This window comes from Candidatus Methylomirabilota bacterium (genome assembly GCA_035315345.1).
In the GTDB taxonomy this organism is placed as follows: Bacteria; Methylomirabilota; Methylomirabilia; order Rokubacteriales; family CSP1-6; genus CAMLFJ01.
The window spans coordinates 1-52,750 of record DATFYA010000114.1 but is presented as its reverse complement, the minus strand read 5'-3'; the positions used below and the strand labels follow the sequence as shown (position 1 = coordinate 52,750).

At 71.6% G+C, this 52,750-nt stretch carries 46 protein-coding genes; 31 read left to right on the top strand and 15 right to left on the bottom strand.

The window, feature by feature from the left end; all coding sequences use genetic code 11:
- On the bottom strand, positions 1–297 hold a 297-nt coding region (locus tag VKN16_16145), incomplete at its 3' end, for an endonuclease III (protein HME95739.1).
- A 93-nt stretch (positions 298–390) separates the two neighbouring features.
- On the opposite strand from VKN16_16145, the gene VKN16_16140 reads away from it, so the two are divergent.
- Together VKN16_16140 and VKN16_16135 are read left to right on the top strand one after the other, a co-directional pair.
- Positions 391–834 carry a DUF4149 domain-containing protein gene (locus VKN16_16140; protein HME95738.1) on the top strand — a complete coding sequence of 148 codons (444 nt, stop codon included), beginning with the start codon at positions 391–393 and terminating at the stop codon, positions 832–834.
- Positions 831–1,208, top strand: a complete 378-nt coding sequence (locus VKN16_16135; GenBank protein ID HME95737.1) for a VOC family protein — start codon at positions 831–833, stop codon at positions 1,206–1,208. The genes VKN16_16140 and VKN16_16135 overlap by 4 nt, the downstream gene beginning before the upstream one ends.
- On the opposite strand, the gene VKN16_16130 is transcribed toward VKN16_16135, so the two are convergent.
- From VKN16_16130 to VKN16_16105, 6 genes are read right to left on the bottom strand one after another with little or no spacing between them, the layout of a single operon-like run.
- Positions 1,195–1,797 carry a TetR family transcriptional regulator C-terminal domain-containing protein gene (locus VKN16_16130; protein HME95736.1) on the bottom strand — a complete coding sequence of 201 codons (603 nt, stop codon included), beginning with the start codon at positions 1,795–1,797 and terminating at the stop codon, positions 1,195–1,197. The two genes, VKN16_16135 and VKN16_16130, sit on opposite strands and share 14 nt — an antisense overlap.
- A 10-nt stretch (positions 1,798–1,807) precedes the next feature.
- Complete coding sequence (locus tag VKN16_16125) at positions 1,808–2,179, bottom strand: FxLYD domain-containing protein (GenBank protein HME95735.1); 372 nt, start codon at positions 2,177–2,179, stop codon at positions 1,808–1,810.
- Positions 2,176–3,408, bottom strand: coding sequence for an ABC transporter permease (locus tag VKN16_16120; GenBank protein ID HME95734.1), 1,233 nt, complete (start codon positions 3,406–3,408; stop codon positions 2,176–2,178). The genes VKN16_16125 and VKN16_16120 overlap by 4 nt, the downstream gene beginning before the upstream one ends.
- The gene (locus VKN16_16115; protein ID HME95733.1) at positions 3,405–4,184 is read right to left on the bottom strand and encodes an ABC transporter ATP-binding protein; all 780 of its coding nucleotides are present in this window, start codon (positions 4,182–4,184) and stop codon (positions 3,405–3,407) included. The genes VKN16_16120 and VKN16_16115 overlap by 4 nt, the downstream gene beginning before the upstream one ends.
- Position 4,185: 1 nt before the next feature.
- Positions 4,186–5,568 carry an efflux RND transporter periplasmic adaptor subunit gene (locus VKN16_16110; protein ID HME95732.1) on the bottom strand — a complete coding sequence of 461 codons (1,383 nt, stop codon included), beginning with the start codon at positions 5,566–5,568 and terminating at the stop codon, positions 4,186–4,188.
- A 34-nt stretch (positions 5,569–5,602) separates the two neighbouring features.
- Positions 5,603–7,075, bottom strand: coding sequence for a TolC family protein (locus VKN16_16105; protein ID HME95731.1), 1,473 nt, complete (start codon positions 7,073–7,075; stop codon positions 5,603–5,605).
- Positions 7,076–7,404: 329 nt separating this feature from the next.
- Between VKN16_16105 and VKN16_16100 the strand changes: the two genes are divergently transcribed.
- Genes VKN16_16100 through VKN16_16090 form a run of 3 tightly spaced genes read left to right on the top strand, consistent with a single transcriptional unit; the run spans position 7,405 to position 12,854 of the window.
- Entirely contained in the window at positions 7,405–10,947 is a 3,543-nt protein-coding gene (locus VKN16_16100) for a ribonucleotide reductase N-terminal alpha domain-containing protein (GenBank protein ID HME95730.1), read from the top strand.
- A 9-nt stretch (positions 10,948–10,956) separates the two neighbouring features.
- Positions 10,957–11,268: a hypothetical protein gene (locus VKN16_16095; GenBank protein HME95729.1), complete on the top strand. Its 312-nt coding sequence runs from the start codon at positions 10,957–10,959 to the stop codon at positions 11,266–11,268.
- A gap of 5 nt (positions 11,269–11,273) precedes the next feature.
- Positions 11,274–12,854 (top strand): MFS transporter, encoded by a 1,581-nt coding sequence (locus VKN16_16090; GenBank protein ID HME95728.1) that lies wholly within the window; start codon positions 11,274–11,276, stop codon positions 12,852–12,854.
- On the opposite strand, the gene VKN16_16085 is transcribed toward VKN16_16090, so the two are convergent.
- Positions 12,808–14,133, bottom strand: coding sequence for an FAD-dependent oxidoreductase (locus VKN16_16085; GenBank protein HME95727.1), 1,326 nt, complete (start codon positions 14,131–14,133; stop codon positions 12,808–12,810). The genes VKN16_16090 and VKN16_16085 overlap by 47 nt on opposite strands.
- Positions 14,134–14,279: 146 nt before the next feature.
- Between VKN16_16085 and VKN16_16080 the strand changes: the two genes are divergently transcribed.
- The 9 genes from VKN16_16080 to uvrC all read left to right on the top strand — a co-directional run bounded on the left by VKN16_16080 (position 14,280) and on the right by uvrC (position 24,191).
- Positions 14,280–14,708, top strand: a complete 429-nt coding sequence (locus VKN16_16080; GenBank protein HME95726.1) for a cytochrome c — start codon at positions 14,280–14,282, stop codon at positions 14,706–14,708.
- Between the two features lie 28 nt (positions 14,709–14,736).
- A complete protein-coding gene (locus tag VKN16_16075) occupies positions 14,737–17,034 on the top strand; it encodes a GAF domain-containing protein (GenBank protein ID HME95725.1) in 2,298 nt (765 codons plus the stop codon).
- On the top strand, positions 17,031–17,981 hold the full coding sequence (locus VKN16_16070) for a Ppx/GppA phosphatase family protein (GenBank protein ID HME95724.1): 951 nt from the start codon (positions 17,031–17,033) through the stop codon (positions 17,979–17,981). Before VKN16_16075 ends, VKN16_16070 begins: the two co-directional genes overlap by 4 nt.
- Positions 17,978–18,985 (top strand): proline racemase family protein, encoded by a 1,008-nt coding sequence (locus VKN16_16065; protein HME95723.1) that lies wholly within the window; start codon positions 17,978–17,980, stop codon positions 18,983–18,985. The genes VKN16_16070 and VKN16_16065 overlap by 4 nt, the downstream gene beginning before the upstream one ends.
- A 78-nt stretch (positions 18,986–19,063) precedes the next feature.
- On the top strand, positions 19,064–19,480 hold the full coding sequence (locus VKN16_16060; GenBank protein ID HME95722.1) for a hypothetical protein: 417 nt from the start codon (positions 19,064–19,066) through the stop codon (positions 19,478–19,480).
- Positions 19,481–19,529: 49 nt separating this feature from the next.
- Complete coding sequence (locus tag VKN16_16055) at positions 19,530–20,060, top strand: HNH endonuclease (protein ID HME95721.1); 531 nt, start codon at positions 19,530–19,532, stop codon at positions 20,058–20,060.
- A 20-nt stretch (positions 20,061–20,080) separates the two neighbouring features.
- On the top strand, positions 20,081–22,114 hold the full coding sequence (uvrB, locus tag VKN16_16050) for an excinuclease ABC subunit UvrB (GenBank protein ID HME95720.1): 2,034 nt from the start codon (positions 20,081–20,083) through the stop codon (positions 22,112–22,114).
- A gap of 15 nt (positions 22,115–22,129) precedes the next feature.
- A complete protein-coding gene (locus VKN16_16045; GenBank protein HME95719.1) occupies positions 22,130–22,342 on the top strand; it encodes a hypothetical protein in 213 nt (70 codons plus the stop codon).
- A 19-nt stretch (positions 22,343–22,361) separates the two neighbouring features.
- Positions 22,362–24,191, top strand: a complete 1,830-nt coding sequence (uvrC, locus tag VKN16_16040) for an excinuclease ABC subunit UvrC (protein ID HME95718.1) — start codon at positions 22,362–22,364, stop codon at positions 24,189–24,191.
- A 31-nt stretch (positions 24,192–24,222) separates the two neighbouring features.
- On the opposite strand, the gene VKN16_16035 is transcribed toward uvrC, so the two are convergent.
- The 5 genes from VKN16_16035 to VKN16_16015 are packed head-to-tail and all read right to left on the bottom strand — an operon-like array spanning position 24,223 to position 31,035.
- Complete coding sequence (locus VKN16_16035; protein HME95717.1) at positions 24,223–25,875, bottom strand: urea transporter; 1,653 nt, start codon at positions 25,873–25,875, stop codon at positions 24,223–24,225.
- Positions 25,872–27,275 carry an alanine racemase gene (locus VKN16_16030; protein ID HME95716.1) on the bottom strand — a complete coding sequence of 468 codons (1,404 nt, stop codon included), beginning with the start codon at positions 27,273–27,275 and terminating at the stop codon, positions 25,872–25,874. The genes VKN16_16035 and VKN16_16030 overlap by 4 nt, the downstream gene beginning before the upstream one ends.
- Positions 27,265–29,388, bottom strand: a complete 2,124-nt coding sequence (locus tag VKN16_16025; GenBank protein HME95715.1) for an ATP-grasp domain-containing protein — start codon at positions 29,386–29,388, stop codon at positions 27,265–27,267. The genes VKN16_16030 and VKN16_16025 overlap by 11 nt, the downstream gene beginning before the upstream one ends.
- On the bottom strand, positions 29,381–29,671 hold the full coding sequence (locus VKN16_16020) for a PqqD family protein (GenBank protein HME95714.1): 291 nt from the start codon (positions 29,669–29,671) through the stop codon (positions 29,381–29,383). Before VKN16_16020 ends, VKN16_16025 begins: the two co-directional genes overlap by 8 nt.
- Positions 29,668–31,035 (bottom strand): tetratricopeptide repeat protein, encoded by a 1,368-nt coding sequence (locus tag VKN16_16015; protein HME95713.1) that lies wholly within the window; start codon positions 31,033–31,035, stop codon positions 29,668–29,670. Before VKN16_16015 ends, VKN16_16020 begins: the two co-directional genes overlap by 4 nt.
- A gap of 153 nt (positions 31,036–31,188) precedes the next feature.
- On the opposite strand from VKN16_16015, the gene VKN16_16010 reads away from it, so the two are divergent.
- Both VKN16_16010 and VKN16_16005 read left to right on the top strand, forming a co-directional pair.
- The gene (locus VKN16_16010) at positions 31,189–32,622 is read left to right on the top strand and encodes an ATP-binding protein (GenBank protein HME95712.1); all 1,434 of its coding nucleotides are present in this window, start codon (positions 31,189–31,191) and stop codon (positions 32,620–32,622) included.
- The gene (locus tag VKN16_16005; protein ID HME95711.1) at positions 32,619–34,031 is read left to right on the top strand and encodes a sigma-54 dependent transcriptional regulator; all 1,413 of its coding nucleotides are present in this window, start codon (positions 32,619–32,621) and stop codon (positions 34,029–34,031) included. Before VKN16_16010 ends, VKN16_16005 begins: the two co-directional genes overlap by 4 nt.
- Before the next feature lie 57 nt (positions 34,032–34,088).
- Here the strand turns inward: VKN16_16005 and VKN16_16000 are convergent, their stop codons facing one another.
- On the bottom strand, positions 34,089–34,610 hold the full coding sequence (locus tag VKN16_16000; protein ID HME95710.1) for a diguanylate cyclase: 522 nt from the start codon (positions 34,608–34,610) through the stop codon (positions 34,089–34,091).
- 652 nt (positions 34,611–35,262) lie between these two features.
- Between VKN16_16000 and VKN16_15995 the strand changes: the two genes are divergently transcribed.
- The 4 genes from VKN16_15995 (at position 35,263) to VKN16_15980 (ending at position 40,626) form a co-directional block, all read left to right on the top strand.
- Positions 35,263–35,511 carry a hypothetical protein gene (locus tag VKN16_15995; protein ID HME95709.1) on the top strand — a complete coding sequence of 83 codons (249 nt, stop codon included), beginning with the start codon at positions 35,263–35,265 and terminating at the stop codon, positions 35,509–35,511.
- Between the two features lie 100 nt (positions 35,512–35,611).
- Positions 35,612–38,215, top strand: coding sequence for a leucine--tRNA ligase (gene leuS, locus VKN16_15990; protein ID HME95708.1), 2,604 nt, complete (start codon positions 35,612–35,614; stop codon positions 38,213–38,215).
- Positions 38,216–38,290: 75 nt separating this feature from the next.
- Entirely contained in the window at positions 38,291–39,286 is a 996-nt protein-coding gene (gene holA, locus VKN16_15985) for a DNA polymerase III subunit delta (GenBank protein ID HME95707.1), read from the top strand.
- Entirely contained in the window at positions 39,283–40,626 is a 1,344-nt protein-coding gene (locus tag VKN16_15980) for a neutral/alkaline non-lysosomal ceramidase N-terminal domain-containing protein (protein ID HME95706.1), read from the top strand. Before holA ends, VKN16_15980 begins: the two co-directional genes overlap by 4 nt.
- On the opposite strand, the gene rpsT is transcribed toward VKN16_15980, so the two are convergent.
- Positions 40,610–40,870, bottom strand: a complete 261-nt coding sequence (gene rpsT, locus VKN16_15975; protein HME95705.1) for a 30S ribosomal protein S20 — start codon at positions 40,868–40,870, stop codon at positions 40,610–40,612. The genes VKN16_15980 and rpsT overlap by 17 nt on opposite strands.
- 78 nt (positions 40,871–40,948) lie before the next feature.
- Here rpsT and murJ point away from each other — a divergent pair, with 78 nt between their 5' ends.
- The 11 genes from murJ to rpoN all read left to right on the top strand — a co-directional run.
- A complete protein-coding gene (gene murJ, locus VKN16_15970) occupies positions 40,949–42,556 on the top strand; it encodes a murein biosynthesis integral membrane protein MurJ (GenBank protein HME95704.1) in 1,608 nt (535 codons plus the stop codon).
- Between the two features lie 213 nt (positions 42,557–42,769).
- The gene (xerD, locus tag VKN16_15965; protein HME95703.1) at positions 42,770–43,681 is read left to right on the top strand and encodes a site-specific tyrosine recombinase XerD; all 912 of its coding nucleotides are present in this window, start codon (positions 42,770–42,772) and stop codon (positions 43,679–43,681) included.
- A gap of 1 nt (position 43,682) precedes the next feature.
- On the top strand, positions 43,683–45,371 hold the full coding sequence (locus VKN16_15960; GenBank protein HME95702.1) for a hypothetical protein: 1,689 nt from the start codon (positions 43,683–43,685) through the stop codon (positions 45,369–45,371).
- 1 nt (position 45,372) lies between these two features.
- Positions 45,373–46,983: a CTP synthase gene (locus VKN16_15955; GenBank protein ID HME95701.1), complete on the top strand. Its 1,611-nt coding sequence runs from the start codon at positions 45,373–45,375 to the stop codon at positions 46,981–46,983.
- Positions 46,980–47,828, top strand: a complete 849-nt coding sequence (gene kdsA, locus VKN16_15950; GenBank protein HME95700.1) for a 3-deoxy-8-phosphooctulonate synthase — start codon at positions 46,980–46,982, stop codon at positions 47,826–47,828. Before VKN16_15955 ends, kdsA begins: the two co-directional genes overlap by 4 nt.
- Positions 47,825–48,799 (top strand): KpsF/GutQ family sugar-phosphate isomerase, encoded by a 975-nt coding sequence (locus VKN16_15945; GenBank protein ID HME95699.1) that lies wholly within the window; start codon positions 47,825–47,827, stop codon positions 48,797–48,799. The genes kdsA and VKN16_15945 overlap by 4 nt, the downstream gene beginning before the upstream one ends.
- Positions 48,796–49,299, top strand: a complete 504-nt coding sequence (locus tag VKN16_15940; GenBank protein HME95698.1) for an HAD-IIIA family hydrolase — start codon at positions 48,796–48,798, stop codon at positions 49,297–49,299. The genes VKN16_15945 and VKN16_15940 overlap by 4 nt, the downstream gene beginning before the upstream one ends.
- 70 nt (positions 49,300–49,369) lie before the next feature.
- On the top strand, positions 49,370–49,969 hold the full coding sequence (gene lptC, locus VKN16_15935) for an LPS export ABC transporter periplasmic protein LptC (protein HME95697.1): 600 nt from the start codon (positions 49,370–49,372) through the stop codon (positions 49,967–49,969).
- Positions 49,966–50,562 carry a lipopolysaccharide transport periplasmic protein LptA gene (gene lptA / locus VKN16_15930; GenBank protein HME95696.1) on the top strand — a complete coding sequence of 199 codons (597 nt, stop codon included), beginning with the start codon at positions 49,966–49,968 and terminating at the stop codon, positions 50,560–50,562. The genes lptC and lptA overlap by 4 nt, the downstream gene beginning before the upstream one ends.
- Positions 50,563–50,730: 168 nt before the next feature.
- Positions 50,731–51,453, top strand: a complete 723-nt coding sequence (lptB, locus tag VKN16_15925) for an LPS export ABC transporter ATP-binding protein (protein HME95695.1) — start codon at positions 50,731–50,733, stop codon at positions 51,451–51,453.
- Positions 51,454–51,472: 19 nt separating this feature from the next.
- The coding region (gene rpoN, locus VKN16_15920) for an RNA polymerase factor sigma-54 (GenBank protein HME95694.1) at positions 51,473–52,750 on the top strand (1,278 nt) is incomplete at its 3' end.

Here is a 52,750-nt window from a genome sequence, read left to right as displayed (position 1 = left end):
CAGGTCGCGACACAGTCCCCGGATCACCCGCGCCTTCGTGCGATAGAATCCGACCGGATAGATCAGCCGCTCGATCTGCCGCGCCGGGAGCGCCAGCATGGCCGCCGGCGTGTCGGCCACGGCGAAGAGGCGAGCAGCGGCCGGACCAGTGGTCCGGTCCTGCGTGCGCAAGGATAGGATGCAGGCGATCAGCACGCGGAAGGGATCGTGCCATTGCGCGGCGACCTCCGCGAGCGCGGTCGCCCGCCACGTCGGGGACAGTCGTCGCAGCGTCCGGATGCGCTGACCGATGCTCACGGGACTCGCGCCCGATCCTAGGGGCCCGCACGCGGGCTGTCAACGCGTCGCTCGCCTTGCGATGCCGGCCCGCGGCCTATATCGTAGGCCCCGATGAAGATCGTGGCGGCGGGCGCGGTCCTCGCGTGGCTCTCGGTGATGGTGTTCTTCGCGGGAATCGTGGCGCCCGCCGCGTTCACCACGCTCGATCGCGAGGCGGCGGGCCGCTTCGTGAGCGTGATCTTTCCGCGCTACTACCTGGGGGGCACGGCCCTCGGCGCGGTCGCGCTCGCGGCGCTCGTCGCCCGCGCCGCGCTGGGGCGGCTTCGGCTCGGGGACTGGCTGCCGCTGCTGCTGGTGGCCGTGATGCTCGCGGCCACGCTCTATGCCTGGCTCGCGATATTGCCGGCGGCCCATGCCGCGCGCGCGGCGATCAGCCATCCCGGGACCCTGGAGGCGCTGATCTTCGCCCGACTGCACCGGGTCTCGGGTGCGCTGAACGGAGTGACCATGATCGCGGGGGTGCTGTGCCTCGTGGTGCTGGGGGTGCGCCGATGAGCCAGGGGTTCGAGCCGCTCGGTCTAGACCACGTGGTGCTGCACGTCCGGGACCAGGCGGTCTCGCGGCGCTTCTACGAGGAGATGCTCGGCTGCAAGCTGGACCACGTCAACGAGCGCATCGCGCTCGTGCAGATGCGATTCGGCGAGCACCTGATCGATCTGCTGCCCGGCGAGCGCGGCACCGGGGGAGGGCTCGACCACTTCTGCCTGTCGATCCGCTGTCCGGATCTGGCGCCGGTGCGCGATCGTCTCCGGGCCCGGGGCGTCACCATCGACTCGGAGATCGTGGATCGACGCGGCGCATTCGGCTCGGGGCCATCGCTGTACATCCAGGATCCGGACGGCTACCGGATCGAGCTCAAGCCCCGCTGAGCGGCCCGCCGCTCGCCCCGGCGTCGGTCAGAGCGAGCAGGCTCTGGATGACGCGGTCGCCGGTCACGCTGCCGCCCTCGGTGGCGGCCTGCAGCAGACAGCTCTCGGCGGCGCCCACGATCACCATCGCCAGCGCGCCGACGTCCAGATCGCGGCGGAATCCACGTGTCCGGACGCCCTCGCTCAGGATCTCCTCGATGCAGAGGCGGATCTGCTCGCGCTGCCAGGCGAGGGTGAGCCGGAACTGCTTGTCGTGGCGCGCGCGGGCCCAGCCGGTGAGGAACAGCCCGGCGAAGTCCGGATCGTCGGCTCCATAGGCCGCGAACAGGATCCGCATCGCCCGCTCCAGCTTCTCGCGGCCGGCGCCCGATCCTCGGACCACGCGTCCCAGCTCGGCGACCACCGGCAGGCCATGCTGCTCCACCTGGGTGGCGACCGGCCCGATCGACGGCGGCGGCAGGGCCGGCGCCGGCGGGACGGGGGCGGGAGGCGGGACCGGCGACGTCCGGAGGGCCCGAGCCCGGGCGCGCTTCGCGCGCCGCCGCCGGTCCGGGGAGCGACGAGGACGCGCAGGCTTCCGCTTCTTCACCTCGAGACGATCAGTTGCCGGACGAGGAGAACTGGAAGGACTCGATCTCGACCCGATAGCGCTTCTCGGTGCCGGGCGAGGACAGCCGGACCTCGAACGGTGAGCTGCCCCGCTGGGGCACGACGCCGAACACGTAGCCGCGGCCGCGGCTGACGACCCGGCCGTTCTCGTCGAGCCCCTCGACGCCCACGATCACCCGCTCGCAGGTCGCGTTGGTGCCGTTGCGCACCTCGCCGTAGACGAGCACCCGCCCGCTGCCCACGCGCTCGGCGGTGAAGCTCACCGAGAGACGGGAGGGCGACTGAGGCGTGAACGTCTGCGCGTGGGCGGCGGTGCCGAGAGCGAACAGGAGGCCGGCCGCCAGCCATCGGCGGCCGATCATTCGTATCTCAGCGCGTCGATCGGATTGAGGCTCGCCGCCTTGCGGGCCGGATAGAAGCCGAAGAAGATGCCGACCGCCGCCGAGAAGCCGAACGCTACCAGGATCGCGTCGATCTGGAGCAGGGTGCGCCACTCCGCGAAGTAGGCGATCGCGTAGGAGCCCAGGAGGCCCGCGCCGACGCCGATGGCGCCGCCGATGAGCGAGAGGGTGACCGCCTCCACCAGGAACTGGGCGAGGATGTCCCGGCCCCGGGCGCCCACCGCCATCCGCAGGCCGATCTCGCGCGTCCGCTCCGTGACCGAGACCAGCATGATGTTCATGATACCGATTCCACCTACCAGGAGCGAAACCGAAGCGATGGCGGCCAACAGCACGGTCAGCACCCGGGACGACGCCTCCTGCGACTCGAGGACCTCGGACAGGTTGCGCAGATTGAAGTCGTCCTCGTGATGGGGCAGCAGGCGGTGACGCTGCCGGATCAGCGCCCGGATCTCGTTCTCGGCCTCCTTCATCATGGAGGCTTCGCGGACCTTGATCGAGATGGTCCCGACCGCGCGGCCCTTGGCCAGGTTGCCGCCCAGGACCTTCTTCTTGGCGGTGGACAGCGGGATCAGGATCTGATCGTCCTGGTCCTGGCCGTAGGTGGTCTGGCCCTTGCGGTCCATCATCCCGATGATCGTGAACGGCACCTTCTTGATGCGGATCACCTGTCCGAGCGGATCCTCCTCGCCGAACAGGTTGCGGGCCACCGTCTGGCCCACCAGCGCGACCTTGGAGGCGCCGTCTACCTCCTCCTGGGTCATGATCCGTCCCGAGATCACGTCCCAGTCCCGCGCCGAGAAGTACTCCGGCGTCACTCCCAGGATGACGGTGGCCCAGTTGAGGTTGGAGTACACGACCTGGGCGCTGCCGCGCGAGTGCGGAGCGACCACCTCCACGAGAGGGATCTCGCTCTGGATCGCCCACGCGTCGTCCTCGGACAGCGAGGCCTGGGCGCCCGCACCGAGCCGGACGCCGGAGAGGTTGACCGTGCCCGGCCAGATGATGATCAGATTCGCGCCCAGGCTCTGGATCTGCTCGGCCACTCGCGCCTGCGCGCCGGCGCCCACCGCCACCATGGTGATGACCGCGCCCACCCCGATCACGATGCCCAGCATGGTGAGGGCGCTGCGCAGCTTGTTGACCCGCAGGGCCCGCACCGCGATGCGCGCGCTGGCCAGCGGGTTCATGTGGAGGCCGCCTCGGCTTCCACGTCCTCCTCGTCGGCCTGCTCACCCTGGGGCAGGGTGGCGAGAAGGTCGCGGGCGACCAGCCGGTCGCGGACCGCTTCGTCGCGCGTGAGGTGACCGTCGCGGAAGCTCAGGACGCGGCCGGCGTAGCGCGCGATGTCGGCCTCGTGGGTGACCACCACCACCGTGATGCCCTCCCGGTTCAGGTCCTGGAACAGCGCCATGATCTCGACGCTGGTGCGTGAATCCAGCGCGCCGGTCGGCTCGTCGGCCAGGATCAGCACCGGCTCGTTGATGAGGGCCCGCGCGATGGCCACCCGCTGCTGCTGGCCGCCGGACAGCTGCGCGGGATGGTGATGCTCGCGCTCGGAGAGGCCGACCGCGGCCAGCTTGGCCCGGGCGCGGGCCTGCCGGTCCCGGGGCAGCGCCGCGCTGTAGAGCAGCGGCAGCTCCACGTTCTCGAGCGCGGTGGTGCGGGGCAGCAGGTTGAACGTCTGGAACACGAAGCCGATCTTCTCGTTTCGCACCCGCGCGAGCGCGTCGCCGCCCATGCGCGATACGTCGAGCCCGTCCAGGTGGTAGCGGCCCGAGGTCGGCGTGTCCAGACAGCCGAGCAGGTTCATGAAGGTCGACTTGCCGGAGCCCGACGGCCCCATGACCGCCACGAACTCCGCCGGCCGGATGGCCACCGAGACGCCTCGGAGCGCGTGGATCTTGCGCGAGCCGAGATGGTAGTCCTTCACGAGGGCCTCGGTGCGGATGAGGGCCTCCGCCATCTCAGAGCCGTATGCGCGGGGCGGACCCGGATTGCGGCGGACGCTCGCCCGGGATGGCGAGGCCCACGATCACCTGCTCGCCCTCCTTGAGGTCGCCCTTCGCGATCTCGGTGTAGGTGCCATCGCCGATGCCCAGCTGGAGCGGAACGGCGGTCGGCTTGCCGTCGGTGCCGACGATCCATACCCGCCCCGCGGGAGGACCCCCGGCCCGACCGCCTCCGGACGGCCGCGCCGGGCGCTCGCGCTCGGTGGCCTCGACCCCGGGCGGGCGGAAGCGCAGCGCCGCGTTCGGGACCTGCATCACGTTGTCCTTCTGCTCGATCACGATGCGCACGTTGGCGGTCATGCCGGGCAGGAGGCGCTGGTCCGGGTTCTTGGCGCTCACCACGACATCGTACGTGACGACGTTCTGCACGACCAGGGGCGCCTTTCGGATCTGCACGACCTCGCCGCTGAACGTGCGGCCCGGGAAGGAGTCCACCGTGAAGGTCACGCTCTGGCCCAGCTTGACGCGGCCGACGTCGGCCTCGTCGACGTTGGTGTCCACCTGCATGTTGCGGAGGTCCTGAGCGATGGTGAACAGGGTGGGCGCCTGCAGGCTCGCGGCGACGGTCTGGCCCCGGTCCACGTTGCGGCCGACCACGACGCCGTCCACCGGGGCGCGGATGAAGGTGCGGTCGAGGTCGACCTGGGCCTGCCGGAGCGCGGCCGCGTTCTGAGCGACCTGGGCCTTGGCGTTCGTCAGCATCGCCTCGGCCACGCGCAGCTGCGCTTCCGCCGAGCGGACCGCGGAGGCCTGGGCCTCTTCCTGGGCCTTGGACGCCTCCTGCTGGGCCACCGCGGAGTCGTAGGCGGCCTGCGCGGTGTCCTCATCGGCCTGGGCGATGAGCCCGCGCGTGCGCAGGTCGTGGTTGCGACCGAGGGTGCGCTTGGAGTCGACCACCGTCACCCGGGCCTTGGCGGTATTGGCTCGGCTGGCGGCCAGGGCGGCGCGGGCGTTCTCGAGATCGGCCCGGGTCTTCTCGACCACCGCCTGCTGGTTCAGCACCGACGCCCGCGCCGCGTCCACCTGCGCCTTGGTCTGGTTGACCTTGGCCTCGAACGACTCGGGGTCGATGCGGGCGATCAGCTGATCCTTCTTCACCACCGAGTTGAAGTCGGCGTGCAGCTCCTTGATCTGGCCCGAGATCTGCGAGCCCACCTGGACCGTGATCACCGCGTTGAGGGTGCCGGTCGCGGATACCGCGGAGGTCAGGGGACCGCGGGTCACCGCGGCAGTGCGGAAGGCCGGGCGGGCCCCGATCCCCTGGGTGTAGAGGTAGCCCCCGGTGATGAGCCCGGCGGCGACCACGATGCCGATGATCCAGAAGAGCCGACGCTTCACGATTGGTTCGACGAGCCGGCGGCGGCGAGTATTCCTAGTGTCGGCCGAGCGCGCGCTCCAGCCGCGCGATCGCGATCCGGTAGTCGGCGAGGGCCTGCGCCTCGTCGGACTGCGCCTGGGTCAGGGCCAGCTGCGCGTCGGTGAGCTCGATGATGTTGGCCACCCCCGCGTCGAAGCGCCCGCGCGCCAGCTGGTAGTTCTCGCCCGCCGACTCCACCGCCTTCTGGGCCGCGCCGATGCGCGCCTCGGATTCGCCCAGGTTCAGGTACGACTGCTCCACGTTCTGCCAGATCTGCAGCTCGGTGTCGCGCACGCGCGCCTGGGAGGCTTCGACGTTGGCCTTGGCCTCCTTGTAACGGGCGATGCGGTTGCCGCCGTCGAAGATGTTCCAGTTCAGCGTCAGGCCCACGTTCCACTGGTTGCCGTAGTCGACGAAGCCGTTGGTGACCCGCTGGTTGAAGGCCGGCCCGCCGGACACCCCGGCGATCCCGTACGTCCCGCTCGCGAACAGATTCGGGAAGAAGTCGCGGAACGTCTGCCGCACCGACGCCTCCGCCGCGTCGAACTGGGCCCTCACCTGACGGTACTCGGGCCGGTTTCGGAGCGCCTCCGAGACGAGCTGCGACCGGTCGGTCGGGTACTGCTGGTACGAGAGCAGGTCGCGCACCTCGGTGGGCGAGTTGATCGCGATCCCCATCGCGGTATTGAGCGCTACCCGGGCCAGGTTCACCGCGTTCTGGGCGCGGATGACGTTCACGCGCGCGTTGGCCACATCGACCTCGGCGCGGGTCACGAACGATTTCGGCTGGGTGCCGACCTGGAAGAATCCCTGGGCGCTGCGCAGGTTGACCTCGGCGCGCTCGAGGGCGGCCAGGTTGACCTGGACCAGCCGCTTGGAGAGCAGCAGGGTGAAGTACTGCGTCTTCACGAGCTGCGCGATGTCGAGCTTCTGGGTCTCCAGCAGCTCCTTGACCGCGTCGGCGGTGTACTTGGCCACGTCCTTGGCGGCCCAGGTCCGGCCGAAGTCCCACAGGAGCTGGGAGAGGGTCGCGTTGATGGAGCCGAAGTCGTTGGTGGCGGAGCCGCCGCTGGCCGGGCTGATCTGCCGGGCGCGACCGAAGTTCCCGCTGCTGCTGAGCTGCGGGAACATCGGGCTCAGCGCCTGGTTCACGCGCTGCTGGGCCGCGATGTAGTCGCCGATGCGGGCCACGATCACCGGCGCGTTCTCGAGCCCGATGTTCACCGCTTCCTCGAGCCCCAGCTCGCGGCCGACGATCTCCTGCGGCGTCGCGAAGGGGCGGATTCCGGCGGGCGGGGTCAGCGGCTCGCGTGGCGGCATCGCCATGGCCGGGGTGGCCGGCGCCGGCATGGTGCTGGTACCCGGGACCGGCGTGGGGCCGGTCGGCGCCGGAGTGGTCGGCGCGGGGGTCTGGGCCCCGACCGGCGCCGCTGACGCCACCAGGGTCAGGGCCAGAGCCAGGAGAAGACGGAAGCGCACCTGCATCATGCCGGATCTCCCTGTCGTAGGGGTTCGCGTTCCGCCGCACGGCGGGGAAAGCACGCTTCGAGCATGGCATAACCGCGTGGAGATAAACATCAGCCTCGAGTCCTGCGCACCTTCACGAGCGGGTCATCAGCGGAGGGGCGGCCCGCCGGCTGCGGGAATGAAAAGGCGCCTCGAGGAGTCAATTCCGGCCAATTGTAAGGACCTTTGGACGGTAGTCAAGTTTGTGAGATAGTCTGGCTCGTCCCCCACGTACAGGTGTCTCTCGGGTCGGGCCTACCACCCGAAGTACCCGGCTGGGCCGGGTCTGGGGCGACCAAAGGGGGTCCGGAGTGGAAGAGAAGGACGTCGGAAAAAAGGTCACGCCCGACGAGGCGCGCCCCTCGAAGATGGGGCGCTGGTCCGAGCCTGCGCTGCGCGTGCTACGCGAGCGCTATCTCGCGCGCGAGGACGGCCTCGTGCGCGAGACCCCGGAAGAGATGTGCTGGCGCGTGGCGCTCGCCATCGCCACCGCAGAAGGTCGGTTCGGGCGCAGCGAGGCCGCGGTTTCGGAGGTCGCCACCGCGTTCTACGACATGATGGTGGAGGGCTATTTCCTGCCCAACTCGCCCACGCTGATGAACGCGGGCAAGCAGAACGCGCTGCAGTACTCGGCCTGCTACGTCCTGCCGGTCGGCGACTCGATGGAGGAGATCTTCGAGTCGGTGAAGGCGGCCGCCATCATCCAGCAGTCCGGAGGCGGCACCGGCTTCGCGTTCTCGCGGCTGCGCCCCAAGGACGACGTGGTGCACTCCACCGGCGGGCGGGCCTCGGGACCCGTGTCGTTCCTGCGCGTGTTCAATGCGGCGACCGAGGCGGTCAAGCAGGGAGGCGCGCGCCGCGGCGCGAACATGGGGATCCTGCGCGTCGACCATCCGGACATCCTCGAGTTCATCGAGTGCAAGCTGGACGGCGGGGTCATCAACTTCAACATCTCGGTCGCGGCCACCGACGTCTTCATGGAGGCGCTCGCGGCGGACCGCGAGTACGACCTCATCAACCCGCGCACCGGGCAGGTGACCGGCCGCCTTCGCGCGCGGGACGTCTTCGCCCGCATCGTGCGCGCGGCGTGGCGCACCGGCGATCCGGGGATGATCTTCATCGATCGCATCAATCGCAGCCCGGCCAACCCGACGCCGGAGCTGGGCCTGATCGAGGCGACCAATCCCTGTCTCGACGGCGACGTGCTGGTGGCTACCGATCGCGGTCTGCTGCGGATGGAGCGGCTCGCGGCGGATTTCCAAGCGGGCGGCATCGCGGTGAAGGTGGATCAGCGCCTGCTGCCGGCCCGCCTCATGGTCTGGGAAGGCACCCACGACGTGCCGCTGTCGGCGTACGGAGAGGGCTGCCTGCCCATCAGCCAGGCGTTCTGCACGGGCGAGCGGGAGACGGTCACGGTGCGCACCGCGGCGGGTTACGCGCTCACCTGCACGCCCGACCACCGGCTGATGACGGACCGGGGATGGGTCGCCGCCGCCGATCTGCGCGTCGGAGGCGATCGGGTGTGGATCCAGAGCGATCCGGGCGCCTTCGCCATCGGCCGCGCGCTGCCGTCACCCGCCCCCGCCGAGTTCATCGGGCGCAACGGCCGCCGCTACCGGCACGCCCTCCCCACCGAGTGGAGCGGCGACCTCGGCTTCGTGCTGGGCTGGCTGGTGGGCGACGGCTGGCTGCGATCCAGTGCGGCGTCGTATCCGCGGGTCGGGTTCGTGTTCGGCCGGGAGGACCGCGCCGCGCTCGAGCGCATCGCGGCGCTGATGGACGCGTGGCACGGCCGGCCGTCTCGCGTGTGGACGCGCGCCCGCGGGGTCAAGCACCTGATGTACGCCGGCAAGTTCTTCGCGGCGTTCTTCGAGGGCCTCGGGGTCCGTGCCGTGAAGGCGGGCGACAAGACCGTGCCGGCCGCTCTCTTCCATGCGCCGCGCTCGGCGGTGGTGGGGTTCCTGCAGGGGCTGTTCTCGGCGGAGGGGACGGTGCGCGAGAACCCCAAGACCAACCGCTCGTGGATCGCGCTCAGCTCCCGGAGTCGTACGCTGCTCCAGGGGGTGCAGCTCCTGCTCCTGCATCTCGGGATCAAGAGTCAGGTGATGGACCGGTCGCGGCCGCGGCGCGAGGGCTTGTTCGGATACCGCGCCAAGGCCGGCCGATTCCGGTCGTACGGCTCGGACGGGACGCTGTTCGAGCTCGGCATCTTCGGAAAGTCCCGGGGGCGCTTCTTGCGTGAGGTCGGTTTCAGCAACGACAAGCAGCGTCGGCTCGAGCCGGTACGCTACGCCGGGTCGTACGTGCAGAAGTTCAGCGATCCGGTGGCGGCGGTGGAGCCGGCGGGTCGTCGCCCGGTCTTCGACCTCACCGAGCCGCAGAGCCACTCGATGATCGCCAACGGCCTGGTCGTCCATCAATGCGGCGAGCAGCCCCTCTTGCCGAACGACGCGTGCAATCTCGGCTCGGTGAACGTGGCCAAGTTCGCGGTCGAGCGGTCGGGCCGCTGGGAGATCGACTGGAGCGAGCTGGAGCGGGTGGTGCGCCTGGCGGTGCGCTTCCTCGACGATGTCATCGAGGTCAATCCGTATCCGCTGCCCCAGGTCGATGAGATGGTGAAAGCCAACCGCCGCATCGGCCTCGGGATCATGGGCTGGGCGGATCTCCTGTTCACCCTCGGCATTCCCTACGACAGCGAGGAGGCCCTCGAGCTGGCCGAGCGGCTGATGGGGTTCATCAGCGAGAAGGGGCACGACCAGTCCATCCGCCTGGCCGAGGAGCGCGGCCCGTTCCCGCACTGGAGCCGCTCGATCTACCAGCACGGCCGCCCGCGCCGCAACGCCACCGTGACCACCATCGCGCCCACCGGGACCATCTCGATGATCGCCGGCTGCTCGTCGGGGATCGAGCCGGTCTTCGCGCTCGCCTTCGAGCATCGGGTCAAGGGACCGGATGGCGAGCGGGTGTTGCCCTTCTTCAGTGAGACGTTCGAGCGGCTGGCCCGGGATCAAGGCTTCCACTCCGAAGGGCTCATGGCCGAGGTGGCCCGCCGCGGCTCGCTCGGCGAGGTGCCGGGGGTGCCGGCGGCGGCGCGCGAGGTCTTCAAGACCGCCCACGAGGTCGATGCGGTCTGGCACGTGCGGCACCAGGCCGCCTTCCAGAAGTACACCGACAACGGCGTGTCGAAGACCATCAACCTGCCGGAGAGCGCGACCGAAGAGGACGTGGCCGCAGCGTACCGGCTCGCGTGGGATCTGGGCTGTCTCGGCCTCACCATCTTCCGCGACGGCTCCAAGGGCCGGCAGGTGCTCAACGTCGGCCTGCGCGGCGAGGGCTCCGGGCCGGCCCCCGCCCAGCGCGGAGTCAAGCCGCGGCCGCACAGCCTCACCGGCACGACGTATCGGATGGAGACGCCGATCGGCACCGCCTTCATCACCGTCAACGACAACGGGGGCGGCGAGCCATTCGAGGTCTTCGTGCAGGTCGGCAAGGGGGGCTCCGACACGATGGCGGTGGCGGAAGCGCTGGGCCGCCTGGTGTCGCTGGTGCTGCGCCTGCCGTCGCCGCTCACCCCGCGCCGCCGCCTCGAGGAGGCCATCAGCCAGCTGTCGCGTATCGGCGGCGGGCAGCCCACCGGATTCGGCGCGGCCAAGGTGCTCTCGCTTCCCGACGCGCTGGCGCGCACGCTGGCCGAGCACATCGGCGTCCCGCGCGGCGAGAGCGCCCAGGGCCAGGGCGCCCGGGCGATGCCGCTGCGGCGGGTCGGCGATCTCTGCCGCGAGTGCGGCCAGGCCACGCTGGTCTACGAGGAAGGTTGCAAGAAGTGTCTCTCCTGCGGGTTCAACGAGTGCTAGGGAGCGGCCATGTTCTCAGGCGGTGACTACGAGGAGGTGGCTCGCTGGCTGCGGAACTTCGTGGTCGCGCACGCCAAGCGGGAGAACCTGCGCGTCGAGGCGGTGGTCGACACCGAGGGCGCGCGCGAGGGCCGGAGCTACGGCGTGCGGCTCCGGCTGGGCGAGGAGCTGCGGCCGGCGCCGCCCGAGCCGCCGGTCGAGCTGGGCTTCCCCGAGGTCTCCGAGCAGCGCGGCAGCCTCGCGTGGTGCAGCGGGCTCGCGGAGCGGGTGCGCGGCCTCGTACGCGAGTTCTCGGGCTCGGCCCCGCTCCGCTCCGCCTGAGCGCGGTGAAGCCGGGGCCCGCCGTCCGCTGGTGGGCTCCCGGCGACTGGAACGCGTTCTTCGGGCTCGCGCTCGACAACCTGAGCCTCTTCGTCATCCTGTCGAGCCTGCTGATCGGCGTCTTCGGCTTCCCCGCCGATCTGGTCCTGCGCGTGATGGTGCCCGGCACCGCGCTCGGCGTCCTGGTCGGCGACCTGGCCTACACCTGGCTGGCGGTGCGGCTCATGCGACGGACCGGCCGCGACGACGTGACCGCGATGCCCTTCGGCGTCGACACCCCGTCGCTCTTCGGCATCGTGTTCGGCGTGCTCGGCCCTGCCCTGACGATCACCCGCGATCCGATCCTCGCCTGGAAGATCGGCATGGGGGTGACGGTGGCGATGGGCGCGATCAAGCTCGTGCTCGCCTTCGCGGGCGACTGGGTGCGGGCGCTGGTGCCGCGGGCCGCGCTGCTCGGCTCCATCGCGGGGGTCGCGGTGCTGCTGATCGCATTCCTGCCGTCGCTCCGTATCTTCGCCGATCCGCTCGTGGGCATCGTCTCGCTGACCATCGTGCTCGCCGCGCTGGTGGGGCATCGACGCATGCCGTGGGGGGTGCCGGGTGCCCTGGTCGCGGTGCTCGCGGGGACCGCGATCTACTGGGGCCGCTGGGCGCTCGCCTCCGCGGCCGCGGCGCCCGCGCCGCATCCGGCGCTCGCGGTGGGGGCCATCGGGCTCGCGCTGCCCGTGCCGACGCTTTCGTGGATCGGCGCGCTCGACGCGACGCTCTCCTACCTGCCGCTGGCGGTGCCCTTCGCGCTGGCCACCGTGGTGGGTGGCATCGACAACACCGAGTCCGCGATCGTGGCGGGCGACGGCTACCGCACCCGCGACATCCTGCTCACCGAGGCGCTGGCCACCATGGCGGCCGGCTGCTGCGGCGGCGTGATCCAGAACACGCCGTACATCGGCCACCCGGCCTACAAGGCGATGGGCGCGCGCGCCGGCTACACCCTGGCCACCGGCCTGGTCATCGGCGTGGGCGCGGCAGTCGGCATCGTCTCGCTGCTGGTCGCGCTGCTGCCGGACGCCGCGGTGGCGCCGATCCTCGTGTTCGTGGGCCTGCAGATCACCGCGCAGGCGTTCCTGGCCTCGCCCGCGCGCCACGCCCCCGCGGTGGCGGTGTCGTTCATTCCCGCGGTGGCGGCGCTCGTGCTGATCGAGGGCAATCAGCTGCTCGCTTCGGCGGGCCGGAGCGCGGCCGATCTGGCCGGGGAAGGCCGGGTCGTGTGGGCGGCCCTGCTGGTGCTCGGCAACGGGTTCATCGTGACCGCGCTGCTCTGGGGCTCGGCCCTGGTGGCGATCATCGAGCAGCGGCTGCGTGTCGCGGGGGCGGTGCTGGCGGTCGCCGCGCTGGCCACGCTCTTCGGGGTGATCCATTCGCCGCTGCCCGACGGCGCGGTGTTCTGGCCGTGGGCGATGGCCGGCGCGACGCCGGCCCAGGTGGCCGCCGGCTACGGGATCGCGGCGGCAGTGCTGCTCCTGCTGGGCGACGGCCCGGCTAGTCGCGAAGCAGGTCCAGCATCTCCCGATCGCTCCCGAACTTGAACTCCTCGAGCTTCTCCGCGCTCGCGCGCGCCTTCTCGGCGGCCTCGAGGCGCTGCACCGCCGCATAGTCGACCACCACCGTGCCCCGCGCGGCCAGCGCCTGCTTCACCGCTTCGACCGTCCGCTCCGCCTCGGCGCGCGGCCGCTTCGCGCGCGCGCCGAGATACGGGAGCAGGTGCTTGATGCCGGTCTCGGCGTCCAGGCGCGCTCGACCCACGACGCCGTCGCTGGCGCGCCGCGCCCAGCCGACCACGTAGACGCCGGGTTGCGCCGTTCCGGCCGCCGGCTCGAGGACCTGGTACGCGGCGGCCGGGTCGTCGCCGGTCACGGTGAGATAGAGACCGTCCTTGTAGGGCAGGCCGCAGTGCTCGTCCACGCGGTCGCCCACCGCGAACACGACCGTGTCGCACGGAATCACCGACGTCTGCCCGGTGCCGACGGCCGCGACGCGATCGCCCTTGCGCTCGAGCCGGGTCTCCTCCACCTCGAGGCCCACCACGTGGCCATTGTCGGCGATCACCCGCCGAGGGGAGGCGAGGAAGCGGAAGCGGAGCCGGGTGCGGGCCGGCGGCTGCGGCTCGGGCCGGGCCGCGAGCGCGGCAAGCAGCTCGTCGGGATCCTGGCCGGCCTCGACCAGGCGCGGGCGGATCCGCTCGAGCTCCTGCCGATAGAGGCCGTGATCGAAGGCGTCCTCGACGTCCTCGAATTCGCGGTCGTCGTACGCCTTTTCGAAGGGCCCGCGTCGGGCCACCGCGATGACCTCGTCGGCGCCGCAGAAGTGCGCGCAGTAATTGGCGATGTCCACCATGACGTTGCCGACCCCGACGATGGCGATCCGCTTGCCGATGGGGTAGGGCTGCTCGCTGAAGGGGGGCAGGTGGTTGTAGTGATAGACGAGGTCCTTGGCGTGGTAGACGCCGGGCAGCCGCTCGCCCTCGATTCCCAGATACTTGGTGCCCTGCGCGCCGATGGCGAAGACCAGCGCGTCGAATCCGAGGGCCTTCAGGTCCGGGATCGTCAGGTCTCCATGCTCCGCCACAGTCACGTGCCCGAGGTAGGTTACGAGCGGATCACTGAGGATCTTCTGGAACTGGCGGCGGAGGCCGCCCTTCATCTTGTACTTGTTCAGGAAGATGCCGTATTCGGCGAGGCCGCCGGGCTTGACATCCCGGTTGAGCAGGACGACGCGGCAGCCCTGGGCCGCCAGCGCGCGGGTAGCGAAGAGTCCCGCCGGACCGGCTCCGATCACTGCGACGAGATGAAGCGTGTCGTCCGTCATGGCCCGTGACCTTAACACACGGGTCAAGTCGCCAACGGGTGAAATCCCTTGACCCTCGGCGGACGCGCGGTGTTTAATGACCCCTGCGTTTCGTCAATGATGACGGGGCGATACCTTGCAGTTTCTCCCGTCGAGAGGAGTGGGCGATGTCGCATGCATTCGCGGTCCGGATCGGCCGGCCGGCCCTGGCTGCCCTGGTGCTCACGCTCGGACTCGGGACGTGGCCGTCTGGCGTCGTCGCCCAGGCTCAGTCGCCGTGGGTGGCCCCGGAATCGGAGAAGGCGAAGAAGAATCCGACGCCGAACGACAAGAAGACCGTCGAGCAGGGCGAGAAGGTGGCCAAGGTCAACTGCGTCTCCTGTCACGGGGTGAAGGGCAAGGGCGACGGGCCCGCGGCGGTGGCACTCAATCCCAAGCCGGCCGACTGGACCTCGAAGCGGGTCCAGGACATGAGCGACGGCGAGATCTTCTGGAAGATGACCACCGGCCGCGGCGCGATGCCGGCCTGGCGGCATCTGCCCGAGAAGGACCGCTGGGCGATCGTGCGCTACATCCGGACGCTGGCCGGGAAGTAGGCTCGGCGCTGACGGTGACGCCTCTGCAATGACCGGCGAGCCTCTGCCGCCGACGGCGGGACCGCCCGCCGTCCACGCCACGCTGTCCGGTCTGGGCGACGCCGTCGCTCGTCTCCGGGAGATCCTCCACGAGGCGGAGCCGGAGGAGCGCTCGCCCGGGCTGCTGGCCGAGCGTGACGAGCATGCGCTGGCCATCTTCCAGGAGATCCTCTCGCTTCCTCCCGTCGGGCTTCCGCCCGGCGAGCTGTTCGGGCTGGCAATGGACCGGCTCTCCCGCCTGCTGGCCGCCGACCGGGCGCTGCTCTTCGTGCTCGACGAGGCCACCGGCCGCCTGGTGCCGCGCTCCGGCCGGGGTGTGCGCCGCGAGGAGATGGAGAGCGTCTCCTTCGACCCGCGCGAAGGCCTGGTCGGGCGCGTGTTCCGGGAGAAGCGCGTGCTGACCTATGACGCCGGCGCATCGTCCGAGGCCACCGATCCGTTCGTCGAGCGTTTCCCGGTCCGCCAGGCGATCGCGGTGCCGGTGCGGACCGAAGGCGAGGTGGGGGCCGTGCTCCTGGCCGGCCGCCAGGCGCTCGGCGCCCCGTTCACCACGACCGACGTGCTCCTGCTGCTGGTCCTGGCCGACCGCGTCGGATCCGCGCTCGTGCACCAGCGGCTGGTCGAGCGTCAGGGCGAGCACCTCGCCGAGCTGCGGGAGCTGCGGGCGCTCATGGACGCCTCGCGGCCGGCGCGCGAGCCCGGCGAGATCCTCTCCCGGGCCGCGGCCACCGCGTCGCGGCTGGCCGGCGTCCGGGGCGCCGTCGCGATCGCGGGGGACAAGCTCGCCGACGTGCGCGCGGCCGGCGGGGCCGGACTGCTCGCGCACGTCGCGGTCGAGCGCATCGCGTCCGCGCCCGGGGCGCTCGCGGAGGGCTTCGCGGCCGACGGGCCGCTGGTGATCCGCGATCTGCGATCCCGGCCCGGCCTCCGCATCGGCGCCATCGAGGAGGAGGGATCGCGGGGCGTCCTGCTGGTGCCGATGCGATCGCGGGGCCGGACGGTCGGGCTGCTGTGCCTGGTCGATTCCGAGGCGCGCGACTTCGCGCCCGAGCAGGTGGAGTCGGCCCAGATGCTCGCCGCCCTCACCGCCGACGCGCTGGAGACCCATCGCACCGTCCAGGGCCTGCGCGCCTCGTTCATCGAGCGCGGCGCCCGCGAGGCCGAGCAGGCCGACCGTGACCGCGCACGCACGGTGGTCACCTTCGGCGCCGGGCTCACCCGCGAGCTGACCTCGATCTTCGCGCAGCTGCTCGGCAAGTCACAGCTGCTGCTCGCCCGGGCCGAGAACGATCCGCTGCGCGAGGGACTCGCCGCCCTCGAGGAGGCGGCGTGGCGCGGCACCGACGTGCTCCAGCGCCTGCTCGCGCTGGCCGAGGCGGAAACCGGCGAGGTCAGCCGGTGCGACCTGGTCTCGGTCGCCCACGAGGCGCTCGGCTTCACCCGGGCCCGCATGCCGAGCCGGCCGGCGGAGCGCGGACGCGTGGAGATGCAGGCCGAGCTGGCCCCGACGCCGCTGGTGGAGGCCAGCGCGACCGCGCTGCGCGAGATCGTGGTCAACCTGGTGCTGAACGCGATGGACGCCATGCCCGCCGGCGGCACGCTGACCGTGAGGACGCGCGAGCACGCGGGCGGAGCCGAGATCTCGGTGGCCGACGGCGGCGACGGGGTCGCGCCCGAGGCGCAGCCGCGCCTCTTCGACCCGTTCTTCACCACGCGGCCCGGGCACCTGGGCCTCGGGCTGTTCGTGGCCCGGGCGGTGGTGCTCCGCGCGGGCGGGCGCATCGAGGTGCGCAGCGCCGCCGGCGGCACCGTCGCCACCGTGTGGCTGCCCACCGCCGGCGTGCCGGTGGGGCCCGCCGCGCCGGCCCAGGTCGCGGCCCCCGAGACGCCCGCATCGCTCGCGGCGGCGGAGCAGAGCGGGTCGGTCCTGGTGGTCGAGGAGGAGGAGAGCATCCGCACCACCGTGATGGATGCCCTGATGTCCGTCGGCCATCGGGTGGAGACGTTCCTCGACGCGACCAGCGCACTCGCGCGGCTTGCGGAGGGCGGCATCGACGTGGTGGTCACCGACCTGGCCTTGCGAGACCGATCGGGCTTGCAGCTGGCGGCCGCGGTGAAGCAGCGCACGCCGAACACCACCGTCGTGCTCATGACCGGCTGGGGCCGGCGCCTTCACGAGGAGCGGGTGCGCGCGGCCGGCGTGGACGTGATGGTGCTCAAGCCGGTGCAGCCCGACCGGCTGCGCGCTGCCGTCGCGGAGGCGCTGGCCCTCCGTCGGCCGGCGTGACCGCGCGCGACGGCGGTCCCGACCGGCTCGCGACCGTGGACCTCGGCACCAACACCGTCCGCCTCCTCGTGGTCGAATCCGTGGGCGGCGTCTGGCGGCCCCTGCATCAGACCCAGCGGGTGACCCGGCTCGGGGAGGGACAGGCCGCCGCGGGGCGGCTGCTGCCCGAGCCGATGCAGCGTACCGTCGCGACGGTCGCGGAGTTCGTGCGGGCCGCGCGCGGGTGGGGCGCGGGAGCCGTGCGTATCGTCGCCACCAGCGCGGTGCGCGAGGCGGTCAACCGGGAGGAATTCGTGGCCACGGTGGAGGCGGCGAGCGGCGAGTGCGTGCACGTCGTCTCCGGCGAGGACGAGGCGCGGCTCACCCTGAAGGGCGTCATCTCGGGACTGCCCGGTCTGGGACCGTCGTTCCTGCTCTTCGACATCGGCGGCGGCAGCACCGAGTTCGTGTCCGCCCGCGGGGGCGCTCCGGAGGCCGCGGTCAGCCTGCGGCTGGGCGTGGTGCCGCTCCAGGAGGAATGGGGCGAGCGGGGTCCCGTGCGGTGGGATCGCTTCACCCGGATGCGCGAGCACGTCGAGGCGCGCCTCCACCGCGAGGTGCCGGAGCGCATTCGCGGCGCGGCCGGTGAGCTGGTCGGCACCGCGGGGACCGTCACCACGCTGGCCGCGCTCGATCTGGAGCTGCCCGCCTACGACGCGGCGCGGGTACACGGCCATCGCCTCGCCCGCGCCACCGTGGAGCGGCTGCTCGCACGGCTGGGCGCCCTCGGCGTCGACGAGCGCGCGGGGCTGCCCTGTCTCGAGCCGGGCCGCGCCGACGTCATCATCCCGGGCATCGCGATCTGCCTGGCCACGATGACGTGCTTTCGCCGCGACACCCTGGTGGTGAGCGATCGCGGGCTGCGCGAAGGCATCCTCTGCGAGCTGCTGGAAGGAGCAGAGCGATGAAGCCGGCGGGCCGGGCCCTCTCGGTGATCGACTATCACACCGAGGGCGAGCCCATGCGCATCGTGGTGGGCGGGGCGGAGCCGATTCCCGGCGCGACCCTGATGGAGCGCAGCGAGCACCTCGCCGCCCACGGTCGCGACCTGCTGGGCTTCACCCTCTACGAGCCGCGGGGCCACTCGGCGATGTGCGGCGCGATCCTGACCGAGCCGGTCGCGAGCGGCGCCGACGCGGGCGTGCTCTTCATCGAGCCGCTCGGCCCGGTGCACATGTGCGGGCACGGGGCGATCGCGCTCGGCGCGATGCTGGTCGAGACCGGACGGGTGGCCGCCCCGGGCGGCCTGGCGACGGTCACGCTCGAGACGCCGGCCGGCCTCGTGGCCTGCCGGGTCACCTCGCAGACCGGGCATCCGACCTCGGTGACGATCCGCAACGTGCCCGCGTTCTCGGCCGGGCTCGATCTCTCCGTGGACGTGGCCGGTCTCGGGCCGGTGCGGTTCGATCTGGCCTACGGCGGGCACTTCTACGCGCTGGTGGAGGCGGCCCCGCTCGGGCTGCGCCTCGAGGCCAAGGCGGCGAGCCGGCTGATCGAGATCGGCGAGCGGATCCGCGCCGCCATCGAGGCGCGCGTCCCGCTCGTGCATCCCGGCATGCCGCAGGCGCGCGGCCTCCTCTACGTGCAGTTCCACGAGCCGGCGCGGCGGCCGGACGCGCGGTATCGCAACGCGGTGGTGGTCGCGCCGGCCGGACTCGATCGCTCGCCGTGCGGCACCGGCACCTCCGCGCGGCTGGCCAATCTCCACGCGCGCGGCCAGCTCGGGGTGGGGGACGCCTTCGGCCACGAGTCGATCATCGGCACGCTCTTCACCGGGCGGATCGCCGCGCTCACCGATGTGGCGGGCACACCGGCGGTCGTCCCCGAGATCACCGGGCGCGCCTGGATGACCGGCCAGGGGACGCTCTGCCTCGATCCGAGCGACCCCTTTCCGGGTGGTTTCCTCCTGTAACGCTCCGCTCGGCGGTCGGTTTGTTGACACTTCGACCGGTCGTGTGCTGTTCTAATCGGGATGAGCTTGGTTCCGAGCGTGATCGTCCGGCGCTGGCTGGAGACGGTGCTGGCCGCGTTCTCGATCGCGGTGATCTACGTGAACACGCATCGGGAGATGATGCCCCGAGCGCTCGACCTCAACAACGACACCAACCTCACGCTCGCGGAGTGGCTGCTGCGGGGAATCGTCTTCGGCCTGATGGGCATCCTCGGCTTCTCCGCGCTGGTGGTGGTGTTCTTCCTCGTCTACTCGCCGATCTACCTCATCAACAAGCTTCCGCACCTGGTCGGCAAGGGTGGCTGGCTCGACCGGCGGGAGGTGCGCTTCTACCTCGCGTGCTTCGCGCTCGTGTGCCTCCTCGTCACCCTCTTCACCTGGTCGACCGACGTGTTCTTCATCATGCTCGTGCTGCTCGCCGGCTTCGGCCCGCTGATCTGGAGACTGCTCGTCTAGGCCCGCTGAGTTGACAGCTTCCGGAGCCCCGCTTATCCTTTCGGGGTATATGGATGAAATCGCGGTCCTGGTGCTGAACTACACCTACGAGCCGCTGCATTTCACCAACGCCAAGCGCGCCATCACGCTCCTCCTCGCGGGCAAGGCCGAGAGCGTCGAAGCCTCGCCGCGGGTGATCCGGTCGCCCTCGCGCAGCTTCCATCTGCCCGCGGTGATCCGCCTCGGGGCCTACATCCGCAAGCCGTTCCTCGAGCGGGTGGCGTTCAACAAGAAGAACATCCTGCGGCGCGACGGCTACACCTGCCAGTACTGCTCGCGGCGCGGCGAGAAGCTCACGGTCGACCACGTGGTCCCGCGCTCGCGGGGCGGGCAGACCACCTGGACCAACGTGGTGGCGGCCTGCCTGCGCTGCAACCTCCTCAAGGGCAACCGCACGCTGGAGGAGGCCCGGCTCCGGCTGATCCGCGAGCCCGTGCACCCGCAGTTCCTCTTCTCGGTGCACCTGCTCCGGCACCCGCACGCCACCTCGTTCCTCGACTCCTGGCGGAAGTACCTGGTGGCGGTGCCGTCGACGACCTGAGCGGTCCCCCGGGCATCCAGTTGTCCACGCAGTCGTTCACCCTCGCCTCCGAGTTCGCGCCGTCCGGAGACCAGCCGCAGGCGATCGAGCAATTGGCCTCGGTCATCCGCTCGGGCAGCCCGCACACCGTGCTGCTCGGGGTCACCGGCAGCGGCAAGACGTTCACGCTCGCCAACGTGATCGCCCGGCTGGACCGCCCGGCCCTCGTCATCTCGCCCAACAAGACGCTCGCCGCGCAGCTCTACAGCGAGTTCCGGGCGTTCTTCCCGCAGAACGCGGTCGAGTACTTCGTCTCCTACTACGACTACTACCAGCCCGAGGCCTACATTCCGCAGTCGGACACCTACATCGAGAAGGACGCGCTGGTGAACGACGAGATCGATCGCATGCGGCACTCCGCGACCGCCTCGCTGTTCGAGCGGCGCGACGTGGTGGTGGTGGCCTCGGTGTCGTGCATCTACGGCATCGGCGAGCCCGAGACCTACCGCGGCATGCACGTGTCCCTGCGCGCCGGGCAGAGCATGGACCGCGACGCCCTGATCCGGGCGCTGGTCGCGGTGCAGTACGAGCGCAACGACTACGACTTCCGCCGCGGGACGTTCCGGGTGCGGGGCGACGTGGTCGAGGTGTTCCCGGCCAGCGCGGAGTCGGAGGCCCTGCGGGTGGAGTTCTGGGGCGACAGCGTGGAGCGGCTCATGACCCTCGATCCGCTGCGCGGCATCACCACCGGGGCGGTGACCGAGGCGCACGTCTATCCGGCCAGCCACTACGTGACGCCGGCCGCGCAGCTCGAGCGGGCCATCGACGGCATCATGGAGGAGCTGCGCGAGCGGCTCGGCTTCCTGAAGACGCGTGGCAAGCTGCTGGAGGCCCAGCGCCTCGAGCAGCGCACCCTGTTCGACATGGAGATGCTGCGGGAGCTGGGCTACTGTCACGGGGTCGAGAACTACTCACGACACCTGTCGGGCCGCAAGCCGGGACAGAACCCGCCCACCCTCATGGACTACCTGCCGAAGGACGCGCTGGTGATCCTCGACGAGTCGCACGTCACCGCGCCGCAGATCCGCGGCATGTATCCCGGCGACCGCTCGCGCAAGGAGGCGCTCGTCGAGTACGGGTTCCGCCTGCCGTCGGCCTTCGACAACCGGCCGCTCACGTTCGAGGAGTTCACCCGGATCGTGACCCAGACCCTCTACGTCTCCGCGACGCCGGGCCCCTACGAGCTGGAGCGGGCCGGGGTGGAGCGGAGCGGGCCGGGTCGGGCCCTCGCGGGCGGGCCGGTGGCCGAGCAGATCATCCGCCCCACCGGGCTCATGGACCCGAAGATCACGGTGCGGCCGGCGTCGTCGCAGGTGGACGACCTCATGGCCGAGGTGCGGGCGCGAGCCGACCGGGACGAGCGCGTGCTGATCACCACGCTCACCAAGCGCATGGCCGAGGACCTCACCGAGTACTATCAGCAGAACGGCCTCCGCGTCCGCTACCTGCACTCCGACATCGACACTCTCGAGCGGGTGGCCCTGATCCGGGACCTGCGCCTCGGCAAGTTCGACGGCCTGATCGGGATCAACCTGCTGCGGGAAGGCCTGGACCTGCCCGAGGTCTCGCTGGTGGCGATCCTGGACGCGGACAAGGAGGGCTACCTCCGCTCCGCCACCTCGCTCATCCAGACCTCCGGACGCGCGGCCCGTCACGTCAACGGCGAGGTGATCATGTACGCCGACACCGTGACCGGCTCCATGCGGGAGGCCATCGCGGAGACCGACCGCCGGCGCGAGGTCCAGGGCGAGTACAATCGAGTCCACGGGATCACCCCGGAGTCGGTACGCCGGTCGATCCGCGACCTCCTCGAGTCGGTGCCGGAGCGCGACTACTACACGGTCGAGGTGGAGCGGGCACCCGCCTCGCAGTGGGAGAGCCCGGCCGCGCTCGCCGCCCACGTGGCCGAGCTGGAAACTGCCATGAAGGACGCGGCCCGCCGGCTCGACTTCGAGCGAGCCGCCGAGCTTCGCGACCGCATCAAGGCGCTCCGCAAGGTCGACCTGGGAGTCTGAGGCGGCCCGAGCCCGATGGTCTTCAAATGGGTGCTCATCCTCTTCACCGTGCTCTCGATCGCGCTCTTCCTGCTGTCCAAGGCGATCGCGTTCATGAACCCACCACGGCCCGGCCGGCCCGCCCCGCGGATCCTCGGTCAGATCCGACGGGCGCTCACCTGGACGGTGCTGGTGCCCACCGTGCTCGCCCTCGCCCTCCTGGTGGTGACGCTGCTGCGGCAGCCCTGACCGCGATGGTGAGGGCGTGATGACCCTCGAGGAAAAGGTCGATCAGGTGCCGGACCGGCCGGGGGTCTATCTCTACAAGGACGCCAAGGCCCAGATCGTCTACATCGGCAAGGCGGCCTCGCTCAAGAGCCGCGTGCGCTCCTACTTCCAGGAATCGCGCGCGCGGGATCCCAAGACCGACGCGCTGGTCGGCCAGATCCGCGACCTCGAGTACATCGTCACCGCCAACGAGCTGGAGGCGATGATCCTCGAGTCCACCCTGGTCAAGAAGCACCGGCCCCGTTACAACATCATCCTGCGGGACGACAAGCACTACCCGTTCCTCAAGCTCACCACCAACGAGGAGTTCCCGCGCCTGGTGGTGGCCCGTCGGGTGCAGAAGGACGGGGCGACCTACTTCGGCCCCTTCTATCCGGCCACCGCGATGCGCGAGACCCTGCGCCTCGTGCGCCAGCTCTTCCCGCTGCGCACCTGCCGCATCAAGATCGACGGGACGCTGTCGCGCCCGTGCCTGCAGTACTACATCCACCGCTGCAACGCGCCGTGCACCGGCTGGGAGACCCGCGAGGGCTACGCGGAGACGGTGCGCGACGTCGAGCGCTTCCTGGAGGGCAAGAACGACGATCTGGCCGCCCGGCTCACCCGGGACATGGAGGCCGCCGCCGAGGAGATGAAGTTCGAGCGGGCCGCCGCCCTGCGCGATCGGGTCCAGGCGCTCAACACGGTGCGCGAGCGCCAGCAGATGATCTCCACCGAGGAAGAGGACCAGGACATCGTGGGCGTGGTCCGCCAGGGCTCGGAAGCCTGCGTGCAGCTCTTCTTCGTGCGCAAGGGCCGCCTGCTCGGGCGGGAGTCGTTCTTCTTCGAGCGCGTCTCGGGCTGGAGCGACGGCGAGATCCTCTCCGCCTTCATCCGGCAGTTCTACGCGCGCAACGTGGTGCCGCCGCCCGAGATCCTGCTCTCCGAGTCTCCGCCCGAGGCCCCACTCACCACCGAGTGGCTGGCCCAGCGCCGGGGCGGGCGGGTCGAGCTGCACGCCCCGCAGCGCGGGCGCAAGCGCGACCTGGTGGTCATGGCCGAGGAGAACGCGGCGCTGGCGCTGCAGACGCACCTGCTCGCCCGCGGCAGCCGGCAGCACGTGGTGCTCGAGGACCTCGAGCGCTCGCTCGGGCTGCCCGGCCCGCCCCATCGCATCGAGTGCTTCGACATCTCCACGCACCAGGGCAAGGAGACGGTGGCTTCGATGGTGGTGTGGCAGGACGGGGACATGAAGAAGGACGACTACAAGCGCTACAAGATCCGCACCGTCACCGGCACGGACGACTTCGCCTCGATGCAGGAGGTCCTCACGCGCCGCTACGGCCGCGCCCTGGAGAGCGAGAGCGTGCTGCCGGACCTGATCCTGCTCGACGGCGGCCGCGGCCAGCTGGGCGCGGGGCAGAAGGCGCTGGAAGATCTCGGGCTCGACTACATCCCGATCGCGGCCCTCGCCAAGCGGGCCGAGGAGGTCTACACCCCGGACCGGCTGCAGCCGCTCGTGCTGGACCTCGGCTCACCCGCGCTGCAGGCGCTCCAGAGAGTTCGCGACGAGGCGCACCGCTTCGCGATCACCTACCACAAGAAGCTCCGCCAGCGGCGGGCGATCGCCTCGGTGCTCGACCAGATCCCGGGTGTGGGGCCGACGCTCCGCACCAGCCTGTTGAAGACGCTGGGCTCGGCCAAGGGCGTTCGCGAGGCCTCGGTGGCGGATCTGGCCTCGGTCCCCAAGATCACTCCGAAGCTGGCCCAGCGCATCTACGACTTCTTCCACCCGCAGCCGGTGGCCGCGGAGCGCCCGCCGGAGTCCTAAGGCACTCGCCGCGGCGGGCGGCCGCCGCCGCTCAGGCGGCCTGCCGCTCGGAGAGCGCTTCGGCCAGGTCCACCATCACCGCGTCCACGTCGGCGGCGAGCGTGGCGGTGGCCTCGGCGTCGTACGGCGTCGGCGTGGCGTTCACGATGACGATCGGCACTCCCGCATCGCGCGCCCAGCGCAGCAGGTCGGAGGCCGGGGCGACCAGCAGCGAGGTGCCGAGCACGAGCAGGAGATCGGCGGCGAGCACCGCCCGCAGCGCGGCGTCCAGTCGGGCCGGGCTCACGCGCTCGCCGAACATCACGCTACCGCCCTTCAGCAGTCCCTGGCAGACCGGACAGTAGAGGGCTGTCCGGCCGCTCTCGAGACGGGACGACAGCGTCGCGCGCTCCACCTCGTGCCGGCAATCCAGACAGAACGCCCCGCGGATCGAGCCGTGCAGCTCGATCACCGTCTCGGCGGGCAGCCCCGCGGCCTGGTGGAGCCCGTCCACGTTCTGGGTCACCACGGCCGACAGCCGGCCCCGACGGCCGAGATCGGCCAGCGCCCGATGGGCGGGCGCCGGGGTGGCCGCCTCGACGAGCCGAAAGAAGCGCTGCTCCTCCTGCCAGTACGCGGCGCGCGATGCCGCCGAGCGCACGAAGTCCGCGAGCTGGATGTCGCGCGTGCGGGTCCAGAGGCCGCCCGGCCCGCGGAAGTCGGGCAGGCCGGCGGCGGTGCTGACGCCCGCGCCGGTGAGCACGCAGATCTTCCGGGCGCGCGCGGCGAGCGCGTGCAGGCGCTCCTGGGCCAGCCGCGCGTGCCAGGCGACCTCGGGCGAGCCGACCGACGCGAGCGGCAGCGGAGCCGGCCGTCCCGGCACCATGCGCCGCAGCCACGGCAGCCGCAGCGCGGCGACCACCGCGATGGTGACCAGGCTGAACGGGGCGACCAGGGCGGGCAGGGGCAGGCCGGCGTGGACCATGAGGCTCGACCACAGCGCGCCCGCGATGGCCGCGCTGATCGCGGCCACGACGAGCGCGGCCGGCGAGAAGGCCAGGAACACACCGCCGAGGGCGATCGCGGTCGGCACGGTGTTGGCCACGATGCCGGAGGTCCCGACGCCACCGAGCGCGGCGCTGACCGCCAGCCCGACGACCGCCCCCAGCAATGCGGTGACGGCCAGGAGCCGCGACGCAACCGCCAGGCCGGCCAGCGTGAGGGTCCAGCCCGCCGCCTGCGCGGGCCACCCGGCCGGCGTCGCCGGCCCCGCGGGCGCCAGCACGAGCCAGGCGGCCCACGTCAGGGCCAGCGCGGGCAGGGCGACCGACGGCAGGTGCTGCGGGGTGAGCAGACGATGGGCCAGCCGGGTGAGCGCGGGCGCGACGAGAGCGGCCAGCCCGAGCGTCACCCACGCCCGCGAGGTCGGCGCGAACAGCACGCCCCAGAACACGCCGGTCAGCGCGGCCACGTAGCCGTAGAGCCCGCGTCGCCACTCCGCGTACGGATAGCCCCGGAGCCGCGCGAGGACGGTGGCCAGGGTGCACGCGATCGCGGCGCCCACGGCGGCGCGGGGCGCCAGCGGGATCAGGCCGAGCAGCATCAGGAGGCCGCCCAGCGGGGATTCCGCGAACAGCACCTGGCCGTAGCCCGCGGCGGCGGCGTGGCCGACTTCGCCGTCGAGCCGGACGAGGCGTCCGCTCATCGCGCCCGCGCGCGCGCGGCGGTCGCGCGTCTCGGCAGCCGATCGCGCCCGATGAAGTCGGCCACCGTCTCGGCGTCGCGGAGCAATTCCGGCCGGCCGTCCCGCGCCAGCACGATCGCGGGGCGCGCATGGATGAACTGCATCGACTGCGAGTCGGCGTAGGCGCCGCAGTTGCGGACCACCAGTGGAGTGCCGCGGCGCAGGGGAGGCAGGCGGATGCCGACCGCGAGACAATCCACCTGCATGCACAGAGGCCCGAACAGCGTGACCTCTTCGACGGAGAGCGGCGAGGCCTCCACCGGCGCGATGTCGAGCGGCGTGTAGTACGCGGTCGGCAGCAGGTGCACGCCCGCGTCGAGCACCGCGGCCTTGGCCCCGCCCCCGAGCCGCTTGGTGGCGACCACGCGAGTCAGCAGGGAGACCGCGTGCTCCACCACCGCGCGACCGGGCTCCAGCACGAGCCGCGGCCGGCTCTCCAGCCGTCGCATCGCGGCGGCCAGGGGCTGCGTGATGGCGGCCGCGAAGGCGGGAAATACCGGCTCGGGCGTGGTGCCGGGGTGGCTGCGGGCGTACCGGTGACGATTGGGGAAGCCGCCGCCCAGATCGAGCACCTCCCACCGCACGCGGTGCCGCCGCTCGAAGCGGGTCATGAGCGGCACGAGCAGGCCGAGCAGCGCCCCATAGGTGTCGGCGTCGGCCAGATCGGTGCCGAGATGGGCGTGGAGTCCCGCGAGCCGCAGCGACGACGAGGCCACCACGCGGCCGCACGCCTCCTCGGCGAGCCCGTCCTCCACCCCGAAGCCGAATTTCTCCCAGGGCACCGCGGTGACCCGCGCGTTCACGCGCAGGCCGACCGGGGCCACCACCCCCCGCGCGCGCGCGATCTCCTCGATGGCGGTCAGCTCGTCGAAGCTGTCCACGTTGATCCACGCGCCGTCGGCCACCGCCCGCTCCAGATCGGCGTCGGCCTTCCACGGGCCGTTGAAGACGATGCGCGAGCCGGGGATCTCGAGGCGCCGGGCCATCTCGTACTCGAGCCCGGAGACCACCTCGGCCCACGCGCCCTCCTCGTGCAGGAGCGAGCGAATGCCGGTCAGGTAGTTCGTCTTGTAGGAGTACGCGACCTCGGTGTGGGGATAGCCGGCGCGGAACGCGGCCCGGAAATCGCGGAACTCCCGCCGCAGGCGCGACTCGGACACCACGAACAGGGGCGAGCCGAACCGGCGCAGCAGGTCGGAGACCGCGCAGCCGTCGATCTCGTCCACGATCACGGTCGGCACGAGCGGCGCGCGGGTGTTGATCGCGACGCCCGAGAACTTGTTGATGGTGCCGAAGGTGTGGCGGGTGAGCGTCGGCTCCTCCCATGCGCGCCGCGGCGGTGCCGCGATCTCAGAGGACATGACCGTCCACTCTGCCCTCGACCGAGAGCGCCCCCATCCGCTCCACCGAGGCGATGGCGTCCCACGCCTGACGGACGTAGAAGGTTCCCGGACGTGGCCGCAAGGAGTTCACGCGCTCGCCCCGCGCCAGCCGCACCGCCGCCCACGGCAGGTTCGCTCCCGCGCCGGCCGACAGGTAGACCCAGGCGGGGAATCGCGGGTTCGCCTCGATCACGAAGGGGCCACGCCGCGGATGCCGGATGACCTCGAGCTCGAACGGCCCGACCCAGCCCGTCGCCTCCGCGAAGGTGGCCGCGAGCTTCTCGAGCGAGCGATCCACCACGGTGGTGCCGCCCCAGGTGTTGCCGTTGGCGGAGCGGATCTCCTTCCGCACCACCACCGTGCCCACGATGCGATGGGCGCGATCGGCGACCGCCGCCACGCCGTACTCCTCGCCGGCGATCCATTCCTGGGCCAGCAGCGGGAATCCCCAGGAGGCGGCGAGCCGGCGGGCCACCACGTGGGCTTCCTCGGCCGTCCGCACCGGCTTGGCGTCGGCCACCGGGCCCTTGAGCATGAACGGCCGCCCCATCTCCTCGATGGCGGTCTCCAGCTCCACCCAGGTCGCCATCAGGCGCGTGCGCGGCACGCGGAAGCCGCGCGCCACGATGCCGGGAAGCCGCGGCTTGGCCGCGGCGGCGAGCGCGGCCGCGGGCGGCACCAGGGTCGCGACGCCCGCGGCCGCGAGACGATCGGCCAGCCAGGTCACGATCGGCACCTCGACGTCGATCGTGGGGAGCAGGCAGTCGACGCCCGCGTCGCGGCACTGCTCGAGCAGCGCCTCCGGATAGCCGCCGTCCTCGCGGGACGGGAAGGGGAGCAGGCGCACCTCGTCCCACGCCCGGTCGACGTAGACGCCGGTGGCCAGCACCTCGTGGGTGAGGCCGATGAGGCGCGGCGCAGGTGACAGGGCGCGCAGGCAGCGGCCGACCGTCAGGCCCGCCGACGGGTTGTCGGCTGCGTTGAGACCGGTGATCGCCACCGTGCCGGCGCGCCCGGCCACCGGCGTCGTGGGCGACGCGAGCGCGCGCGAGAGCAGATTGCGGCGCGCGGCCCCTCCGGTCAGCGCGGCGAGCGGGTTGCCCGCGTAGGTGTGCTCGATCAGCGCCCGGGCGAGCAGGCGGCCCGGCTGCGCCAACGCGGGCTCGACGTCTTCGCCCATGGCCAGCCGCACCAGCGCGGCGGGCAGGTTCGCGCCGGCCTCGGAGGCGAGCGCGATCCAGGACGGCAGCCGCGGATTGATCTCGAAGCAGTAGATGCCGCCGTCGGTGGCCGCGATGAATTCGGCCTCGATGCCCCCGTCCCACCGGAGCGCGGCCACGATCCGCCGGAGCAGGGCCACGAAGCGGGGCTCCTCCACGGTGACGCCGGCCCAGGCGGTGCCCTTGTTGGTGACCGCGAGCTTCTTCATCACCGCGGCCTCGAGCAGCTCCCCGCGGCGTGCCACGCCGGCCACGTCGTACTCCTCGCCGCCGATCAGCGGCTGGGCGAGCACGGGATAGCCCCACTCCTCGGCCAGCTGCCAGCCCGCCACGCGGAAATCCTCCGGCGTGTGCACCACCGTCGAGTCCACGAGGGTGCCCTTGACGATCTGCGGGTACCGTCGCCTCCCCGCCGCCTTCGTCACCGCGTCGGGCGACGACAGCACGAGCGTCTCCGGCACCGCGAACCCGGCGCGCCGGCCGAGCGCGGGGAGCCGGCGCTTCTCCCGGGCGCGCAGCGCCGCCATCGTGGGCAGGCAGCTGGCCACCCCGAGTCGCCGCAGGGCGGGCCTCATCGCACTCCACTGCGCGAGCTCGGCGTCGACGGTCGGGATCACCACGTCGAGCGGATGCGTCGCGACCACCGTCTCCAGCCGCTTGAGGAGCGCCCGCGGCCCCGCGGCCGGATACGGGATCAGGGCGTGCGCGTCGATCAGCCCCTCCGCGTAGGCGCCCGTGCTGAAGTGGTCCCACGTGAGCGCGAGGATGCGCCATGACGGGTCGGCCTGGCGGAGGGCGCGAACCACCGCGAGCCCGGGGTGCGGATTGTCGGTGGCGTAGAAACCGGTGACGCCGATCCAGGTCTCACCCATCGACGACCTCGGCGACGCCTTCGCGCCGCAGCTGCTCGACGAAGGCGATGAGCGCCCGCCGGGCGACGGGCTCGTCGACCTCGAAGGCCTCGACCATGGCGACGAGCACGTCGGCCACCGGCTGCTGGTCGTGGAAGCGCGCGGCCGCGAAGGCTCCCGTCCCGTTCAGCGAGAAGACGCGGCCCGAGCGCTGGTCGAAGAGGAACCCGCGCTCGGGTCCGAAGCGTGGACGCACGGATTCGACGAAGCGGACACGCGCGGGCAGGGGGGCGGAGGCGCTCATGGCTGCTTGCCCAGCTCCTGCAGGCCGCGTACCGCGTCGGGGTAGCCGGGCTGCGCGGCGAGACTCCGGCGGAAGGAGCGCTCGGCTTCGACCCGATCGCCGACCTTGGCGAGCGTCCAGCCGAGCCCACTCCACGCGTCGGGCCAGTCCGGCTGCCGGGCCGTGACGTCGCGGAACTGCCGGAGCGCCTGCGGGACGTCCCCGGACTGATAGTAGCTCCACGCCAGCGTGGACCGCGCGTCGCTCACGATCGGATGCAGACCCGGCGCGCCCGGGATCAGGACGCGCTCCTTGACCGGCGGCAGGTCGGCGCCGGTCGCGATGACGCGCTCCAGCGGGGGGATCGCGTCGCGGTAACGCCTCAGCGCGTAGAGGGTGAAGCCCAGCCCGCGGAGGCCATCGGGATCGCCCGGATGCCGCTGGAGCAGCGCGCGGAACTCGGTTTCCGCCAGCGCATGGGCCTGCTCGTGGAAGAGTCCCCAGCCCAGATCGCGCCAGACGTCGAGCCACTCCGGTCCGGCCGTGAAGAGCTTCCGCAGGCTGGCCGCCGGATCGACCGTCGCCACGTAGACGGCGGACTTGCCGATGGCCGTCCGGAACCGGGTCTTCGCCTCGTCCCGGTGCCCCTGCCGCTCGGCCACCCATCCGAGCCCGAGCAGCGGATCGGCCCACGACGGCTCCCGCCGGGCCACGTCCTGGAAGACGCGACGCGCGGCGGGATCGTCGCGCTTGTAGTAGTACGACCAGCCGAGCGCCGAGCGGGACAGGGTGTCGCCCTCCTGCTCCTGCAGCAGGGCCTGGAATCGCTCGACCGCGACGCCCCACTCGCCCCGGTGATAGGCGACGAACGCGAGACCGCGGCGGGCGTCGCGATCGTTCGGGGCCAGCTTGAGCGCGGCCATGAAGTTGGCCTCGGCCCGCACCGGGTCGCGGCGGGCGAGGTAGACCCAGCCGAGACCGTCGTGCGCGTTGTGGTATCCGGGCGTGTGCCGGAGCGACTCGTTGAACGCGCTGAGCGCGCGGCTCTGATCGCCGGTCCGGTAGGCGATCCAGCCGAGACCCTCGTACGCATAGTAGGCGTTGGGGTCGCGCGGCCCCAGCGCCAGTCCGCGTTCCAGCTCGGTCTTCGCGCGCTCGAGGTCGTCGAGCTTCAGGTAGCACCATCCGAGGAGGATCCGATCCCGCGCGGAGTCTCGACCTCCCTGCATGGAGGTCTCGAGGCGGGCGATCGCACCCTTGTAGTCGCCGGCCTCGAAGGCGCCGACGGCCTGGTCGAAATCGGCGCGCGCGATCGTCGCGGCGCAGCCGATCCCGAACGCGAGCAGGGCGATGACCGAGATGAGGACAAACCGGTAGCGACGCACGGGTGCTGCTGCCGCAAGCCGCATGCCAGATATCGGGTGCGCCAAGTCCAGAGCCCCCTGGTAGCGTAGTCGATACCCGGTCATCTGCCCACAGGGATAACACCGATCCGGGCACTTGCCCATCCATCCGGCATCATCGATCATGGGGCTCCCATGGCGCCCCGCGGATCGCTGCTCCGGACGTTCGCCCTCCTGAGCTTCCTGCTGGTGGCGCTGATCACGATCGCGCAGATCGGCGTGCAGTGGCGGCTCCTGCGGGAGGACCTGCTGGAGTGGGAGCGCACGAGCACCGCCGAGGCCATCCGCGTGCAGGTCGCGTCGGTGCTCGACCCCGACGACTTCGTGCACTGGAACACGCCGGCGGCCCGGGGCCGCTTCGCCGAGCTCCTCCGGCTCGCCCTGTCGAATCCGGAGATCCTGCGCATCAAGCTGTACGATCCCGAGATGCGCGTCGTCTGGTCCGACGAGCCCCGTCTGCTCGGCGAGACCTTCCCGGGCAACCGACATCTCGTCCAGGCCCTCCGCGGCGAGACGGTAGCCCTGCTGGAGGAGATGGACAAGGCCGAGCACGAGTACGAGCGCGACTTCGTCTCGGTGGTGGAGCTGTACATCCCGATCGTGCTCCATCGCGGTCGCACGCCGGGCACCGCCGCGGTCGACGGGGTGGTCGAGATCTACAAGGACCCGTCGCGGCGCTTCGCCAACTACACGCGCGACCGCATCGTCATCATGACGGTGTCACTGCTCGGAGCGCTCACCCTGTACGCCGGGCTCTTCTGGACCGTGCGGCGGGCGGCCCGGCGCATGGAGGCGCAGCAGCTCGACCTGGCCCGCCAGGCCGACACCCTTCGCGCGACCAGCGAGGAGCTGGCCGCCGCCCAGCAGCAGCTGCGCGTATCCGAGCGGCTCGCCGCGATCGGGGAGGTGAGCGCGGCGGTGGCCCACGGCATCCGCAACCCGCTCGCGAGCATCCGGGCCTCGGCCCAGGTCGCCGCCGACGCGCTCGAGGACCGATCCCGGGTGGAGACGTACCTGCGCGCGATCACCGACGAGGTGGATCGCCTGGGCCGCTGGCTGACGAGCCTGCTGGACAGCGTGCGGCCGTTCCAGCTCGATCTGGGTCCCGTCGACCTCAACGGCGTGCTGCGCGACCTGCTGGGCGTGCTGCAGCGCCGGCTCACGGTGGCGCGGGTCACCGTCGACGCGCGCCTCGCTCCGGATCTGCCGAAGCTTCACGCCGACGAGGTCCAGCTGCAGCAGGCCTTCCTCGGCGTGCTGGAGAATGCGATCGAGGCACTGCCCAAGGGCGGCACGATCCACCTCACCACCGAGCCGGCGGTGGGGAGCGAGCCGGCGGCGGCCCGCATCACGGTACGCGACACCGGGGAGGGGATTTCGCTCGAGCGTCTGCCCCACGTGTTCGAGGTGCTCTACACCACCAAGAGCCGGGGCACCGGTCTGGGGCTCGCCATCACCCGGAAGGTCGTGGAGCGCCACGGCGGACGCGTCGACATCGACAGCGCGCCGGGCGAAGGCACCACCGTGACGATCCGGCTGCCGCTGCACGCCGCGGAGACGCCGGCGTGATCCCCGCGGTGCTGATCGTCGAGGACGAGCGCGTGCTCGCCGAGGCCATGAGCGACTACCTGGCGCGGCACGGCTTCGAGACCGCGATGGCCGGCTCCGGCGAGGCGGCGCTCGACGCCATCCACCGGTCCGAGCCCGACCTGGTGGTGCTGGACTACCAGCTCCCGGGCATGGACGGCCTCGAGGTGCTGCGCGAGATCCGGCAGCGGGCCCCGCAGGCCGCGGTGGTGATGCTCACGGCCCACGGCTCCGTCAAGACCGCGGTCGAGGCGATGCGGGCAGGCGCCTTCGACTACCTCACCAAGCCGGCGGACCTCGAGGAGCTGGCGCTCGTGCTCGGGCGGGCCCGCAGCCACGCCCGCCTCGAGCGCGAGCTGCACCTGCTGCAGGGCGCGGGCGGACGCGGGGCGCCCGGCGAGCGCATCGTCGGCACCTCCGAGGCGACCCGCGGCCTCCGCGCGCAGGTGGAGCGCCTGGCCGGGCTCGACCAGGGCCCGGGCGGCGCGCCGCCGGTGCTCATCTCGGGGGAGACCGGGACCGGCAAGGGACTGGTCGCCCGGGCCATTCACGATCTCTCGGCGCGCGCGGAGCGGCCGTTCGTCGAGGTGAACTGCGGGGCCATTCCGGCCCAGCTGCTGGAATCGGAGATGTTCGGCTACGAGCGCGGCGCCTTCACGGACGCGCGCGCGGCCAAGCCCGGGCTCTTCGAGGTCGCCGACGGCGGCACGTTGTTCCTCGACGAGATCGGGGCGATGCCGCTGGAGCTGCAGGTCAAGCTGCTCAAGGCCATCGAGGACCGCTCGGTTCGCCGGCTCGGCGGGCTGCGGCAGAAGACCGTCGACGTCCGCATCGTCGCCGCGACCAACGCCGACCTCGATCGTTCCGCCCAGGAGGGCGCGTTCCGCGCCGACCTGCTCTACCGCCTGAAGGTGCTGACGCTCGTCCTGACGCCGCTCCGCTCACGGCCCGACGACGTGGTGCCACTGGCCCGTCACTTCCTGGCCGAGGCGGGCCGGCGCTATCGGCGGCCCCGGCGGCTGACTCCCGACGCGGAGACGGCCCTGCGCGCCTACGAGTGGCCCGGCAACGTGCGCGAGGTGGCCAACGTGATCGAGCGCGCGGTGCTCCTGCACGAAGGCGAGGAGATCGGGGCCGGCGTGCTCGGCCTCCCCGCGCTCACGCGGGGTGGCGCCCCGGTCGAGGTCGGCGGCGGGGGCGGAGTGAAGGTCGACTTCTCGCGAGGCGGGTTGAGCCTCTCCGAGCTGGAGCGGACGCTCATCGTGGAGGCGCTGAAGGCCACGGGCGGGAATCGCCGACGGGCCGCCCAACTGCTCGGCATCTCCGTCGAGACGCTGCGGTATCGGATGGAGAAGCACGCGCTCACGTCCGTCGAGCACGACTCCCGCTGACGCCGCCTCCGCGGGCGCCGCACCCGGCTGGCCCGTCCACGGGCGTGGATCGCGGCCTTAGTCCAGGCTCCGAGGGCCGTAGGTCACCTGGTTGCCACCCTGATCGAGGGCCTGCTGCAGATACGCCATGGCCTGGGAGAGGAGGGTGGCATCGTCGTGACCGTCGTACGGGAAGGACACCTTGCCCACGCTGATCGTGAGCCGCGTCGGCCGTCCCTCCGGATTCTCGCGGAACGCGACCTGCTCGATGTTGGAGCGGATCCGCTCGGCCACCCGCAGGGCCTCGTCGCCCGCGGTGTGCAGCAGGATGACCGCGATGGCCGACGACAGCTGTCCCACGATGTCGGTCGCGCGGACGAACTCCGGGATCTTCTGCGACATCGCCCGCTCCAGCTTCTCGGACACGCCCCCGCGTTCGCCGGGACTATCCGGTCGGAGCAGGCAGACCGAGAAGAAATCCTGGTAGCGAATCGCGCGCAATGCCTCGCGGCTCAAGAGGTGGCGGAACGCCTCTTCCTGAAAGATTCCCGCCTCACCATCCGTGAGTTCGCCCACGAGCTCCCCCCTTGCGGTGTCCACGCGGTTTCCTCCTCTTGCACGGCCTGGCGAAGCTCTGGCCCCGCGCGCCGGCAAGTTCTGCGCCGACCCGATCCGGCACACCGTGGGAGCGGTCGCCGTGCCGGGAACTGCCCGAGAGCGGAGGAGAAATCGATCCGGCGCGACCGCTCGAGCCCGCGCGACGGTGACCCGTCGGCACCGGGTGGCTCACGAGCGGCCGTCGAGCGGCCGCCGGGCTCGCGCCTTCGCCGAATTCCTGATCGGAGCCATCACGCGCAGCTTTCATCTGTCACGTAATCAGCACACACCGCCGGTGAATCGCGGGGGCCGCCGGGACGACCCGTGACGTGACCGGCCCTCGCACCGTGCTGCACCGCGCCGACGTCCTCGCGACCCGGCCGTGATTCGCAATTCAAGGTTTCGGGCTCGCCGGTGCAGAGCGCCGCAGTCGGGTTCTCCGCGATCCCGACGATCATCGAAAGACAGCATATGCCCTTGTCGTCAAATCCCCATCGTGAAATGACCACGCAACCGCGCGTGGCTGGGCACTTCTTTGCGGGTCGCCGGGCCGACGTTTGGGCTATGATCACCTCCACTCGACCCCGGGAGAGGGAACTTTCCCGAGGCAACACGGGTTATGCGGGCAGGATCACACCGAAGGGAGGTGACGCGGATGAAGATGCTCATGATGGCGCTCGCGGTCATCGCGTTCGCCGCCGCACCGGCACTGGCCAATCAGTGCCCGCTCCTGATCAAGCAGATCCAGGACGCGACGGCCGGCAAGACGGATGACGCCTCCAAGAAGGCCGCGGCCATGGCCACCGAGGCCAAGGCGCTGCACGATGCGGGCAAGCACGCCGAGTCGGTGGCCAAGGCGGACGAGGCCGCCAAGGTGATCAACCTCTCGCTGAAGAAGAAGTAAGCCGCTCGCATTTCCCGGGGGCTCCTGCGCGATCGCCGCGCCGGAGCCCCCGAGCCGTTTCTTGCGCCCTCCACCTAAGCGTGTAAAAATCAGCGACAATATGGCCCTCGACGATCGCCAGGACCGCTATCCCTTTCCCGAGATCGAGGCCAGGTGGCAGAAGGTCTGGGCCGACCGCAAGCAGTTCAAGGTCACCGAAGAGCCGGGCCGGCCGAAGTACTACTGTCTCGAGATGTTCCCGTATCCCTCCGGGCGCATCCACATGGGCCACGTGCGGGTCTACGCCATCGGCGACCTGCTGGCCCGCTACAAGTGGATGCGCGGCTTCAACGTGCTGCACCCCATGGGCTGGGACGCGTTCGGACTGCCCGCCGAGAACGCGGCCATCGACAACGGGGTGCATCCGGCGGTGTGGACCTACGAGAACATCGACAACATGCGCACCCAGCTGCGGCGCATGGGCATCTCCTACGACTGGGACCGCGAGGTGGCCACGTGCGACCCGGCCTACTACAAGTGGGAGCAGCTCATCTTCATCCGGATGCTCGAGCGCGGGCTTGCCTATCGCCGCCGCTCGCGGGTCAACTGGTGCCCGTCCTGCCAGACCGTGCTGGCCAACGAGCAGGTCGAGGCGGGGCGGTGCTGGCGCTGCGACTCCGAGGTGACGATCCGCGAGATCGACGGCTGGTTCTTCAAGATCACCGACTACGCCCAGGAGCTGCTCGACTGGTGCGACCGCCTGCCCGGATGGCCCGAGCGCGTGCTGACGATGCAGCGCAACTGGATCGGCCGGAGCGAGGGCGCCGAGTTCGCGCTGCCGGTGGCGGGTCGGCCCGATCTCCGGATCCCGATCTTCACCACGCGTCCCGACACCTCGTTCGGCATGACCTACGCGGTGCTGGCGCCCGAGCACCCGCTGGTGGACGGCCTGGCCGCCGACGCGGCCGAGCGGAGCCGGATCGACGCCTTCCGCGCCGAGGTCGCGCGCGAGACGGAGATCGAGCGGCTCGCCACCGACCGGCCGAAGCGCGGCCTCCGCCTCACCGCGCGGGCCGTCAACCCGTTCACCGAGCGGGAGATCCCGCTCTTCCTCGCCGACTACGTGCTGATGGGCTACGGCACCGGGGCGATCATGGCGGTGCCCGGAGAGGACCAGCGCGACTGGGACTTCGCGAAGGCCCACGACCTGCCGATCGTCGCCACCGTGAAGCGGCCCGAGGGGTGGGCCGACGACCAGGCCTACACCGGCGACGGGGTGAAGATCAACTCGGGCTTCCTCGACGGCCTCGACATCGAGGCGGCGAAGCGCAAGGCGATCGACTGGCTGGTGGCCAAGGGCCTCGGTCAGGCCAAGGTCAACTTCCGCCTGCGCGACTGGGGGATCAGCCGGCAGCGCTACTGGGGCGCGCCGATCCCGGTGCTGTATTGCGAGAAGGACGGCATGGTGCCGGAGCGGGAGGAGAACCTTCCGGTGGTGCTGCCGCGCGACGTGCAGATCAGCGGCAAGGGGGGCTCGCCCCTCGCCGAGGTGGCGAGCTTCGTCAACGCCACGTGCCCGAAGTGCGGCGGCCGCGCGCGCCGCGACACCGACACCATGGACACCTTCGTGGAGTCGTCGTGGTACTTCCTGCGCTACTGCTCGCCGACCTACGACCGCGGCATGTTCGAGCCGGGGGCCGCCGCCTACTGGATGCCGGTGGACCAGTACATCGGCGGCATCGAGCACGCGGTGCTCCATCTCCTGTACGCGCGCTTCTACACCAAGGTCCTCCGCGACCTCGGCATGCTGAAGGTCGACGAGCCGTTCCAGGCCCTGCTCTCGCAGGGCATGGTCATCAAGGACGGGGCGAAGATGTCGAAGTCGAAGGGCAACGTGGTGGATCCGGACGATCTCATCCGCCGCCACGGCGCCGACACCGCGCGCCTGTTCTCGCTGTTTGCCGCCCCGCCCGAGAAGGACCTCGACTGGAATGACCGCGGGGTGGAGGGCGCCTCCCGCTTCCTCAACCGCGTCTGGCGTTTCGTCCACGCGCACCTCGCCGAGCTGAATGGGGCAGGGGCAGGGCGAGGTGCAGCCGAAGGCGAGCCGAGCGGATCAGCAGGGGCAGGGCGAGGTGCAGCCGAAGGCGAGCCGAGCGGATCAGCAGTGGCCGGGCGAGGTGCCGCCGAAGGCGAGCCGGGCGGATCGGCAGCCCGCGCGTTCCGGCGCACGATCCACGAGACGATCCGGAAGGTGACCCACGATATCGAGCACGACTTCCACTTCAACACGGCGATCAGCGCGGTGATGGAGCTGGTCAACGCGCTCCACGACTTCGAGCGGGCCTCGCTCGACACCATGCCCCGCCCCGCGCGCGCCGCCCTCTTGCGGGAGGCGGTGGAGACGACCCTGCTGCTCCTGGGCCCGGTCTCGCCGCACATCACCGAGGAGCTGTGGGCGGCCCTCGGCCATCGCGAGAGCCTCTTCAAGCAGGCGTGGCCGCGCCCGGACGAGACGGCGCTGGCTCGCGACGAGGTCGAGATCGTGGTGCAGGTGGACGGGCGCGTGCGCGGCCGCCTCACTGCCGGCGTGGACGCGCGGGAGGCGGAGATCCGCGAGCGGGCCCTCGCCGACGACAAGGTGCGGCCGTGGCTCGACGGCCGCCAGGTCGCGAAGGTGGTCGTGGTGCCGGGGCGTCTCGTCAACATCGTGACCCGTGGCTGATCCGAGCCGGGGCGAGATGGCGGACGGCTCCTAGTGTCCCGGCCGGCCTCGAATCCCGGCGCCCGGGCCTGAGCGGTGGACCTCGCCGGCTTCGTCAAGGCGGCGGACGCGGGCCAGGCGCCTCCGGTCACGCTGCTGCACGGCCCCGAGCCCTTCCTGCTCGACGACGCGATCGCGCGCTTGAGCCGCGCCATGTTCCCCGGGCAGACCGAGCTGTCGCTCGTGCGGGAGATCCTGGACGCGCGGGGCGTCGGCGCCGACGGCATCGTGCAGTCGGCGCTCATGCTGCCGTGGCTCGGCGCCCGCCGCCTGGTGGTCGCGCGCGGCGTCGACGCGCTCACCGCGAAGTCGGCGGAGCCGCTCGCCGCCTACGTGAAGGCCCCGAATCCCTCCACCGTGCTGATCCTCCAGGCCGACGCCCTGCTCGAGCCGTCGCACTGGCTGCTCCGCGCGATTCCCGCCGCTGCGGTGATCAGCGCGCCGAGCCCGACCGGCCGCGCGCTCGCCGGCTGGCTGCGCGCCTACGCGCAGTCGCGCGGCTACGGTCTCGACGAGGCCGCCGCCGCCATGCTGGTGGAGCTGTCGGGCGACGACCTGACCCAGCTCGTCGGCGAGGTGGAGAAGGCCGCGCTCGCCGGCGGCCCGGACAACCGGCGCGTCACCACGACCGAGGTGCGGGCGGTGGTGGGTGAGCACCGGCTGCGTCACGTGTTCGATCTGACCCGCGCCCTGATCGGGCGCGACACCGGGACGGCCCTCGTCCTGCTCGAATCGCTCCTGAACGGCGGCGAGGAGCCGCTGGCCGTGCTCGGCATGCTGACCCGCGAGGCACGCGCCATCTGGCAGGCCGCCGGCGCCCTGCGAGCCGGGCGGGCGCCCGAGGATATCGCGCGGGGCCTGCGCCGTCCGCCCGCGGCGGCCGCCGCCTTGCTCGACCGGGCGCGGAGCCTCTCGCCGGGAGCCGCGGCCCGACAGCTGGCCCGCTGCTGGGAAGTCGAGCGGCGACTGAAGATGGGCGGGGCCGCGCGGCCCGAGCTGTCGCTGCTCGTCGCCGATCTGTGCGCGGTGTGACGGCGCGCGCCCGGCGCGCACTCGCCGGCCTCGTCCTGCTGGCGACGGCGACCGCGGCGCCCGCGGCCGCGGCACCCGCCGGGCTCCTCGCGGGCGCGGCCAGCGTGACGGTGGACCTACCCGACGACACGCCGCTGGCCGGCTACGGCGGCTTCCCCCGCCGCGCGTGGCTCCCCGACGTCTTTGGACAGCATCCCGACACCTTCTGGTTCCGCCCGAGCCGCGGGGTCCACGATCCCATCAAGGCGAGGGCCCTCGTGCTCGAGGCGGCCGGGGGGCGCGTGCTCTGGATCACCGTCGACCTGATCGGCATGGACGCGAGCCTGGTATCCGATTTGCGCGCGCGGCTCGATCAGCTGGGCCTGCGCTACTCCGCGGTGGTGGCGGCGGCCTCGCACACCCACTCCGGGCCCGGCGCCTTCGCCCGCTCGGACCTCTTCGGCTTCATCGCGGTGGATCGCGAGTCACCGCGGGTCCGCGGGCGTCTCTTCTCGGCGATGGAGGAGGCGGCGCGTCAGGCCGAGCGCCGCAAGCGGCCCGCCACGGTGGGCACCGGACGGAGCGAGATCGCCGGGCTGACCGACAGCCGCGTGCACGAGCCGCTCGATCCGGAGCTGGGCGTGCTCAAGGTGATGGGCACCGACGCCCGTCCGATCGCGGTCGTCTGGAACTACGCCATCCACGGCACCGCGCTCGGCCGGGAGAACTTCAAGCTGTCGGGCGACGTGATGGGCGACGCGGCCGCGCGCATCGAGGAGCAGCTCGGAGCGCCCGCCCTGTTCGTCAACGGCGCCGAGGGCGACGTGAGCCCGCGCCAGCGGGGCTGGGACGGCGTGGCCGCCATCGGCAAGGCGCTCTCCGCGGGCGTGCTCGCCGCGTGGCCGCGCATCGCGCCGGATCCGGTGCAGCGGCTCACCGCCGCGGTCGAGACTGCCGCGCTCCCCGCACCCGGGCTCGAGCTGCGCAACTGCCTGGGCGGCTGGATCCCGCGCGGCACGCGGCTCGGCCTGCGCGCGGCGCTCCCCGCCTCCGCCGACGTGGTGGCGGTCGGGGTCGGCCGCTCGGCGTGGGTGGCGATCCCCGGCGAGCTCGACACGCAGCTCGGCCAGGAGATCAAGGCCGCGGGGCGCGGGCGCTTCGCCCACACCTTCGTGGCGGGGCTGGCCAACGGCTACCTGGGCTACTTCGTGAGCGCCGAGCATTTCCGCACGCCGAGCTACATCTCGTGCGGCAGCCTCTACGGCGAGCGGGGCGGGGAGATCCTACGGGGCGCCGCGGTCACCGCTCTGCACGAGCTGGCCGAGCGGCGACTCGCCCGGCTGGTCAAGCCCGGGCGTTGAGCGTGCGAACGAGCGCGGACTTGCGTCGCGCGGCGGTGTTGCGGTGGAGGATGCCCTTCGTCACCGCGCGGTCGAGCGCACGAATGGCATCGCTCACCGCGGCGGCGGAGTCGGTGCCCTTGCTCGCGAGCGCCTCGCGCGCGCCCTTCACGCTCGAACGCACCGCGCTGCGCACCGCCCGGTTCCGGAGGCGGCGTTTCTCGTTCTGTCGGATCCGCTTCCGCGCGGACGGGGTATTGGCCACAGGACGTCTCCTTCGGTGGATTTCGGACACACGAGCCTACCGTCGGGGGGCGGGAGTGTCAAGGATGTTGTCGGCTCGGTGAGCGAGTCGGCCGACGCCCAGGAGCACGTCCAGCGCGGAGTCGTGAGCGCGGTCGGCTCGATCGGAGCCGCCACCCTGGCGAGCCGCGTGCTCGGCTACGTGCGCGACATGGTGGTGGCACACACCTTCGGCGCGGGCCCCGTCACCGACGCGTTCCTGGTCGCCTTCCGGATCCCGAATCTCCTGCGGCGGCTGCTCGCGGAGGGCGCGCTCTCCACCGCGGTCATCCCGGTGTTCACCGAGACCCTGACCCAGGGGGGCCCGGGCGCCTTCGCGCGGCTCGCCCGCGCGGCGGCCGGCGCGGCCATCGTCGTGCTCTGCGTGGTGTCGGCGCTCGGGGCGCTGCTCGCTCCGCAGGTGGTCGCGGTGATGGCGCCGGGCTGGCGGGCCGATTCCGCGCTGTTCGATCTCGCGGTGAGCCTGACCCGGGTGATGTTCCCGTATCTGGTGCTGGTCGGTCTCGCCGCGCTCGCCATGGGTGCCCTCAACGCGCACCATCGCTTCTTCACCGCCGCCCTCGGGCCGGCGGTCCTCAACGTGGCCATGATCGTGGCGGTGCTCGGCCTGGCCGGCTACACCACGCCCCCGATCATGGCTCTCGCGGTGGGCGTCCTGGTGGGCGGCCTCGGTCAGCTCCTCGTGCAGCTCCCCGAGCTGCGCCGTCTCGGGATCCCCCTGGTGCCGTCACGAGAGTGGCGCCATCCCGGGGTGAGGCGGATCGCGCACCGCCTGTGGCCGGCGGTATTCGCGCTGGCCGCAGTGCAGATCACGGTGGTGGTGAACACCCTGCTCGCCTCGCTCCTGCCCGCGGGCACCGTCTCGTACCTCTACTATGCGGACCGGGTCATGGAGTTCCCGCTCGGGATCTTCGGCATCGCCCTGGCCACCGCGGCCCTGCCCAGCATGTCGCGGCAGGCGGCGCGCCGCGAGCTCACCGCGCTCCGCGCCACGCTGGAGTGGGCGCTGCGGATGTCCGCGTTCGTGGCGGTGCCCGCCACGGTCGGGCTGCTGATCCTGGGCGGCCCCATCGTGCGGCTCCTCTTCCAGCGCGGCGAGTTCAGCGCCGCCGACGGCGTGCTGACCGCGCAGGCGCTGGCCGGCTACGCGGTGGGCCTGCCCGCGTTCTCGGCCACGCGCATCGCGGCCCAGACGTTCTACGCCCTCGGCGACACCCGGACGCCGGTGCTGGTGGGCTTCGTGTCGGTCGCGGTCAACGTGGTGCTCGCGCTCCTCCTCATGTGGCCGTTGCAGCACGTGGGCCTGGCCCTGGCCTCGTCCCTGTCGTCGTACGTCAACCTGCTCGGCCTCTGCTGGCTCCTGCGACGCCGCCTCGACGGGCCGCGGGTCGCCGAGGTGGGACCGTCGCTCGCGCGCACGGTCGCCGCATCCGGGGTGCTCGCGCTCTGGTGTCTCGCCATCAGCGGTCTCGTGCCCGGGGTCCCGCTGCCGATCGGGCGCGGACTGCCGTGGCTGGTGGTGGCGCTCGCGGGGGGAGTGGTCGTCTACGTGCTCGTGGCGGGCGCGCTGCGCTCGGTCGAGCTCTCGACGCTGCTCGGGATGTTGCGGCGCGGCCGCTCCACCTTGCCTCCGCCCGGGAGCCGATGATACACTCCCTCATGCTCCTGGAGTTTGCAGGGGACGCCTCGGTGCCGGCCCAGGCAGGACGAATCGGCCGATACCGGGGCCGTCGTTTTTTCCGACACCGGCACGGCTGGCCGCTTCGAGCCCCTCGAGCTCTCACCCTTCGCCTGCCGCTCCGGATGTAAGCCGGTGCCGGCTCGACCGGGAGCGCCCGCGGACCGGACGACGGCGGGAGGCGTGTCGGAGCCGCTGATCGACGAGTATCTCGGGAGTCTTCAGGTGGAGCGCGGGGCCGCGCTGAACACACTCCTGGCCTACCGGCGCGATCTCGCGGGCTTCGAGCGGTTCCTGGCTCACGAGCGGCGTCGCCTCGACGCGGTGGCGGTGAGCGATCTCTCGCGGTATCTGGCCACGCTGCGCCGCCGCGGGCTCGGCAGCCGCAGCGTGGCGAGGCATCTCTCGGCGGTGCGCGGCCTCTATCGGTTCCTGCTGGACGGCCGGCACATCACCCGTGATCCCACCGAGCATCTGGACAGTCCGCGGCCGGCCCGTCGGCTGCCGCGCACGCTCTCGATCGAGGACACCACCGCGCTCGTCGAGGCGCCCGACACCCGCCGGCCCGACGGGCTCCGGGACCGCGCGATGCTGGAGCTGCTCTACGCGTGCGGGCTGCGCGCCTCGGAAGCGCTCGGGCTCCGCGTGGAGGACGTGAACTTCGCGGCCGGCTACGTGACCGTGACCGGGAAGGGGAACCGGCAGCGTCTCGTGCCGGCGGGGGCGCAGGCGCTCGACTGGGTGCGGCGCTATTGCACGACGGTGCGGCCGCGACAGGTCCGCCGCGAGTGCTCCGCGCTGTTCCTGAACCGCTCCGGGGGGTCGATGTCGCGGCAGGCGCTCTGGAACCTGATCCGCCGCGCGGCCCGCCGCGCCGCCATCCGCACCGTGGTGTCGCCGCACACGCTGCGCCACTCGTTCGCCAGCCACCTGCTCGAGCGGGGCGCCGACCTGCGATCGGTGCAGGCCATGCTCGGACACGCGGATATCTCCACCACGCAGATCTACACGCATCTGCCCTCGAGCGTGGTCCACGACATGTACCGGAAGTTCCACCCGCGAGCGCGCGCCCGGCGTGCCGCGAGGGCCGGCTGACGTGGCGCGGGCCGGTCACGTGTACCCGCAGGTGGAGCCCGGCGTCGAGGCGATGATGAACCGGCCCGTGGTCGGCGCCGCGCCCGGCGTGCCCGTCACGCGAGCCCTCCGCCGGGCCCGCGCGGCCGGCGCGGCCATCGTCGTGCTCGGCCGGCGGCGCGCGGTGCGGGCCGCGGAGCTGGCCACCGCCGCGGACTGGGGATTCGGCGCGCGTCCCGCTCGCGACATGGCGTGGCGTGATCTGCCGACCGTCGGTCGGCGCGCCACCGAGGTGGCCGTGCGCCGTTGCCTGCTCGCGGGGGCCTCTCTCGTGCTGGTGCAGGGCGCTCGCGGCATCGTCGGCGCCGTCGATGCCCATCGGTGCCCGGTCCTGCCCGTCGAATCGTCGGTGCTTCCGCAGCTCGAGCGGGGAGGCGACCGTCAGGCCGAGGCGCGGCTCTGGCTCCTGCGCGTCGCCGGCAAGGTGGGCGAGGGGCTCGGCTCGCCCGCGTACGCGGTGGGCGGGTTCGTGCGCGATCTCCTGCTCGGCGCCGCGCCGCCCGACGTCGACCTGGTCGTCGAGGGCGACGGCCTGCCGTTCGCGCGGCGGCTCGCCGAGGAGATCGGCGGCACCCTGCTCGTGCACGGCAGCTTCGGCACCGCGTCCATCGAAGGTGGCCACGCCGCCGCCGGCGCGGGACCCGACGGCGTGGCCCTCGGGCGTGTGGACATCGCCTCGGCGCGACGCGAGCGCTATGCAGCCGCGGGCGCCCTGCCGGACGTCGAGCCCGCGGGGCTCGTCGAGGATCTGCGGCGCCGCGACTTCTCGGTGAACGCGCTCGCGGTGGCGCTGGCACCGGATCGGTTCGGCCGGTTGATCGATCCGCTCGGCGGTCTGCCGGACGTTCGCGCGCGGCGCCTTCGCGCCTTGCGGCCGCTCGCGTTCGTCGAGGATCCCACCCGCATCGTGCGGGCGGCGCGCTACGCGGCTCGCCTCGGCCTCGGCGTGGACCCCGCCACGCGGGCCGGGATCCGGACCGGGATCGCCTGGGGTCCGTACCCGGCACTCTCCGGCCAGCGCCTGTGGCGCGAGCTCGAGCTGGTCGCCGCGGAGCCGCGAGCCCGTCCTGCATTCGAGCTTCTCGTCAGGTGGAGGGTTCCAAGACTCTGGAATGCCGAGGTTCTCTCGGCTGGGCACCTGCGCGCGGCCGAGCGATTCGCCCGGTGGGCCAGGGACGCCGGCGTGGCCGTCGATGCCGCCGAGCTGTTCCTCATCGCGCTGCTCATCGGCCGCCCGCCGGCCGCGGTGGAGCGCGCGCTCGATCGGCTGGCGTTGAGCGGAGAGCCGCGGGCGCGCATCGAGGCCGGGGCGCTGGCCGGTCCGCTCGCCCGCCGGCTCGATGGCGCGCGGCTGCGGCCGAGCGAGGTGGACGAGGCGCTCGCCGCCACGCCCGAGACCGCGGCGCTCGCCGCGTGGCTCTGCGGCGGGCCGCGGGCTCGGCGTCGCGTCGAGTGGTATCTGGCGTCCGGCCGGGCGGTCCGCCCGCGGCTCCGTGGCGCGGATCTGCTGGCCCTGGGCGTGCCGCGCGGGCCACGGGTGGGGGAGGCGCTCGGCATGCTGCGGCGGCGCCGGCTGGACGGAGACCTCGGCTCGCTGGCCGAGGAGCGCGATCTCGTGAAAGAATGGCTCACATCGGGAAAGGAGGCGTGAGGTGACGACCAGATACATCTTCGTGACGGGTGGCGTCGTGTCCTCGCTGGGCAAGGGACTGGCCGCGGCGTCGATCGGCTCCCTGCTCGAGGCGCGCGGCTTCCGAGTCACGCTGCAGAAGATGGATCCCTACATCAACGTGGACGCGGGGACGATGAGTCCCTACCAGCACGGCGAGGTCTACGTGACCGACGACGGCGGCGAGACCGACCTCGACCTCGGTCACTACGAGCGCTTCACCTCCGCGCGGATGACCCGGGACAACAACGTCACCACCGGGAAGGTCTACGGGACCGTGATCGAGAAGGAGCGCCGGGGCGACTACCTGGGACGCACCGTGCAGGTCATCCCGCACATCACCGACCAGATCAAGGCGTCGATCCGCAAGGTGGGCGCCGGGATGGACGTGGTGATCATCGAGATCGGCGGCACCGTCGGCGACATCGAGGGTCTGCCCTTCCTCGAAGCGGTCCGCCAGTTCAAGAAGGACGTGGGCAAGGACAACGTCATCTACGTCCACCTCACGCTGGTGCCGTTCATCCAGGCCGCCCAGGAGCTGAAGACCAAGGCGACCCAGCACTCGGTGAAGGAGCTGCGGGCCATCGGTATCCAACCCGACGTCCTGCTGTGCCGGACCGCCAAGGATCATCCGCTCACGCCGTCCACCAAGTCCAAGATCGCGCTCTTCTGCGACGTCGAGGAGGAGGCGGTGATCGCGGCCCGCGACGTCGACACCATCTACGAGGTGCCGCTGGCCTTCCACGACCAGGGTCTGGACGAGTCCATCGTCAAGCTGCTGGGGCTGCCCGCGCGGCCGATCGATCTCTCCCGCTGGGAGGAGATCGTGCGTCGGGTGAAGGCACCGCGCCGGCGCTGCCGCGTCGGGGTGGTGGGCAAGTACATCGAGGTGAAGGACTCCTACAAGAGTCTCTACGAGGCGCTGGCCCACGGGGGCATCGCCCACGAGGCCGCGGTGGACGTGGTGTGGGTCGACGCCGAGCGCATCGAGCGCGAGGGGCTGGCCGGCCACGTGGCCGGGCTCGACGGCATCCTGGTGCCGGGCGGCTTCGGGGACCGGGGCATCGAGGGGAAGATCCAGGCGATCCGCTACGCGCGCGAGCAGCGGCTGCCCTATTTCGGGATCTGCCTGGGCATGCAGTGCGCGGTGATCGAGTACGCGCGGCATGTGTGCGGGCTCGACGGCGCCAACTCCACCGAGTTCAGTCCGACCCCGGCCCACAACGTGATCGACCTGCTGCCCGAGCAGCGCCACGTCCGGGACAAGGGCGGCACCATGCGGCTCGGGCTCTACCCGGTGCTGCTGAGCGAGGGCACCACCGCCTCGAAGGCCTACGGCCAGGGGCTGATCGAGGAGCGTCACCGGCACCGTTACGAGGTCAACAACGACTACCTGGCCCGGCTGGAGAAGAACGGGCTCCGCATCTCCGGGATCTGGGCCGAGAAGCAGCTGGTGGAGATCATCGAGCTGCCCGATCATCCGTGGTTCGTCGCCGGCCAGTTCCATCCCGAGTTCCGCTCGCGGCCGTGGGAGCCGCACCCGCTCTTCGCGGCCTTCATCAAGGCCGCGCTCGATCACCAGGGCGGCGCGTGACCGGGACGCGGGCGGTCCGGATCGGCGCCGTCACCATCGGAGGCGGGGCGCCCCTGGCCGTGATCGGCGGGCCCTGCGCCATCGAGAACGAGAAGCACGCGCTCACGGTGGCGGAGCGCCTGCAGCGCATCACCGCCGACGCCGGCGTGCCGTTCATCTACAAGTCGTCCTACGACAAGGCCAACCGCTCCTCGATCCACGCCTACCGCGGCCCCGGTCTCACCGAGGGGCTGCGAATCTTGAAAAAGGTCAAGGAGGAGACCGGGCTCGCGGTCCTGTCCGACGTGCACGCGGTCTCCGAGGTGGGGCCGGCCGCGCAGGTGCTCGACGTGCTCCAGATTCCCGCGTTCCTCTGCCGCCAGACCGATCTCATCGTGGCGTGCGCGCGGAGCGGCCGGCCGGTGAACGTCAAGAAGGGCCAGTTCGTGGCCCCGCGCGACATGGTGAACGTGGTGGAGAAGATCCGCGCGTCGGGCACCGAGGACCTCCTGCTGACCGAGCGCGGCACCAGCTTTGGTTACAACAATTTGGTCGTCGATTTCCGCGGCCTGCCGATCATGCGCGCCTTCGGCTATCCGGTGATCTTCGACGCGACTCATTCCGTCCAGCTGCCCGGCGGGCAGGGAGACCGGTCGGGAGGCGAGCGGCAGTACGTCCAGGCGCTGGCGCGCGCCGCGGTGGCGGTCGGGGTCGACGCCCTGTTCATGGAGATGCACGAGGACCCGGATCGCACGATGGAGGATGGCCGGCCGCTGTCCGACGGCCCCAACATGCTCAAGCTGGACGATCTGCCGCGGCTGCTCGACGCGGTGCGGGCCATCGCGGCGGGCCCCCGGCCCCGATGATGGACCGCGCTCGGATCCTCGCGCTCGCGGAGCGCGTGCTGCGCCTCGAGGCGGAGAGCGTGCTCGCGCTGTGCCCACGGCTCGACGATCGCTTCGTCGCGGCGGTGGGCGTGCTGCACGGCTGCCGCGGGCGGGTCATCGTCACCGGCATGGGCAAGTCCGGCCTCATCGCGCGCAAGATCGCAGCGACCCTCGCGAGCACGGGGACTCCCGCCTATTTCCTGCATCCCGCCGAGGGCGTGCACGGCGATCTGGGCATGGTGGCGCGCGAGGACGTGGTGCTCGCGCTCTCCAACTCCGGCGAGACCGACGAGGTCCTCGCGGTCCTGCCCGCGCTGAAGCGGCTCGGCATCCCGCTCATCCTCCTCACCGGCTCGCTCGCCTCCGCGCTGGCACGGCAGGCCGACATCGTCCTGGACGTCGCGGTGGCCGAGGAGGCGTGCCCCATCAATCTGGCGCCGACCTCGAGCACGACCGCCGCGCTCGCCATGGGCGACGCCCTGGCCATGGCCCTGCTCGACGTGCGCGGGCTCGGCCCCGACGCCTACGCGGCGCTCCACCCGCGCGGCAGCCTGGGCTGGAAGTCGCTGTTCAAGGTCGCGGACCTGATGCACACCGGCGAGTCCATGCCGATGGTGTCCGAGCAGGCCACCATGAAGGAGGCGATCGAGGAGATGAGCGGCAAGGGGCTCGGCATGACCACGGTGGTGGATGGTGACGGACGGCTCGTCGGAGTGGTCACCGACGGCGACCTGCGGCGACAGCAGCTGGCCCACGGCGCCACGCTGCTCGAGCGACGCGCCGCGGAGTGCATGACCCGCGGGCCCAAGGTCATCGGCGCCGACGAGCTGGCCGCGAAGGCCCTCGCCGTGATGGAAGGGCGCATCACCAGCCTCGTCATCGTCGACGCGGCGGGCCGGCCCGCCGGCGTCATCCACGTGCACGACATCCTGCGCGCGAAGATCGTGTGAGGGCCGCTCCGCGCGCCTCCCGCATTCGCCTGCTCGTCCTGGACGTGGACGGCGTGCTCACCGACGGGGGGCTCGTCTACCGCGCGTCCGGCGAGGAGACGAAGCGCTTCCACGTCCACGACGGCTTCGCGCTGGTCGCGGCGCTCCAGGCGGGGCTGCAGATCGCGGTGCTCTCGGGGCGCGCCTCGGCCGCGGTCACTCGCCGCCTGGCCGAGCTGGGCGTGGCCGAGGTGCACCAGGGCGTGACCGACAAGGTCGCGGCCCTGGATTCGCTCCGGGAGCGGCTCGGACTCGCGCCGCGCGAGGTCGCGGTGATGGGAGACGATCTGCCGGATCTGCCCGCGATGGCTCGCGCGGGCATGGCGCTGGCGCCGGCGAACGCGGTCACGGAGATCAAGCGGATCGCCCACTGGATCGCCCGGCGTCGAGGCGGTGACGGGGCGGTGCGGGAGGCCGTGGAGATGCTGTTAAAGGCGCGCCGTTCCTGGCCGCCGCGCTGATTCTTCGCAGGTCGGTCTTCTTCATTTGCCTCGGTCGTAGATACTGTGCTAGCGTGGCACGGAGATTGCTATGCGGAAGGCACCCCTCATCATCCTGATGCTCGTCGTGGTATTCGTCGCCGCAGTGGCGGGCGTGCTCGTCCGCCGCGCGCGGATCCCGCGCTCGATTCCGACGGAGCCCGTGGCCACGAACGCCGACTACCGGCTCAAGCAGATTCATCTGCAGGAGCAGAGCCGCGACGGCTCGCGCTGGCAGCTGGACGCCGAGTACTCGGAGACGTTCGAGGAGCAGAGCAAGACGACGATGAAGAAGGTGGTCGTCAAGGTCGATCAGGCCGGGAAGGGTGACAAGGCGCCACGCTCGTGGACGGTGACCGGCGACGAGGGAGATCTCAATCAGGAGACGAAGGACATCGTGCTGCGCGGCAACGTCGTGCTCGTCTCGAGCGACGGCCTGCGTCTCGAGACCGACCAGCTCAACTGGGACGCGGACGAGCAGCGCGCGTGGACGAAGGACGCGGTCGTGATCTATCGAACGGGCGCGGTCGTGCGGGGCACCGGGTTCGAATCGCGGGTGTCCGAGGAAGTGACGAACATCAAGGGGCGGGTGCGGGCGACCTTCAAGCGCGGCTCGACGCCCGGAGCCGCGGCGGCGCCGGGAAGCTCATGAGACGGCTCCTCGCCGCGATGCTCGGGCTGTGGGTGGCGGTCAGCCTGGTCGCGCCCGCGCGGGCGCAGACCGGCACCGGAAAGGCTCGTCCCACGCGTCCGGCCGCGGCGGCGCCGGGGCCCCGCGCGGGCGGCGCCCAGGACGATCGCGACGCGCCGGTCACGGTCGACGCCGACCAGCTCGAGAACATCCAGAAGGAAGGGCTCGTGGTGTTCTCCGGCAACGTGGTCGCGTCGCAGAACAATTCGACCCAGTGGGCGGACCGCATGGAGGTGTACCTGGACGACAAGGGTGACAAGATCGTCCGCACCATCTCCACCGGCAACGTCCGGATCGTCACCAAGGATTGCCGCAACGGCACCGCCCGGCGCGCCGAGTACTACGACGCCGAGCAGCGCGTGGTGCTGATCGGCAACGCCCGGGTGTGGCGCGACGACAACGTCGTGACCGGCGAGCGCATCACGATCTATCTCGCCGAGGATCGCAGCCTGGTCGAGGGCGGTCAGCAGGAGCGCGTCAAGGCCGTGTTCTACCCCCGCAACCAGGACGAAGCCGCCGCCCGCCCCAAGCCCACCCCAGGGCAGTGCTCATGACGACACGGTTGTCCACCTGTGTCGATGGTCGCCCGCGGCTGGGGGAGCGCGGGGGCCAGATCGGCCGCGGCGGGATGCATGGCCGCGACACCCAACGGTTGTCCACCTGTGTCGATGGTCGCCCGCGGCTGGGGGAGCGCGGGGGCCATTTCCAGGCCCCCGCGTAAGATGGAAGGCCTGATCGCCCAGGGGCTTCGCAAGACGTTTCGCAGCCGCGTGGTGGTGAACCGCGTGAGCCTGGACATCCATCCGGGCGAAGTGGTGGGGCTCCTCGGGCCCAACGGCGCGGGCAAGACCACGTCGTTCTACATGATCGTCGGCCTGCTGCGGCCCGACGGCGGCCGCATCTTCTTGGAAGGGCAGGACGTGACCGAGCTGCCCATGTACAAGCGCTGCCGCCTCGGCATGGGCTACCTGCCCCAGGAGTCGTCGGTGTTCCGCAAGCTGACCGTCGAGGAGAATCTCCTCGCGATCCTCGAGACGCTCGATCTGTCGCACGGCGAGCGGATGACCCGGCTCGCCGAGCTGCTCGCCGAGCTCGACCTCACCCCGCTGGCCCGCCACAAGGCCTTCACGCTCTCGGGCGGCGAGCGGCGGCGGCTCGAGATCACGCGGGCGCTCGTGACGAACCCGCGTTATCTCCTGCTGGACGAGCCGTTCACCGGCATCGATCCCATCGCCATCGGCGACATCCAGGAGATCGTGGCCCGGCTGAAGGAGCGGGGCATCGGAGTGCTGATCACCGACCACAACGTGCGGGAAACCCTGGCCATCACCGATCGCGCCTACATCCTCTACGACGGCCGCATCCTGGCCTCTGGCACCGCCACCGAGCTGGCCAACAACTCCAAGGCCCGCGAGATCTACCTCGGCGAGAAGTTCTCGCTCTGATCGGAGTCCTGAGCACGCCATGAAACTCCAACAGCGGTTGAGTCAGCGGGTCGTCATGACCCCGCTCCTGCAGCAGGCGATCCAGCTCCTGCAGCTGTCCACGCTGGAGCTGGAGCAGGTGGTGCGCAAGGAGCTGGAGGAGAATCCGCTCCTCGAAGAAGTCCCGGTCGAGACCACCGACGCGCCCGAGGCCGCAGCCACCCCGGGCACCGCCGACGCCCCCGCCCCCGTCGAGGCCCCGCCCGCCGGGGAGGCGGCCGAGACCCCCTCCAAGGAGACGTCCTCGGTGGACGGGGAGAAGGCCGACGATCTGCCGTTCGATCTGTCGTCCGCCATCTTCGACGACCACGGCGACGAGCGTACCCCGGTGTCGATGGAGGAGCGCGACGAGCTGCCCTTCGAGAATCTGGGGCGCAGCGACACCTCGCTCGCCGAGCACCTGGGCGAGCAGCTCCGACTCAGCACCGACGACAAGGAGCTCCTGCGCATCGGCGAGGCGATCATCGGCAACCTCGACGAGGACGGCTACCTGCGGGCCGACCTGGAGGAGATCGCCAAGGGCATGGGCGCGGGCCTCGAGGCGGTGGAGGCCGCACTCAAGCGCATCCAGGCCTTCGATCCGCCCGGAGTCGCCGCGCGCAGCGTGCAGGAATGCCTGCTCCTGCAGCTCACCGCCGACGCGGAGCCGGACCCGGTGTCGGTGGAGATCGTGGAGAAGCACTTCGAGGACCTCGAGCGGCGCCGCTACTCCGAGATCGCCCGGACCATGAAGCTGCCGATCGAGCGGATCATGGAATCGATCGAGGAGATCCAGGCGCTCGAGCCCAAGCCGGGCCGGCGCTTCTCCATCAACGACTCGCGCTACGTGGTCCCCGACGTGACGATCCAGAAGGTGGGCGAGGATTACGTGGTGATCCTCAACGAGGAGGGCATCCCCCGCCTGCGGGTCAATTCGCTCTACCGCTCGCTGCTGCGCCGCTCCGGCGACGAGGCCAAGCAATATGTCGAGCAGAAGCTCCGCTCCGCGGTGTGGCTGATCAAGAGCGTGGAGCAACGTCAGCGCACTCTACGAAAAGTCGCCCAGAGCCTGGTGAACTTCCAGCGCGACTTTCTCGACAAGGGCCTGCCGTTCCTGCGCCCGCTCGCCCTGCGGGACGTGGGCGACGACATCAGCATGCACGAGTCCACCATCAGCCGGGTCACCACCAACAAGTACGTGCAGACGCCGCAGGGGCTCTTCGAGCTGAAGTTCTTCTTCCACAGCGGCATCGCGTCGGAGAATGGCTCGATGGTCTCG

Bases quoted from the DNA above. Each gene is read 5' to 3' on its own strand.
- VKN16_15995 (HME95709.1), top strand. From the start codon at position 35,263: ATGAAGATGCTCATGATGGCGCTCGCGGTCATCGCGTTCGCCGCCGCA.
- lptC (HME95697.1), top strand. From the start codon at position 49,370: ATGCGGAAGGCACCCCTCATCATCCTGATGCTCGTCGTGGTATTCGTC.
- VKN16_16140 (HME95738.1), top strand. From the start codon at position 391: ATGAAGATCGTGGCGGCGGGCGCGGTCCTCGCGTGGCTCTCGGTGATG.
- VKN16_16125 (HME95735.1), bottom strand. From the start codon at position 2,179: ATGATCGGCCGCCGATGGCTGGCGGCCGGCCTCCTGTTCGCTCTCGGC.
- VKN16_16105 (HME95731.1), bottom strand. From the start codon at position 7,075: ATGATGCAGGTGCGCTTCCGTCTTCTCCTGGCTCTGGCCCTGACCCTG.
- VKN16_16075 (HME95725.1), top strand. From the start codon at position 14,737: ATGACCGGCGAGCCTCTGCCGCCGACGGCGGGACCGCCCGCCGTCCAC.
- VKN16_16065 (HME95723.1), top strand. From the start codon at position 17,978: ATGAAGCCGGCGGGCCGGGCCCTCTCGGTGATCGACTATCACACCGAG.
- leuS (HME95708.1), top strand. From the start codon at position 35,612: ATGGCCCTCGACGATCGCCAGGACCGCTATCCCTTTCCCGAGATCGAG.
- VKN16_16085 (HME95727.1), bottom strand. From the start codon at position 14,133: ATGACGGACGACACGCTTCATCTCGTCGCAGTGATCGGAGCCGGTCCG.
- VKN16_16115 (HME95733.1), bottom strand. From the start codon at position 4,184: ATGGCGGAGGCCCTCATCCGCACCGAGGCCCTCGTGAAGGACTACCAT.
- VKN16_16095 (HME95729.1), top strand. From the start codon at position 10,957: ATGTTCTCAGGCGGTGACTACGAGGAGGTGGCTCGCTGGCTGCGGAAC.
- VKN16_16055 (HME95721.1), top strand. From the start codon at position 19,530: ATGGATGAAATCGCGGTCCTGGTGCTGAACTACACCTACGAGCCGCTG.
- lptB (HME95695.1), top strand. From the start codon at position 50,731: ATGGAAGGCCTGATCGCCCAGGGGCTTCGCAAGACGTTTCGCAGCCGC.
- VKN16_16025 (HME95715.1), bottom strand. From the start codon at position 29,388: ATGGGTGAGACCTGGATCGGCGTCACCGGTTTCTACGCCACCGACAAT.
- VKN16_16010 (HME95712.1), top strand. From the start codon at position 31,189: ATGGCGCCCCGCGGATCGCTGCTCCGGACGTTCGCCCTCCTGAGCTTC.
- VKN16_16045 (HME95719.1), top strand. From the start codon at position 22,130: ATGGTCTTCAAATGGGTGCTCATCCTCTTCACCGTGCTCTCGATCGCG.
- VKN16_16135 (HME95737.1), top strand. From the start codon at position 831: ATGAGCCAGGGGTTCGAGCCGCTCGGTCTAGACCACGTGGTGCTGCAC.
- VKN16_15945 (HME95699.1), top strand. From the start codon at position 47,825: ATGATGGACCGCGCTCGGATCCTCGCGCTCGCGGAGCGCGTGCTGCGC.
- VKN16_16030 (HME95716.1), bottom strand. From the start codon at position 27,275: ATGTCCTCTGAGATCGCGGCACCGCCGCGGCGCGCATGGGAGGAGCCG.
- VKN16_16035 (HME95717.1), bottom strand. From the start codon at position 25,875: ATGAGCGGACGCCTCGTCCGGCTCGACGGCGAAGTCGGCCACGCCGCC.
- uvrC (HME95718.1), top strand. From the start codon at position 22,362: ATGACCCTCGAGGAAAAGGTCGATCAGGTGCCGGACCGGCCGGGGGTC.
- VKN16_16120 (HME95734.1), bottom strand. From the start codon at position 3,408: ATGAACCCGCTGGCCAGCGCGCGCATCGCGGTGCGGGCCCTGCGGGTC.
- VKN16_16080 (HME95726.1), top strand. From the start codon at position 14,280: ATGTCGCATGCATTCGCGGTCCGGATCGGCCGGCCGGCCCTGGCTGCC.
- VKN16_16020 (HME95714.1), bottom strand. From the start codon at position 29,671: ATGAGCGCCTCCGCCCCCCTGCCCGCGCGTGTCCGCTTCGTCGAATCC.
- lptA (HME95696.1), top strand. From the start codon at position 49,966: ATGAGACGGCTCCTCGCCGCGATGCTCGGGCTGTGGGTGGCGGTCAGC.